Genomic DNA, 57671 nt, shown 5'->3' on the forward strand with positions numbered 1-57671 from the left:
CGCCCCCCCTTTTCCAAAGGGGGGAGAAAGAAAAGCCACCCTTAGAAAAAGGGGGGTTGGGGGGATTTGATGAAAAAAAGGCGGGATTTGAACTCAACCCCGAGCAGCAAACCGCTGTCAGCGCGATTCACGCTGCGCTCGGGCGGTTTCAACCATTTTTACTTGACGGCGTGACCGGCAGCGGCAAGACCGAGGTCTATATCCATTTGATTGCACAGGTGATTGCCAGCGGTCAGCAGGCGCTGGTGATCGTGCCTGAAATCGGGTTGACGCCGCAGTTACAAGCGCGATTCAGCGCCCGGCTGCCGGGTGTGACGGTCGTGCTGCATTCGGCGCTCAAAGCCAGCGAGCGGGCGCGGAATTGGGAACAGGCTGCGCTCGGCACGGCGACGCTGGTGCTCGGCACCCGCTCGGCGATCTTCGTGCCGCTGCCGCGTTTGGCGCTGATTGTGGTCGATGAAGAACACGATGCGGCGTTGAAACAGCAAGATGGCTTCCGTTATTCAGCGCGAGACATCGCGGTGCGACGGGCGCAGTTGGTCGGTTGTCCGATCATTCTCGGCAGCGCCACACCCGCGCTGGAAACGCTCCACAACGCCCAGCGTGAGCGTTATCACTGGCTGCAATTGCCGCGTCGTGCTGGCGCTGCGCAGCCGCCGAAATTCAGCCTGCTGGATATTCGTCGCCAACCGCTGCGGGCGGGTTTATCGACCGTGCTGCGCGAGCGGATGCAGCAGGAATTGAGCGCCGGCAATCAGATCATGCTGTTTCTCAATCGACGCGGTTATGCGCCGGTGTTGATTTGTCACTCGTGCGGCTGGACGGGCAAATGCAGTTGCGGCGATGTGCGGTTGACGCTGCATCTGACGCCGCCGCGTTTGTGGTGCCATCACTGCGGGCGGGCGCAGCCGGTGCCGCAACATTGCCCGAGCTGTAAAAGTGCGGATTTGCGGATGCTGGGGCGCGGGACGGAGCGGCTGGAGGAGGAGCTGCAACCGTTGTTTCCAGAAGCGACCATCGCTCGCATCGACAGCGATAGCACGCAGCGACGCGGTGAATTGAAACGGTTGTTAAATGCGGTGCGGCGCGGCGAGGTGCAGATTGTGTTGGGGACGCAGATGTTGGCGAAGGGTCATGATTTTCCGGGGATCACGCTGGTCGGGATTCTTGATTTAGATCGGATGTTTTACGCCAACGATTTCCGCGCTCCCGAACGCACGGCGCAGTTGATTGTGCAGGTTGGCGGTCGCGCTGGGCGGGCAGAACGCGCCGGGCAGGTGATTTTGCAAACGCGCCAGCCGGAACATCCGCTGCTGCGAGCGTTATTGCACGACGGTTATCGCGGTTTTGCTGCTGCCGAACTGCGCGAACGGAATGAGGCGGAATTGCCACCGTTTGCGCATCTGGCGCTGTTGCGAGCGGATGCGACGGAGGAACTGGCGGCGCTGGAGTTTTTGCGCGAAGCGAAACGGCTGGCGGCTGACATCGTTGAATCCGATCAGATTTTTGCGCTGGGGCCAGCGCCGTCTCCGCTGGCACGGCGGGTGGGACGTCATCATGCGCAGTTATTGGTGCAATGCGGCGAGCGTCCGCAATTGCAACGCTTTCTCCAACACTGGCGTCAGGTATTACAGAAGTTAAAACGCACCAAAGAATTGCATTGGTCAATTGATGTTGATCCGCAAGATATGTTTTAGCGTTCCTAGCTCGCAAACCAAAGTATTGAGATTGCGTCTTCGGGCAATTGCAGACAACGCTTGGCAAATCAGCGTTCCATCGCCCGGGTCTTCGGCGATGCAGGCATCTAAATACAGCCTAATATCTTCTTCGGTGTCAAAATAATCTGCGCTATCCCAGCGGGTGTAATGTTCGGTCATTGCTTACCCGCGAAGTGAGTCAAGGATAAGGAGCGCCTGCGCTTTTCGATAATCGTGCGCTGTTTTTTCAGATATTCGCATAAGCATAGCCATCACCTCGTTGAATAATCTGAGCCAGTTTTGCAGAAAACCACGTCTTTTTTTTATTAACAGAAATAGAAATACATTGATTGCCGTTGTTAATTGCTGTTACTCGCGCACAATACACCCCAGAGTATTTACCTTTCGGCTGATCTACTTTCACAATATCACCAGTTCTAATTCCATTGACTGTTTTGCCAGCTTTCGCTTTTGCGTTTGGAAATCCATATTTGTCCGTGCGCACCATTTGTCGCTGACCGCGCCCGGTTGCTGTAATCAGCAGCGGTTTCATTCCTGTTGGAATCAACACGTTCTCTCCGCTTTTACCCACACAAACCGCATCAATCCAATGATCTTTTGCGTAATTTTGCGCAACGCGATTCTTTTTAGTGCGACCACCAGACCAAAAAGAAATCGGCAAGCCAAAACCCTTTAACGCTTCACCAATGGCATAGCGTGTCGCATTCACTGCTGCCGCATCTTTTAATGGCGCTTTGGCTTGCGCTTGAATCCGCGCTAGTCGTTTTGGATCACGCGCCAGAAAAGTATCAACCGATTGACAGCCTTTTTTTTGATTGCACGGCACACAAGCCAAAGTGAGATTAGAAACGCGATTGCTGCCGCCTTGTGAGCGCGGCACGATATGCTCAATTTCTAACGGTACCTTTTGCGCTCCGCAATAAGCACAAGTGCGTTGCCATTTTTCGAGCAGGTATTCACGCAATTCATAACCCGCTAAGGTGCCGTGCTGATAATCAATGCCGCTGATTTCTGGGTTTTGCAGTGCTTGCGTGTCAAAGCGCACGGTTTCAATGGCAATTGCAGTCAGCGGTGCGAAATGCTGCAACTTATTTAACCATTGCTTGACGTTATCAACCCGACTTTGTACTGAAGGCGGCAACCATTTTTCACGCCGACCGCGATTATTAAAACGCGGTTGCCGATAACGGGTTTTCCGTCCGCGTCGTCCGCGTCGAATTGATAAACGATCCGTTAATCGTTTATGGATGCTGTCACCACGATGATTTAAGTTCGCAGCAAATAACACCACACGACCTTGTTGCGGGAATTCACCCACCAATGCAATCCCAGTTGTTTTTGAACCCGGATCAAATTTGGCTTCAATTGGTTGTGTCTCACCATCAGCGCGATCTATTAAAATGATCGTGAACGGATGAAGCCGATACACAGCAGCTTTTTTATCGCGCAATAGTCTCCGCGCCCGTGCTGGACGCGTTGGCATTAAAGGTTTTTTCGTACTGCTTAAAACGAATACTTGACACATTGGTTCACACCACTTTTAAAAGTAAAAGTCACCTCGCCGAGATATGCGCCAGTATTTCCAAACCGCACTGCCCATTGCCGCGCACTGTGCTGTTTAACGATTTGGTTACAGGGCTTGGAGCTGGTGAAGCACCCCAAGGTGTGTTCTTGAACTCTACGCATATCGTTTACTCATCAATCCCCTTGAAAAAGGAATTTCAAGTCGGCTGGTTGAGCAATTCAGGTTTTTATACCTGAAAAATGATGCAACAATTGCGGCAAGGATGCCAAAGGTGTTGTATCAAAACGCGTGCTCAACACTAATTCTAGTAAATATCACCTCGCCGAGATATGCGCCAGTATTTCCAAACCGCACTGCCCATTGCCGCGCACTGTGCTGTTTAACGATTTGGTTACAGGGCTTGGAGCTGGTGAAGCACCCCAAGGTGTGTTCTTGAACTCTACGCATATCGTTTACTCATCAATCCCCTTGAAAAAGGAATTTCAAGTCGGCTGGTTGAGCAATTCAGGGTTTTATACCTGAAAAATGATGCAACGACTGCGGCAAGGATGCCAAAGGTGTTGTATCAAAGCGCGTGCTCAACGACAGAATCCTAATACAAAAACCCCCTTTTTTACAAAAGAGGGTTCCGGTTTATTTCAAAAGCCCCCCTTTGAAAAAGGGGGGTTGGGGGGATTTAAGCCGCCAGATCAATCACGCCGGCGAGCCAAACGTCAACGAGTTGATGCGTAACGCCGTCGGTCATGGTGTAGCTGGATTCCAGTTTGATGATGTTGCCTTCGTTCATCACCGCCGTTTCATCTGCATCCAACGCCAAGCTGGCAATGTTCAATTCAGCAAGTGACATCAATTCACCCGCATCGCTCACGCCGTCTTGATTCGCGTCTTGCCACACTTGCAACTGCGCAAACGCCGCATCTTTCGCATCAATCACGCCATCAGTGTTGCTGTTGAGCGCAGCCAATGCGATGAAACCATCCGCAGCCGTGCTGCCGTCTGCCAAGCGCGTGCCGCTACCAAACAACTCGGTACCGTCATTGATCACGCCGTCGCCGTTGACATCCAACACCAGCAAGCCGTCGCTCGGTGCAACCCAGCCCACTTGCGTTGCCGAGCCGTCACCTTCCAGATCAAAGATCACGCCAGCAGTGTCAGCATCGGTGGTTTGGATGATGTCATCGCCATTCAGATCAAGCACTAACGGTGTGCTGAACTCAAGTGCATTGAGCTGTGCGGTGCTAAACAACAGCACCTGTGCCTCGCTGAAACTTTGATGCGTCACGCAGTTGATTGCTTCGATCTGCGCCGCCGTGATGCCCTGAATCGCCGCCATATCAATCGCGTCTACTTGCGCAGTCGATAATGCTGCAAAGGCCGTCGTGGTTAATGACGAGATTTGCGTGCTGTTAAACGACGCAATGGCCTCAGTAGACAGTTTGGCAATCTGCGCTGCCGTAATCGCTGCGATCTGTCCAGCAGAGCCAGCATCAAGCGCATCAATATCAGTGGCCTCCAGACCAGTAAGCGCCGCCGAATTCAGCGCAGCAAACTGATCGAAGGTCATCGCACCGAGCGCATCTGGAGTCATCGCGCTCACCTGCGTTGAGGTCAACGCTGCCACAGTGGCAACAGCTAACGCTGGAGCTTGCGCCGAACTCAATGCTGCCATAACGGCATCCGTCAACTTCGGTGCTTGGGCAGCAGTCAACGCAGCGATGCGGTCGTTTGCGCCGACTATCGACGCCAATGCAGTGATGTCTGAGGCTTCCAAGCCAGTAATTCCGGCAGTGCTGATCGCAGCAAATTGGTCAACCGACATGGCTGCCACGTCATACGGATCAAGCGCGGCAATCTGCGCCGAACTCATTGCTGCCACGGCGGTAAGACTCAATCCAGTGACTTGCGCCGGACTCATCGCGGTGATGACCTCTACCGACAATCCCGGCATCTGTGCGGCGGAGACGAGCGAAAGCCGACTTGGTGATAACCCCGCATCAGGCACTGTTGGTGCATCGTAAGCGTTGCCTTGCAGGTCGGTAATAACGCCGCTGCCCATCGTGATTGAGTACGCATCGCCGGCAATCAAATCCCGCGCCGGATTGAGGGTGACGATCGACGTATTCGCTGTATCGAATATCACTTGAGTGGTATCAGTGACTGGAATGGTATGCGTATCACCCTTGCCATTGCTGACGATGATGTCACCGGAGCCAGCTTTGACCGCTTCGCTGAATTGCAGTTTGAGATCGCTGCCTGCTGCTGCAATCGAGGTGAATTCACCTTGAGTGACTGATGTGCCAGCGCCCACCACAATTGAGGACAAGTTCGGTGCAGGATTTCCCGCTGCGTCAAGGATGACTGTGTCATCGATGATGACGGAATACTCAGAAGTAGCGGCTAACGCTCCTACTGGCGTGACGATGGTTACTATTTTGTTAGAGCCAGTGATCGTCACCAGAGCTGTATCAGTAATGTCGTACCGGAGCACTGGATCAGTCGTACTGGGAGCAGTAGGGGCGATGATGATGTCGCCGCTGCCCCGCGTGACCTCCTCACTGAAGGTCAACACGATGTCATCGTCAGGCCCCACCGACTTGACAGCGATTCCTGCCGCCTTGTCGTTAATGAATGTCAATTCCGGCGCGAGGGTATCGGTGGTTTTAAAGTCGATACCAGAGCCAGTGGTAATGGCAGCAAAATCAAGTATGGTGTTGGCAGGAGTAGCACCACCAGTAGTAGGATCGACGTCCTTAAACGCCGACGCTTCAGCAATCAATTCATACGTGGCGTTGGCAAGCAGAGGATTCGACGGGTTGATGGTGACGACATTTCCGTCGATAGATACCTCACTACTGTTGTTAAGGATCTCAAGAGGAGTACCAGCAGTGCCGTCAATTTTTGGCGTTAATGTAATCTTTTTTCCCGCCGTGCCAATTTGCACCGGTTCGTTGAACGTCAACACGATATTGCTATCCAACGCGACCGGCACACCGCTGTTATCCGCCGGAAAACTGCTGGCAAAAACAACATACGGCACGACGTCTACCGTGGTGAAGTTCATCGTGGTGGTATCTACAAATCCGGCGTAAGCATGATTGTAGTTGTCGATCAAGGCTCCGTTGTCAACCTGCACGGAATACAGCGTATTCTTAAACAAATCAGCCGTTGGGTTGACCGTCACTGTCTTGGCACTGGTATCAAACGTCACCTGACTGCTAGTCACATCAATCGTGCGAATGTCACTACCGTCATCGCTTCTGAACACAATGTTGCCCGCACCCACGAGCACAACGTCATCAAAAGTCAAAACGAGATTGTCTGATTCAGTCACCCCCAAATCATTATCGACCTTCGTGTTCATTTTTATCGATGAAAGTGTTGGAGCAGCACTGTCAGCAGTGGCTGTAGTAATGGCAGATGATGCAGCAGTGGTAGTCGCCGAATTCTCGTTGGAATAAGCATCAACAAATGCTCCTGCGTCTACCTTGACGTAATACATTTTGCCGTTAGCGAAATCACTCGCTGGGTTGATGGTGACGATCTTGCCCGCGATTGAAATCTCAGGGTCAGTCGCGTCAAAACTGTTGCCGAATTGAACATCCGTCGCCTCATCCGACCAAATTTGGATTGTCTTGCCCGCAACTGCCGTAACAGGCTCGTTCATCGTCAACACGACATTGGCATTGGGAGCAATTACGTTTGCTGTGACGCCCAAATACATGGTGCTGATGGACGGTCCATTAGTATCAGGCGCAGTCACGAAATCCAGTGTGGTGGTGTCGCTGACGCCAGCATAAGGTGTCGGGGTTGTTGCAGCATCGGTAAGCACACCGCTCGCCATCTGCACGGCATAGGTAGTGCCCGGCAGCAGATCGGCGGTCGGGTTGATGGTCACAGCGGTAGTGGCAATCGTCACTTGGGTAGTATCGCTCACCGGAATGGTACGGACATCAGAACCATCGGCGCTGCTGACGATGATGTTGCCGGTACCTCTCGCCATATTTTCTGAGAAGGTCAGCACGATATTGTTCGCAATAGGAAAAGCAGTGTTAGTACCAGCCCCTAAGAAGTTGCCTGGCGTTCCAGCACTGGCTGCCGCAGTAGTCAACACTGGCATCAATTCAAAATTGAGCGTGGTGGAATCGGTAAGCAAGATGCCGCCATAGGCGTTGCCAGCCTTGTCATAAATCGCCGTTGCATCAATTGCGAGATCGTAGGTCTGACCAAGTATGAGATCCGCAGCGGGGTTGATGGTGACAGTGTTGCCGTTAACCGTGACCGAACCCGAAGCAGATCCGCCGACAACAGGAATAACGATGTCTGTGGTGGCGTCTAGGGTGATGTTACCCGTACCTAACTCAACATCCTCGCTGAACGTCAGCACGATGTTGCCGTTTGGCGCAAAGGTCGTAGAGCCGTCTCTTGGATTGCTGCCGACCAATAGTGGCGGATTGCTATCTGGCAGTGATGAAGTAAAACCTGTATCGGCATAAGCGATCACGTCTTCAGCGGTCAAACCTGCCAACGCTTTCGACGGCAAGGCGGCGAATTGATCCGCAGTGAGTGCTGCCACTCCGTCCGCACCAAGCGCATCAAGTTGCTCGGCACTCATCGCAGCGATCGCTGCTGTAGATAGCGCCGCAATTTGTCCTGACACTATGCCGTCATTCAGTGCGGCCATGGCGGCTGTGGATAGCCCAGCGATTTGTGCCGAGGTCAGCACCGCAATGTGGGCAGCATCGATGCCGCTGATTTGAGCGATAGCAATCGCTTTAATCTGCGCCGAAGTCAGCGCCGCCAGCGCCGTCGGATCAAGCGCATTGATCTGGGCAGCACTCAACAGCGCGATGTCAGCGGTTGCCAAGCCCGGCGTTTGTTTGGAAGTCAAGGCACCAAGTAACGCATTACTGATGGCATCTGCCAAGCTCGTGATGTCTGCGGCATCAAGTCCCGGCAATGCACTAGATGCCAATGCCGCAAACTGATCCGCCGTAAAGCCTTTAACAACACCGTCTGCCAGCGCACTCAATTGCGCCGAACTCAAGACCCCAACTGCTGCTGCTGACAACGCATCAATCTGCGAGACCAACAGTTTTCCCATCGCATTCAGGGTGAGTCCTGATGCCTGCGCCGAGGTCAGTGCCCCCAGATGTGCGTCATCCAGCGCCGACACCTGCGTTGAGTTAATTGCTGCGACCTGATTTTTGGTCAGCGCGGCAAACGCTCCCGTGTTCAGCGCGTTTAACTGTTCTGCGGTGAGGCGTGCAACGTCATCCACCGCCAAACCGGCGATCTGTTTGGAAGTGAGTGCTGCTAACTGCGCGGTGGTTACACCCAGCCAACCGGCGGTCGCATCCTTGGTGGTAATGTCGGCGTTATCCAAGCCCGGTAATGCGGTTGAGGACAGCGCCGCAAACTGCGTGGGCGTCAACCCAGCGACGGTACCGGTGACATCTGCGCCAATACTCTTATTGACTGGATCGACGAATGCGCCGATCTGACTTGACGACAACGCAGCCACGGATGCGGTGGACAACTGACTGAGTTGGGAAGCGGTCAGCTTGGCGATTTCGCCGGTGGTCAAGCCGGTAATCTGCACGGAAGTCAAGGCTTTGATGTGGTTGCTGTCTATCCCGGAGATTTGCCCGGTTGAAATATAGGCGACCTGCGTTTTGGTCAGCGCGGCAAAGGTTGCGGTCGTCAACTGATTCAACTGCGTCGAACTCAACGCCGCCACCGCCAGATTGCTCAAGCCGATGATCTGTTTTGAGGTCAACGCTTCAAATTGACCGTCGCCAGAAATCACATCCATCGCATCAATCATCGCCGGGGTGAGCGCAGCGACATCACTGGATTGGAGTTTGGCGATCTGACTGGTGGTCAGATTGGCAACTTGTGTGGGTGTCATTTTGGAAATGATAGAGGCCATTTTAATTCTCTAGGAGTTACGCAGTTGGATGCTAAGTGCCTGATTTTATTGAAACTTGGTTTGTGCAGTGTATGATCGCGTTTTCATAAAAATCAATGACTTAACTTTCAACTGCGTAACTCCTATTCTCCAGAGATCGAGCAGTTAAAAATCCCGTGTTGACGACAGAGGTCTGACGGGGATCATCGTGTACAGTATAGACCATGTTAAAACGATTTATAGCAGTTAAAACCCAACTTTTTTGTGACGGCGGTTGTAGTTTAGAATAATTATTTGTTGTCGAGTTTACCCCTCGCAAAAATTGCGCCAACTGTCGGCAAAAGCACAACGGTCACACAAACGTTTGATATTTCTCAATCCGCTGCTGGCGCGGGGATCAATCAACAACGATTCGGGTTAAAATTCCGGTTTCAAGTACATATTGACTGGTGTGCTTGTCATAATTGTGCAGTGCGACAATTCGACATAACAATCTCACAATTTACGCTGCTGCCGCATACCGCAATTGACCTTGTTGCGCCAATTTTTGCTGCAAACTACCTGCACTCAGCGCAAATCCATTCCGCCAACACAACGCACCCAGTTCTAAAAAGCACTGGCTAAAAAAAGCTGGATCAGATAACGGTCGCACCATCTCGGTATCACGCGCAATCAATTCACGACAATCAAAATCACCTTGGCTCCCATCTGAAAATTCAAGACGAATACAATAGTCATTCAATATGGTCGCACACCGAATTTTAATCATTGTCTGCTCCAGAAATTTGTTCAAGTGGCAGTAGCGCAATCGCTCTTTCCCAATTTGTACTGAGTTCAGTTTGGTGTTCTAGCGTCCACTCACGAATCAATCGTATCGCTTTACGCGGCAATCGTCCGTTGATGATTTCTCCGGTTTCAATCGCCACAAGTGCTTCTTGACCTTGGTATTCAACATGAAAATGTGGCGGATTGTGCTCGTCAAAATACATACGCACATATATTCCAAAAAAGTAGGAAACGACTGGCATTTTCGATCCTTTAGTTTTGTTAGTTGAGTTGACCCCGCCAACTCAACCAACGCAGTCTCAACCAATTACCGTCTCTGTAGTGCTTGCGCCAACTCCCGCCAGCCACACATCCGCCAACAAATAGGTATTGCCCGCCAACGTTTCGTATTCCGCCACCAATCCAATCACATTGCCGTGATCGATGGTTTCAATTGCGCTTGCTGCTAAATCAAAATGCGCAATTGTCATTGCCGCAATTGTCAATTCATCCGCAGTGCTGATGCCGTCTTGATTCATATCCTGCCAGAGCTGCAATTGTCCAAACGCAGCATCCCGCGCATCCACCACACCATCGCCGTTAGTGTCTATTTCGGCCAGCGCGACAAAACCATTAGCCGCCCGTGAACCAGTCGCCAACGCAACGCCGCTGCCGAATAATTCGCGCCCATCATCGATCACGCCATTACCGTTGCGATCCCACACCAACAGCGCATCACTCGGCGCAATCCAGCCCACCTGCGACTTCACGCCAATGCCATATAAATCAAACAGCACGCCGGAATCTGCCGCCGTCGTTTGCAACCCATCGCCAGTCAAATCCAGCGCCAGCGGCGTGCTGAAATCCAACGCCAACACTTGCTCATCGGACAGCGCATCCAGTTGCACCTGAGTGAAACTTTGCAGCGCCGCGCACGTCATCACCGACAGTTGCGCTGTGGTCAAACCCGGCAACGCATCCACCGCAATCGCCGGAATCTGCGTCGCCGTCATTGCCGCAAAGGCCTCGCTGGTCAAGCTGCCCATCTGCGTCGCCGTCAAAATCGCCACATCTTCCGTCGCCAATCCCACGATCTGCTTCGCGCTTAACACCGCCAACTGTTCCGCCGTCAACACCGCCATATCGTCAAAATCCAAGCCCGGCAGCGCCTTCACCGACAACACGGAAATCTGCTCAGGATCAAGCGCCGCCACGTCCGCCGCTTCAAATGCGCTCAACTGCGCCGCACTCAGCGCCGGTAACGCCTCCGTCGTGAACGACGACACCTGTTCTGGCGTCATCGCCGTTAAAACGGCAGTTGAAAAACCGGGAAGCTGTTTTGCAGTCACGAGCATCAATTGCTCAATGGTCAATGTCGTAACGTCATCGACTTGCAGTCCGGGCAGAGCTTTCGAGGTCAAGCTAGAAAATTGCGTGGGAGATAACGCGGCAATGTCAGCCGGCTCCAGCGCAGTCAATTGCAGCGAACTCAGCGCCGCCAGCGCGGCTGTTGACAGCGAACCGACCTGCTCCACGCTCAAAGTGTTGATCGCCGCAGTTGACAACCCCGGCACCTGTTTTGCCGTCAACGTCCCGATTTGGATTTGATTCAGCACCGCGATGTTATCGAGCGTCAGCCCCGGCAATGCTTTGGACGATAGCGCCGGAAACTGCAATGAACTCAATGAGGTAATATCGTTAGCTTCGAGTGCCGCGACCTGTTTTGAACTTAACGCCGCAATCGCCGCCGTCGCCAACGCCCCGACCTGTTCGGGTAACAACGCCACAATCGCCGCCGTCGTAAACGCCGGCATCTGTTTTGCCGTCAGCTTCGCCACCTGCTCCAGCGTCAACGCCGTGATCAAATCGACCGGCAGCGCCGCGATTTGCAGCGTCGTCAAACCCGCAATGGTGTCGGGCAACAGCTCAATGATCTGCGTCGCCGTCAACGCTGCCACATCATCCTTCGCCAATCCCACGATTTGCTTGGCGGTAACCGCTCGCAACTGCTCGGCAGTCAGCGCCGCGATGTCATCCAACTCCAACCCCGGCAACGCTTTGGATGACAAACCAGCAATCTGCGCGGTGGTCAGCCCCGCAATATCGGTTGCCTCCAGCGCCGCCAATTGCGTTGACGTCAGCCCGCCCACCGTTGCCGGAGCCAGCGCCACAAGCTGCTCCAAACTCAACACCCCAAGCTGATCGGCGCTCAACCCGACAATCTGTTTCGCCGTCAGCGCCAGCATCTGCGCCGATGTCAGCGCCGGCAGTGCTTCCAGCGAAATGGCGGCGAGCTGCTTACTCGACAGCGCCGCAACCGCCGCTGTGGTCAGCGATGGCACTTGCGCGGCACTCAATACGGTGAGGTCTACCGCCTCCAACCCCGGCACCTGTTTTGCCGACAACACCGCCAACTGCTCGGCGGTCAAGACGGCGATGTCTCCCGTCTCCAAACCGACCAGCGCCTTGGAAGACAACATCGCAAACTTCGCCGGCGTCATCGCCGCCACGTTGGTCAATTCCAACGCCGTGACCTGCGCGGCACTCATCGCCGTGACAGCGGCATCCGTAAACGCGCCGCCTTGCTCAACGGATAAAGCAGCGATGGCAGCCGTTGCCAAACCTGCCACCTGTTTGGACGTGATCGCGGCGATTTGCTCCACTGTCAACGCTTGCAAATCTTCAATCGCCAATCCGATCAAGGCTTTAGAAGGTAAAGCGGCGATCTGCGCGAGGGTCAATACCGCAAAATCAGCCGCCTCCAGCGCCGTGATTTGCACCGAGTTAAACGCCGATAACGCTGCCGGAGACAGCGCCGTCACCTGTTCGGGTGATAACGCCTCAAGTGCTGCTGCGATCAAACCAGGACCTTGTTTTGCGGTCAGCGCCGCCAACTGCGTCGTTGCCAACGTCGGAACCACATCCAGCGCCAGCGCGTGCAATTGATCGGTCGTCAACGCCGCAAAAGTCGCCGTTGGCAACGCTGCCACCTGCGCGGCTTCCAATTCCGCAATCGCGCCGGTTGACAAGCCGAGCACCTGTTTGGAGGTGATCGCCACAATCTGTTCAGCAGTGAGTGACGGAACATCTTCCGTGCTCAAGCCCGGCAAGGCTTTTGAGGACAGCGCGGCAATTTGCGCGGGCGTCAAGATCGCCACATCGGCGCTATCAAATGCCGTCAACTGCGCTGCCGTCAGCCCCGGCAAAGCGGCTGTAGATAAAGCTGCGACCTGTTCTGGCGTGAAGGCTTCAATCGTGGCTGCCGCCACGCCGGGCAATTGTTTGGACGTCAGCGCCGCGATCTGCTCCACAGTGAGCGATGCCACATCATCGGCTTGCAATCCCAGCAGCGCCTTGGACGACAGCGCCCCAATCTGCACCGATGTCATCGCGGCGAAATCCGCTGGTTCCAGCGCCAGCATCTGCACGGCACTCAACCCGCTCAAAGCAGCCGAAGACAACGCGCCCACCTGTTCTGGCGTCAGCGCCGTCATCATTTCCGAACTGAGACCGGGAATCTGTTTCGCGCCCAACTGCACCAATTGCAGCGCGGTTAACGCGGCGATGTCATCCGGCGTCAAACCAGCTAAGGCTTTGGAACTCAGCGCCGCAACCTGCGCGGGCAACAGCGCGGCAAAATCTGCGACATCCAGCGCCGTCACCTGCTCTGCGCTCAAACCGCTGATCGCGGCTGTGGTCAGGCTGACGACTTGTTCTGGGGTCAGGGCGTCGATGCTGACGGAGGTTAAACCGCTGATTTGTTTCGAGGTGAGAGCGACCAACTGTGTCGCGCCCAACGCAGCGACTTGTTCAGCGGTCAAACCTAATAACGCTGCGGAAGACAGTGCTGCGACCTGCGTAGGCAACAGCGCGGTGATGTCTTCAGCAGCAAATGCGCCCAACTGCGTCGAAGTGAGTACGGCAACGTTTTTTGGCGTCAATGCCGCAAGCTGTTCGGGACTCATTGCCACGATTTGCTCGGCACTCAACGCCGCAACATCTGCCGTTTGCAAGCCAGCAATTTGACTGGTTTTGAGCGCAGCGATTCTGGTGGGACTCATGGTGGAAATGATTGAGGCCATAGCAGCATCCTGATGATAACGCGGGAAAATTAGAGGACGATTTGAGGAATGGAGGGCATCGTCGTTGCCATCTTTAACGGCGATGCTGGGGAAAGCTAAAGCAAGAATCGCGTCACTTAGCGGACTGACACGCAAGGCTTGACAGCCGTTAATTTGCCCCTACTATTGGCACTCGTTAAAGGTGAGTGCTAACAGCACCCTCGCCCGACTGAACGAACGAACCTTGTTTATTTCACTTTCAGGAGCTTGTTTTTATGACGATTCGTCCTTTGCACGACCGCGTGGTTGTCCGTCGTATGGAAGAAGAGCGCACCACCGCTGGTGGAATTGTGATCCCCGATTCTGCGACCGAGAAGCCGATTCAGGGTGAAGTCATCGCTGCGGGCAACGGCAAAATTCTGGAAAACGGCACCGTGCGTCCGTTAGACGTGAAAGTTGGTGATCGCGTGTTGTTTGGCAAGTATTCCGGCACCGAGGTCAAGATCGACGGCAAGGACTTTTTGGTGATGCGCGAAGACGACATCATGGGCGTCGTTGAGGCTTAAGTCTCCGTATTTGATGCAGTTTTTCGTCAATCTCATTAAACAATTTTAGGGAATCAAACATGAGTGCAAAAGATGTGAAGTTTGGGAGTGATGCGCGGGTACGCATGATGGAAGGCGTCAACATTTTGGCGAACGCCGTCAAAGTGACGCTCGGCCCTAAAGGTCGCAACGTGGTGTTGGAAAAATCCTACGGTGCGCCGACCGTCACCAAAGACGGCGTTTCGGTTGCTAAGGAAATCGAGCTGAAAGACAAGTTCGAGAACATGGGTGCGCAGATGGTGAAGGAAGTCGCGTCCAAGACTTCTGACATCGCCGGCGATGGCACCACCACTGCGACCGTGCTGGCGCAGGCGATGGTGCGCGAGGGCTTGAAAGCCGTCGCTGCTGGCATGAATCCGATGGATTTGAAGCGCGGCATTGATAAGGCGGTTGAGGCAGCGGTGGCTGAACTCAAGCAGATTTCCAAGCCTTGCACCAATAACAAGGAGATCGCGCAGGTCGGCACCATTTCCGCCAATTCCGACGATTCCATCGGCAACATCATCGCGGAAGCGATGGAGAAGGTTGGCAAGGAAGGCGTGATCACAGTTGAAGATGGCACCTCGCTGGCCAATGAGTTGGATGTGGTTGAGGGAATGCAGTTTGATCGCGGCTATTTGTCGCCGTATTTCATCAACAATCAGCAGAGCCAGAGCGCCGAGCTGGATAACCCGTACATCCTGCTGCACGACAAGAAAATTTCTAACATCCGCGAGCTGTTGCCGGTGCTGGAAGCGGTTGCAAAGGCTGGGCGTCCGCTGCTGATCGTTGCCGAAGATGTCGAAGGTGAGGCGCTGGCAACGCTGGTGGTCAACACGCTGCGCGGCATCGTCAAGGTGTGCGCGGTCAAAGCACCCGGCTTCGGTGATCGCCGCAAAGCGATGTTGCAAGACATCGCGGTGCTGACTGGCGCGACCGTGATTGCTGAAGAAGTCGGCTTGACGCTGGAGAAGGCGACCCTCAACGATCTGGGCACCGCCAAGCGCATTCAGGTTGCCAAGGATGAAACCACCATCATTGATGGCGCGGGTTCGGAAATCGACATCAAGGCGCGGTGCGAACAGATTCGCTCGCAGGTCGAAGAGACCAGCTCTGATTATGACCGCGAGAAGTTGCAGGAGCGGTTGGCGAAGCTGGCTGGCGGCGTGGCGGTCATCAAGGTTGGCGCTGCGACTGAAATGGAGATGAAGGAAAAGAAGGCGCGGGTTGAAGATGCGCTGCACGCAACTCGCGCTGCGGTTGAAGAAGGCATCGTGCCCGGCGGTGGTGTCGCGCTGGTGCGGGCGCAGGCTGCTGTCAAAGGCTTGACTGGCATCAATCACGATCAAGATGTCGGCATCAAGATCGCGTGTCGGGCGATGGAAGAGCCGCTGCGCCAGATCGTTGCGAACGCTGGCTGCGAGCCGTCGGTGATTCTGCACAAAGTGGTCGAAGGTTCCGGCAACTTTGGTTACAACGCAGCCAATGGCGAATATGGCGACATGGTGGCGATGGGCATTTTGGATCCGACCAAGGTGACGCGCTCGGCGCTGCAAAATGCGGCATCGGTGGCGGGTTTGATGATTACCACCGAGGCGATGATCGCTGAGGAGCCCAAGGATGATGCGCCAATGCCGGGTGGCGGCGGTATGGGTGGCATGGGCGATATGGGCATGATGTAATTGTTGCCCAGCGCACCCGCGCTGCGTTGAATAAAAACCCCGCCCTGTGCGGGGTTTTTTGTGAGTCAGTTTTGTGATTTTTAGGCGCTTTGGTGAAAATATCAGCTAACACTAATAAGGCAATTTTATGAAAGCCAACGGAAATACTATTTTGACCGTATGCCGGCAAGTCAGTAGGCTGCAATCCTGATATTACCGGCTTTTTCTGCTCTCGAAGTGTTGCTGCCCACCGCGTTTAACGCGGTTTTTTGTGTGGCCACAGTCGGAAGCGCCCCGCCGCCCAGACTTCATCTGCAAGCGGCATTCACCGCAGTGAACTGTGAGGAGATCGTGAATCATGCCAACGTTTGTGCGTACTGATAAGTGTGACGGCTGCAAGGGTCAGGACAAGACCGCTTGCATGTATATCTGCCCCCACGACCTGATGAAACTGGACCAAGATGGTTCAGACACCGGTCACGCGATGAAGGCTTATAACCAAGAGCCGGAGCAGTGCTGGGAATGTTATTCCTGCGTCAAGATTTGCCCGCAACAGGCAATCGAATGCCGTCATTACGCTGACGTGGTGCCAATGGGCGCTTCCGTGCAACCGCTGCGCGGCACCGATTCCATCATGTGGACGATCAAATTCCGCAACGGCAACATGAAGCGCTTCAAATTCCCCATCCGCACCACCTCCGAAGGCTCGATTGATCCTTACGGCAACAAGCCAGCGGCTGACATCGCCAAAATCGGCGAGGCCGGTTTCTTCACCCTCGGCGGCGTTCAGAAAGCTGGCAATCCCAGCGAGCTGATCCGCAAATAATCGACATTCCTAACAATTACAGATTCGGGGTAGAAGACATGGCAGGAGAATTCGGTAAGCCGGAGATCGTCGAAGAAGAAGTAGACATCCTTCTGATTGGCGGTGGCATGGGCGCATGTGGCGCAGCATACGAAATCGGCCCTTGGTTGGATGAAGCCAAGAAGCAAGGCATTGATCTGAAAGTCAAACTGGTAGACAAGGCGGCAATGGATCGCTCCGGCGCAGTGGCGCAGGGTCTGTCGGCGATCAACACCTATTTGGGCGAGCAAGACCCCGCTGATTATGCGCGGATGGTTTCTAACGACCTGATGGGCATCACCCGCGACGATTTGGCTTATGACCTCGGTCGCCATGTCGATGATTCGGTGCATCTGTTTGAAGAATGGGGTTTGCCGATTTGGAAGCAGCCCGGCGATGAAGGCAAGGCGTTGGTTGACGGCGGCAAGCCAGTTCGTTCCGGCAAGTGGCAGATTATGATCAACGGCGAGTCCTATAAATGGATCGTCGCTGAGGCCGCAAAAAAGGCGCTGGGCACCGACCGCATTCAAGAGCGCGTGTTCATCGTCAAGCTGGTGAATGATAAGAACGATAGCAACCGCATCGCGGGCGCAATTGGTTTCTCGGTGCGCGAGCACAAAGTGTTTGTTTACAAGTTCAAAGCCTGTCTGCTGGTCGCCGGCGGCTGCGTCAACATTTTCCGTCCGCGTTCCGTCGGTGAAGGCACCGGCCGCGCTTGGTATCCGGTCTGGAATGCTGGCTCGACCTACGCGATGGCGGCTGAAGCTGGCGCGGAATTGACGATGATGGAAAACCGTTTCGTGCCCGCCCGTTTCAAAGACGGTTATGGCCCGGTCGGCGCATGGTTCCTGTTGTTCAAAGCCAAGGCCGTCAACGCCTTTGGTGAGGTCTACATGGACACCAACAAGGAGCTGCTCAACGATTATCCGCCCTACGGTCAAGCGGCAGTGCCAGCCTCGTGCTTGCGCAACCATTTGATGATGAAAGAAATGCGCGAAGGTCGCGGCCCGATTTACATGGACACCGTGTCCGCGCTGGGCAAGTTGGCCGAGACGATGACGCCCAAGGAAATCAAGCACCTCGAAGCTGAGGCGTGGGAAGATTTTCTGGATATGTGTATCGGTCAAGCTGGCGTGTGGGCGGGTGAAAACATCGAACCGGAAAAGAAGAATTCCGAGCTGATGCCGACCGAACCCTACCTGCTCGGCTCACATTCCGGCTGCTGCGGCATCTGGGTCTCTGGCCCGACCGATGTGGGCGCACCGACTGCTGAAGAGCACGCCGACGCCGGCAAGATTCCCAGCCACCTGCCTTCCGGTTGGAACTGGGGTTATCGCTCGATGACCACCGTCAAAGGGTTGTTCACTGCCGCTGATGGCGTGGGCGCATCCGGTCACAAATTCTCCTCCGGTTCCCATGCCGAAGGGCGTTTGGCTGCCAAGGCGATGGTGCAATTCTGCATGGATAACAAGGATCACCAGCCAGAACTGGCTGATTCGGTTGCGGATTTGGTCGATGAGATTTATCGCCCCGTGCGCAATTTCCTTGAAAGCAAGGATTACACCACTGCAATCGACGTGAATCCGAATTACATCACGCCGAAGATGCTGCAATTCCGGCTGCAAAAGGTCATGGATGAATACGTCGCTGGCGTTTCAACCATGTACCAGACCAACGCCAAGATGATGGAAGTGGCGGAGATGAAGCTGGAGATGCTCAAGGAAGATGCGCTGAAAATGCGGGCAAAAGACCTGCATGAATTGCTCCGCGCTTGGGAGAATTATCATCGGATTCTCACCGCTGAGGCGCACATGAAGCACATTCAATTCCGTGAAGAGAGCCGTTACCCCGGTTTCTATTATCGGATGGATTACAACTTCGTGGATGAGACCAATTGGAAGTGCTTCGTCAATTCGATTTATGACAAGACTACCAAGACGTGGAACTGCTTTAAGCGGGCACATGTTGACATCGTGGATAAGTCCAAGCTGTTTAAGTAAACCCGACGCAGTGAAGCGTCCGCTGCTGTTTGTTTTCATTTAGCAACGGACGCTTGAAGTTATTAAAAAAGCTCAATTACGTTTTTAGTAATTGAGCTTTTTTATCGGCAGCAGCACTGAAATAGTCCCGCGTTAAACGGAATACGACTGGACTTAATAACAATAATGCGACCAAATTGGGGAGCGCCATCAGCGCATTCAGCGTATCGGCAACCAGCCAAATAAAATCGAGCTGCGCCATTGCCCCCACCGGAATCATCAGCACCCACACAATGCGAAAAGGCAGAATGATTTTCTCACCAAACAGATATTCTGCGCAGCGTTCACCATAAACGCTCCAGCCGAGAATAGTGGTGTAAGCAAATAGAATTAAACCAATGGCGACGACGTAGCCACCGAGACCGGGCAAAGCGTGTTCAAAAGCAGCCGTAGATAATGCCGCGCCGGTTAAACCCGATGTCCAAGTTCCAGATACGATAATCACTAATCCGGTAATGGTACAAATCACCAGCGTATCAATGAAGGTGCCAATCATGGCGACCGTGCCCTGCGCCACCGGATCATTTGATTGTGCAGCAGCGTGAGCAATTGGCGCACTGCCCAAACCAGCTTCATTAGAAAAGACACCGCGAGCGACACCGAATTGAATTGCGGCGGCAATACTTGCACCTGCAAAACCACCAGCAGCGGCAGTGGGCGAAAAGGCTTGTTGAATAATCAATTGCAATGCTGGCACAATTTGCTCGTATTGCAATGCTAAAATAATTAAGCCGCTGCACACATAAAACAATGCCATAAACGGCACTAAAGCGGCGGATACGGCACCAATGCGGCGAATACCGCCGAGCAATACCAAGCCAGCGAATACGGCCATGACGACGCCACTGATCCATAATGGAATGTTGAATGAACTCAACGCAGCATGAGCAACCGAATTGGCTTGCACAGTATTGCCAATACCAAATCCGGCTAAAACTCCAAAAATGGCAAAGGCGCTGGCCATCCACAACCATTTTTTGCCCAGCCCTAATTTAATATAATACATGGGGCCGCCGAGATGATTGCCATTGGCGTCAACTTCACGATAGTGCATTGCTAATACTGCTTCGGCGTATTTCGTTGCCATGCCCACTAATGCAGTACACCACATCCAAAAAATCGCGCCCGGGCCGCCAAGAAATACCGCAGTAGCAACGCCAGCGATATTGCCCGTGCCGACGGTTGCGGATAATACGGTCATTAAAGCGTGATACGGCGTGATGTCGCCTGCGCCTTGTTGTTGGCGTCCTTGCCACAACATCCGAAATCCTAATCCGAGTTTGAACAGCGGCATGAACCGCAAACCGAGCATTAAAAAAAAGCCGGTGCCGAGAATGAGCACCAACATTGGTGGCCCCCACACCCAGCCATTGACTAGCGTGACCCCCGCGGTGATGTGTTCCACAATTGATCTCCATACGTTGTTAATGATGAACTTGCGCAATCACTATACAAAAATGCTCGCATATTCGCTATTATTCTAGCGACACGACACGCGGGACGTTTATTCACTCTCAGGAACCACTCATGCAGTTATTGATTGATTTTTTGCCAGTCTTGTTATTTTTTGTGGTCTACAAATTTGCCGGCATCTATGTGGCAACTGGAGTCGCCATTGCTGTTTCAGCGTTGCAAGTCGGCTGGAATTGGTGGCGACACCATCGCGTTGAGCCGCTGCAATTGGCGACGCTCGGTTTAATTGCCGTATTCGGTGGCTTGACGTTGGCGCTGCATGATCCGATTTTTGTGATGTGGAAACCAACTTTGGTGAATTGGTTATTTGCTGCTGTATTCTTGGGTAGTCATTGGGTTGGCGAGCGCAATTTAATTGAGCGGATGATGGGGCATAATGTCATGTTGCCGCCGCTCATTTGGGCGCGTTTGAATTTCAGTTGGGCAGCATTTTTCGTTTTTCTGGGATTAGCTAATCTGTTTGTGGTATACGTTTGGAGCGGGTTTTTTACTGCGCAACAAGCGTTAATTGCGGAAAGCGGTCAAACCGCACTTGATCTCACCGCTTGCGCAACCACGTTTAGCGGTCATTTGTTGACGTTGTGTGAAGAAGCGCAGGCGCGAGAGGCGATCTGGGTCAATTTCAAGCTGTTCGGTATGATGGGGCTGACGTTGTTATTTGTGATCGTGCAGGCGTTTTATCTGGTGCGTCACGCGCAAGAGCCAGCATCTAAAGAGGCTGATTAAACAATGCTTTATGCGATAATGGCGGTGGATTATCCCGACAGTTTGTCGTTGCGCCAGCAGGCACGACCTGCGCATCTGGCGCGGTTGCAAGCGTTACAAACTGACGGGCGTTTGGTGCTTGCCGGACCGCATCCGGCGCTTGACAGCGCGGAGCCGGGAGCGGCGGGTTTTTCTGGGTCGCTGGTGGTGGCAGAATTCCCCGAGCTTGCCGCAGCGCAAGCGTGGGCAGATGCCGATCCATATCAAGCGGCAGGTGTTTATCAACAGGTCACGGTTAAACCATTCAAACAGGTTTTTCCACAATGAATAAAGATGTCCTTTATTCGTTTTTATCATTCACTGTGTTAATGGAATTGCTATGAAATTGTCACGTTTACCGCTGGTATTGTGTATTGCTTTGGCGGTTGGTAACGCTTGGGCGGAAGAGAAAAAAGAGAGCGATTCACCCGATACGCTGATTGCTACCGTGAATGGCACGCCGTATCAATTGGATGTGTTTCGCGTCTTTTATTTGTCGCGGGTACAACAGAATCAAGGCGAGAATACTCCCGCCATGCAGCAACAAGCCTTTGATGAATTCATGGGTTTAATTGTTGCCTCACAAGAAGGCGAACGGCGCAAGCTCGAAGCGGATCGCAATGTGATTGCGGCTCTGAAATTAGAGCGCATGAAGGTGTTGTCGAATGCAGCACTCGGCGCAATGGCACAGGAGATGAAAGTCACTGATGATGAACTCAAGGCTGCTTATGACAAGATCAAGGCGCAGGGCGGACGCACCGAATTTAAGGCGCGTCACATCTTGGTGAAGGATGAAGATGAGGCGAAAAAGCTGATTAAACAGCTTGATAAAGGCGCTGATTTCGCCGAGTTGGCGAAGAAACATTCCACCGGCCCCACCGGCAAGGATGGCGGCGATCTCGGCTGGTTTGATCCCAAACAGATGGTTCCAGCTTTCGCCACTGCAATTGCTGATATGAAGCCGGGTAGCTATTCCAAGACGCCGGTGCAGACGCAATTTGGTTGGCATGTCATCAACTTACAGGAGACGCGCAAGGCTGAACCCCCGCCATTTGATGATGCCAAACCGCAGTTGACGGCTTTGGTGCAACGTCAGAAGTTGTCAGAAAAGATCGTGGAGATGCGCAATAACGCCAAGATTGATCTGAATGAGGCGATTGTGAAAATCACCCCGAATAAAGACGCGCCTGCGGTGAAAAAAGACTGATTAGCGTCTTGTACTTTTCACTGCATTCCCCGCAATGCTTTTGCATAAAGCAGCGCGGGGATTTGCAGTGCGTTTGACCAGTAACTTATACAATTAAATGCTTTTGATTTGATCACGCAGAGCGGCTGGTATTCGGGTTAATACCCATTGCGCTGCGGTATGAAAATGCGGAATAAGTCCAGACTCCTGCCACCAGCGCGTATTGGGAACTGGTGTTAATGCCACCAAAAAAACCACCATTCCGATCATCACTAAGCCGCGCCCCATTCCGAATAATAGCCCCAAACCACGATCAATCCGCGTTAAGCCGGTTTTTTGAATCCACGCCGTGATCATCGCGCTGCCGAGCGTGCCGATGATTAAACCAATAAAAAAAAGTCCCGCAAAAGCAATGGCGATGCGCACCGCAGGCTGCGCTACTTGCGTGGTTAAAAAGTCGGCAATGTCACGATGCAGCCACCACGCCAACGCTAACGCCATGATCCAAGTGCTAAAAGACAGCACTTCGCGTGCGGCACCTCGTATCCACCCGATCAGGGCGGAAATCACCACAATGACAATCACAGCAGCATCAATCCACATCATTTTTTATTCACAACCTTTAACTTTTTAATTCTCAATTAACGCCGATGAATCAAAGTATCTAACTTTTGTTGTTGGCGTAATCGCGCCGCTAAACGTTCTGCCGCTGCCCGATTCTTTTGCGGACCAACCCGCACGCGATAATAGTATTTTCCGCGCACTTCCGCCTTTTCTACAAAAGCAGTAAAGCCAGCTTTTTTCAGCTTATTTTGCAAATTCGCTGCCGTTTCTGCATTACCCAAACTGGCTACTTGAATCACCCACGAAGACTTTTTCTCCGTCTCTTTTTCTTTGGGTTCTTTAGGCGCTTGCGTTGGTTTAGATTTAGGCGTTGGCGGTTTAACATTAGCAACAATTGGCTTCGGTTTTGGCTTCGCAGTCGAGCGCGTTGGCGCGGAATACGGCGCTGAAGATGCCGACATCGGTGCCACCGTTTCAGCGCGGGACGTGGTTTCGCGCCGTCCGGGTGGCGGCGCAATATCCATATCTGGAATTGTTGCGCCCACATCAAGATTCAAATCAGGATCATCCGCTACTGATGACGCCATTCGCGTGGGCGTTTCCGGCTCTGGCAGCGCCTCCGTATTTAATTCAGGTGTCGCTGTTTCCGTTGCCTCCGGTGTTGGTAAATCCGCAGCGGGTAAATCCGCAGTTAAACGGTCGTTTAATTCCGCATCTTCTAATAAACCATTCGCCAACGGCGGCACCGGCGGTGGTGCGCGTTCTTCAAATAACATCGGCACAAATACGGCGGCCAGCGCCACGAGTGCGACCAATCCAACTAAGCGTTTTTTTGCACTGTCATTCATCGTTATTGACTCCGCTTGTGAGAGCAGTTGCGAATCATTGCTCGGACGCTTAAACAGTTAAAAAACGGCGAGTAATCGTCGCCGTTTGCATTGTTTTTTAACCTGCATATTGTCAATTAACTACGCATGAGAATTGACGCCAACCACATGCCAATTGCGGTCATAGCAAGTGAGCCAGTTACATGCGCCGCAATTGCGCCCATGCCCCATAAATAATCGCCTCGCGCCAGCAGCGTGACCACTTCCGCTGAAAACGTGGAAAACGTGGTTAAACCGCCGAGAAAACCGGTGATGATGAATAAGCGGATTTCAGGCGCAAACCCGGCGTGGCGGCTAAACCACGCAAGCGCAAATCCAATCAATAATCCGCCGATGACATTCGCACTGAGGGTGCCGAGCGGCAGCGTTGGGAATAGCGGATTAAGACGACTGCCGAGCCACCAGCGCAATAGCGCCCCTAAACCTGCGCCGATAAAAATAGAGAGTGCTGATAACGCCGTCATTGCTTTTTTTAGTCGCTGCGGCTGGCTTTTTCTTCTAAACCAGATAAACCAAAACGCCGTTCTAATTCTGCCAGCACCTGCGCAGGTTGCAATTCCTGCTGCGCCAGTAAAACTAAAGTGTGAAACCACAAATCAGCAACTTCATAAATGATTTTATCGGCGTTGCCATCTTTTGCTGCCATTACCGTTTCCGTCGCTTCTTCGCCGATTTTTTTTAAGATCGCGTCTAAACCTTTGGCATACAGTTTGGCAACGTAAGAAGACGCCGGATCAGCGGTTTTGCGCAATTCCAATTGCGCTGCAAGTCGATCAAGAATGTCATTCATAACAACATGTCGGGTTAATTAGTGGGAATGAGATTGTGATAAATAGTGGCGGGGTTTTTGAGTACCGGCGCGGTTTCCACCCACGCGCCGTTCGCGTCGAGCTGGCGGAAAAAACAATGATGGCGACCGGTGTGGCAAGCAATCCCGCCAATTTGTTCCACCTCCAGCAAGATGACATCGGCGTCACAATCCAGCCGGATCGCCGCCACCAGTTGCTGATGACCGGACTCCTCGCCCTTGTGCCACAGGCGCTGGCGCGAGCGCGACCAGTACACCGCATGACCGCTCACCTGCGTCAATTGCAGCGCCTCCCGATTCATCCACGCCATCATCAACACCGTGCCGCTGCCGCGTTCCTGCGCAATCACCGGCACCAGCCCGTCAGCGTTCCACTGCACCGCGTCCAGCCAGTCATCCGTCATGGCGCGACCTGCGGCGGATGAAGTTGATCGGCGAGCCGCTGTCCTTCCGCAAAATCCAGCGTGCCTTCATAAATCGCCCGCCCGGTAATCGCTGCCGTGATGCCGCTGTCAGCGACCTCCGCCAACGCCCGTACATCATCAAGCGTCGTGATGCCACCGGAAGCGATGATCGGCACATTCACCGCTGCCGCCAGCGCCCGCGTCGCCTCCACATTCGGGCCATTCATCATCCCGTCGCGCCCGATGTCGGTGTACACAATTGCCGTCACGCCATCATCTTCAAACCGTTTCGCCAGCTCAATGACGTGATACGGCGTGATTTCCGCCCAGCCCTTGATCGCCACCTGACCCTCTTTCGCATCTAAACCAACCATGACGTGACCGGGAAAACTGCGGCAAGCGCGAGCAACAAACTCCGGCTCCTTCACCGCTTGCGTGCCGATGATGCAGTAGCGCACGCCCGCTTTGAGATACGCCTCAATCGTTTTTTCATACCGGATGCCGCCGCCGACCTGAATCGGCAAATGCGGATATGCCAGCGCGATGGCGTTAATTGCTGCGCCATTCATCGGTTCACCAGCAAAAGCGCCATTCAAATCAACCAGATGTAACCGTCGCGCCCCCTCGCTGACCCAGCGTCCGGCCATTTCGACGGGCTGGTCAGAAAAAATGGTCTCGTCATCCATGCGCCCTTGCCGCAGCCGCACACAACGCCCGTCTTTCAAATCAATCGCTGGGATCAGCAGCATGTCACTCGCCTCGCAGAGTGGTTAAAAAAACACCGCAAGTTGCGGCATCGTCACAGATGACCTTTGGTAGTCGGCAAGATGCCGCTCATGCGCGGATCGGGTGCGATGGCCATCCGCAGCGCCCGCCCGAAAGCCTTGAACATGGTTTCCGCCTGATGATGCGCATTGCTGCCGCGCAGATTGTCCACATGCAGCGTCATGCCCGCGTGATTGACCAAGCCTTGGAAAAACTCGCGGAACAATTCAACGTCAAAATTTCCGATCTTTTCGCGCTTAAAATCAACCTGATAGACCAAGCCGGGACGCCCGGATAAATCAATCACCACCCGCGACAGCGCCTCATCCAGCGGCACATAAGCGTGACCGTAGCGACAGATACCGCGCTTGTCACCGAGCGCAGCCGCCAGCCCCTGTCCCAGCGCGATGCCGATGTCTTCCACCGTGTGATGGGCGTCGATGTGGAGATCGCCGACGGCGCTGACGTTGAGATCAAGCAAGCCGTGGCGGACGACCTGATCGAGCATGTGATCGAGAAAAGGCACACCAGTTTGAAAGTGCGCCGCCCCAGTGCCGTCGAGCTTGAGGGCGATGCTGATTTGAGTTTCGAGGGTGCGGCGCGTGATGTGCGCACGGCGAGGAGCAGTTTCGATAGTCATTAGTGCAGTAGTCAACGAGATAAAATTGGTATTAAACCACAGCCGCTGTGACACCATGAATTGTTGGCGATGCAGTGAAAAACAGTATTCTGTTGGCTGGAGTTGTCAGTTGTCAGTCGAATACCAGCGCATTGAATGGCTGGCATCAAAACCTATTCAGCAGTGATAACGCTAAATGCAATAAGCGGCAAGCATATCAAGCCATGATGGTTATTATTGTGTAGTGACAAAACGCGCCGCTCCTAATAACGGCGTATGCGGTTGTAAAATAACGCGCACCGGCATTTTGTGCATCAATGAAGTCATGCGCCCTTTATCAAAAAATCCTTCTAAAAACGGCCCGCTGCGCAATGCCGCTAAATTCTTTAATGCAATGCCGCCGCCGAGATACACTCCGCCCAGCGCCATTTGTTTCAGCGCCACATTGCCAACCTCGCGCCCGTATAGCCGCAAAAACAAGCGCATCGTTTCCACGCACACCAGACAGCGTTCCTCAGCGGCAGCCTGCGCTACGGCGGCGGCGGTATCGCCACCAGCAGTGATCGTTTGTTGTAACCAAGGCGGCGTGGCAACGCCCTGATATAACAGCATAAATTCATAAAGATTGGCGATGCCCATTCCCGACACCACCCGCTCCCAGCTCACGCGCCCAAACCGCTGTTGCAGATAGGACAGCAAGGCAAATTCCACATCGTCGCTGGGTGCAAAGTCAGCATGACCGCCTTCGGTGGCAAAGGCGTGATGGCGCAGTCCGTCCCAAAATAGCCCCGCTTGTCCCAAACCAGTGCCGGCAGCGACGACGCAGGCATTGCCCACTGCTGGCAATTCGCCGGGATGAATGACTGCCAGATCGTGCGGCCAAAGTGCGCCCACTCCCCACGCCACCGCCTCCAAATCATTCAATAAATACACCCCGGAAAACCCAAAACTGGCTTCCATCGCATCGGCATCAATTAGCCATGGCAGATTGGTGATCACGCACTGGCGCTCTTGAATGGGACCTGCGACCGCGAACGCGGCAAAATGACAATTGACGCCAGTATCGCTTTGATAACGCTGCACAATTTGATCTAACGAAGCGAACGCCGTGCTCGGATAACTGCGTGGTTGCGTGAGCGTTACCGTTTCCCCGTCGGTTTGTGCGACGCCGAGCGCCGTTTTAGTCCCGCCAATATCACCAACTAACAAGCGCATAACACAATCTCCATTGATTTGACGGCAGCGCGTGAACTGGGGCGCTGACCCACGATAGTCAAAGCGCAATGGTCGAAGATGATAACAAGTTGCGCCCAGCGCGGTGCGAGCGCCGCCGTTAGTTTGACTCTTAACCGAGCCTCGGTAGACTCTATATGTTCTTTTCCCCCGTTCATTGCCCTTTTGAAGAGGTTCGCTGTGGTCGCCCCTGAATCAGAATTTCACCGCATCAAGCGGTTGCCGCCCTACGTTTTCAACATCGTCAACGAATTGAAAGCAGCGGCGCGAGCGCGGGGCGAGGACATCATCGACTTCGGCATGGGCAATCCCGATCAAGCCACGCCGCCGCATATTGTGGAGAAGTTGATTGAGACCGCGCAGCGCAAAGACACCCATCGTTATTCGATGTCACGCGGCATTCCGCGTCTGCGCCGCGCCATCTGCAATTGGTATCGGGATCGCTTTGATGTGCATCTTGATCCCGACAGCGAAGCCATCGTCACCGTCGGTTCCAAAGAAGGGCTGGCGCATCTGGCGCTGGCGACGATGGGCGCAGGCGACACGGTGCTGGTGCCCAATCCGGCATATCCGATTCACCCCTACGGCTTCATCATCGCAGGCGCAGATGTGCGGCATGTGCGCTTGACGCCCGAGGTGGATTTCTTTGAAGAGCTGCAAAAAGCGATTCAAGAATCGTGGCCGAAGCCGAAGATGCTGGTGCTCAATTTCCCCGGCAATCCGACCACGCAGTGCGTGGAATTGGAGTTTTTCCAAAAAGTCGTCGACATCGCCCGCGAGCACGGCATCTGGGTGGTTCACGACATCGCCTATGCCGACATCGTGTTTGATGGCTACGTCGCGCCGTCGATTCTGCAAATTCCCGGCGCAAAAGAGATCGCCGTTGAATTCTTTTCGATGTCAAAGAGTTACAACATGCCCGGCTGGCGCGTCGGCTTCATGTGCGGCAACAAAACGCTGGTCAGTGCGCTGGCGCGGATCAAGTCCTATCTGGATTACGGCACCTTCACGCCGATTCAGGTCGCAGCGATTGCTGCGCTTGAAGGCCCGCAAGAGTGCGTGCGCGAGATTGCGACGATGTATCAAAGTCGCCGCGACGTGCTGTGCTCCGGTCTCAGCGCCGCTGGTTGGGTGATTGAACCGCCGAAGGCGACGATGTTTGTGTGGGCACCGATTCCAGAGCCGTATCGAGAAATGGGTTCGCTGGAGTTTTCCAAAAAGCTGCTGCGCGATGCCAAGGTTGCCGTCTCGCCGGGCATCGGCTTTGGCGAATACGGCGACAGTCACGTCCGGTTCGGCTTGATTGAAAACGAACATCGCACCCGCCAAGCCGTGCGCGGCATCAAAGACATGTTCCGGCGCGATGCGCGGATGGGCGTTTAACCTGCCGCTGCCGCCCCACGAATCGAGCAATCAGCAAGTGAGAACAACATGGATGCAGTGAAAATTGGCTTATTGGGTTTGGGCACGGTCGGCGGCGGCACGGTCACGGTGTTGACGCGCAACGCCACTGAAATCGCCCGCCGCGCTGGACGTGGCATTGCCATCGCTCATGCCGCTGCCCGCGATTACAACCCTTCTGCAATCAACGGTTTAGACCAAATTGCGCGGATCGGTGATGACGCCTTTGCGGTGGTCAACGATCCCGAAGTGCAGATCGTGGTCGAATTGATCGGCGGTTATTCGCCCGCCCGCGAGCTGGTGTTGCAGGCCATCGCCAACGGCAAACACGTCGTTACGGCGAATAAGGCGCTGATTGCGCGGCACGGCAACGAGATTTTCGCCGCCGCGCAAGCTGCCGGAGTGATGGTTGGTTTTGAGGCCGCAGTTGCCGGTGGCATCCCAATTATCAAGGCATTACGCGAAGGGCTGGCGGCCAATCGCATCGAATGGATCGCCGGCATCATCAACGGCACCGGCAATTTCATCCTCACCGAAATGCGCGACAAAGGGCGCGATTTTGCCGACGTGTTGGCGGAAGCGCAGGCGCTCGGGTATGCCGAAGCGGATCCGACCTTTGATGTGGAAGGCATTGATGCTGCGCATAAATTGACCATTTTGGCGGCGCTGGCGTTCGGGATTCCGCTGCAATTTGAACGGTGCTTTACCGAAGGCATTTCTAAAATTGATGCGCTGGATGTCACCTACGCTGCCGAATTAGGCTATCGGATCAAGCATTTAGGGATTGCCCGTCGCGCCGCCGCTGGCATTGAGCTGCGGGTGCATCCGACCTTGATTCCGCACCGGCGTTTGATCGCCAACGTGGACGGCGTGATGAACGCCGTCTTGGTCAAGGGCGATGCAGTCGGCCCGACGCTGTATTACGGCGCGGGTGCTGGCGCTCAACCGACAGCATCGGCGGTGATTGCTGATGTCGTCGATGTGGTGCGGGCGCTGACCACCGATCCGAATAATCGGGTGCCGCATCTGGCATTTCAGCCCGATGCGCTGGCGGATACGCCGGTGCTGGCAATGGAAGCGGTTGAAACGGCTTATTATTTGCGGCTGTCGGCGCTTGACCAGCCGGGCGTGATGGCGCGGATTGCCAGCATTTTGGGCGAGGAAGGCATCAGCATTGAGGCGATCAAACAGAAAGAACCCAACGAAGGCGAAACCCACGTCCCGCTGGTGATGTTGACGCATCGGGTGCGTGAAGGCTTGATGAATCAAGCGATTGCGCGGATTGAGGCGCTGGAAGCGGTGGCGGGCGCAGTGACGCGGATTCGCGTAGAAACGCTGGCGGGATAGCGGCACAACATGACCATCAAAGATTGGCCAGCAGATGAGCGGCCCCGCGAGAAGTTGCTGGAGCGTGGCGCTGGCGCTTTGTCGGACGCGGAATTGCTGGCGATCTTTTTGCGCACCGGTATTCCGGGCAAAAGTGCGGTCGATCTGGCGCGAGAGTTATTGGACGAATTCGGCGGCATTGCCGGCTTGTTGGCAGCCAATCAGCGCCGGTTTTGTGAAGGCAAGGGGCTGGGAGCGGCGAAGTTTGCGCAATTGCAGGCGACGGTGGAACTCAGTCGGCGTTATTTGCTCACGCGCATCAGCACGCAAGACGTGATGAGCAATCCCGCAGCGACCCGCGAGTATCTCAAGATGCGGCTGTATGGCTCCCCGCACGAGATTTTTGCCTGCCTGTTTCTGGATAATCGCCACCGCGTGCTGCGTTATGAAGAGCTGTTTCGCGGCACGATTGACGCGACCAGCGTTCATCCGCGTGAAGTGTTGCGGCGCGTGTTGGAAACCAACGCCGCTGCCGTGATTTTTGCCCACAATCACCCGTCCGGCGTGACCGAACCCAGCCAAGCGGATGTAGACCTCACCACTGCCTTGCAAAAACTCTTGCAATACATTGATGTGCGCGTCCTCGATCACATCATTATTGGCGATGATGACGGCGTTTCCTTTGCCGAACGCGGGCTATTATTTGCCGCGTGAGTCATCATTTTGACGCGCATTGTGGCGATGATGCGCGTACAGTGCGAAGTCATTTTATTTCATTCTTTTTGAGAGCTTGCAGCAATGGATGACACCTTAAAACGGTTATTGGACGCGGAAATGCGCGCCGAAAAGCTCGCGCAACAGGCTGAACAAGAACAAGAGCGGTGTATTCAACAGGCAATGACGGATGCGAAAGCAGCCAATGACCAATTCACCACCCGTATTCCTGATTTGCAGCGTTCATTTATTGCTAAAGCAGAAGAACGCGCCGAGCAAACGATTGCCGAATTACGCCGCCGCTATGATGAACGCCACAATCAACTCCGCAATCAAGCCGAACAGCGCGAAACCGAAGCACTCGAAGCCGCATTTCAATTATTGATTGCTGCCGAGAATTAAGCATTTACCCGCCCTGTTTTGTCATTCGCAGCGAAGTCACCTTATGAGTCACGCCGCCACCCAGGCCTACTTAAACACCCGCATTTCGGTGATGGCTACCCGTTTATTTGCGCCGCAATCGCTTGATCGTTTAGCGCGAATGCTATTGCCCGAATTAGCAGAACAATTCGGTCTCACCGCCCTGCTGGATGAACAACCTGCACTCGCCACGCGCAGCCGCGTTGTTGAGCAAAGTTTATTGCATATCTTATTAGCAGAATTGCAAATTTTACTGCGCCCGATGAATGCCGCTGAACGCGCCCTCGTTTTAGCGTGGGGACAGAAATATGCCCTCTTCAATCTCAAAACGTTAATTCGCGGTAAATTATACGCGCTCGATCAAAAAGAACTCCGCGATCATTTATATGATTTGCCGCCCATCATTCGCTTGCCCCACCAAGAACTGTTCCGCGCTGAGAACGTATTGGAATTGTTGCGGCAATTAGAAAGCGGGCAATATCACCAAATTGCCCGGCAAGCGCGAGAAGTCTATGAAAAGCACCGCGAACCGTTTGCGCTAGAAGCAGCAATTGACCAACGCTATTACAGCACAATTGTGCGGCATATTATGAGTTCTGGCGATCACCATCTCAATAATTTGCGACAATTGATGGGTGCAGAATTAGATCGCGTGGCGCTGCTGTGGTTATTGCGTTTTCGCTTTACTTATCACATTTCGCCATCAGAAACGTATTATCAATTAGTGCCATCAACCGGCGTGCTCAACCGCGAGCAATTACTGAAACTAGCCAATCTTGATAGCTTTGAGCGGGTATTAGAGGCGCTACCTGCGCCATTAAATGCGTTATTAAATGGCTGTCACTCCCTCACTGAAGTGCAACAACAGCTGCATCATGCGACCCGCCAGGCGCAGCGCCAAATGTTAATCCGCAGTCAATCGGCGGTGGCACGCGCATTAGCGTATCTCATGCTCCGTGAAGCGGATTTACACGTGCTATTTGCAATCATACAAGGGCGCTTGCTGCAATTCCCGCAGTCAACTATCACGGCAGCATTAGAATTAAATGAACCCAATACGAATTGGGCAGAATTACGCGCCGCATGATGTCGATTTCAACCACTAACCGGCGTTTATTGCCAACGCAGCGAGTGCTTTAGCCATGTTGATGAAACACGTTCGTTTATTGGTATTGACCGAAGATTTGCCCGCTGCTTCATTATCTTTGGCGGAAACGTTGAGTTTTCATCCTGATTTGCGCCCGCCAACGGAAACGCGCTTGGAGACATTGCCGGGGCGTGACTATCGTGAAGTATTTAGTCAAGCGCAGGCGCGTTTAACAAAAATTACCCGTTTAATTCCATTGACCACACCACCAAGATTTGCCGCAGTGCGGGTGATTGAAATAGCGGAATTGCGCACCCTTAATGCGTGGTTAGGCGACATCTGGGAACAAGCATCGCGGTATGAAGAAGAATTACGGCGTTTAGATGATGCCGAGCGTCTCATTAAAGAACAGCAAACGGCGCTCGAAAACTTTGCTGATTTGAATATCGATTTACGCTTATTGCGGAATAAAACGCGCTTTTTAGAATTCCATGTGGGTTTATTGCCGCGTGAACATTTGCGCCAATTAGAAGGTGCGGCAACATTAGCCGGTTATATTCTCTCAACCTATATGCAGCAGGGTGAAAATGCGCATGTAGTTATTGTCGGGCCGGCTGGTGATAAAGAATCGCCATTGGCACCGGTTTTAGCGGCTGCTGGATTTCAAACGCTCCCGATTCCGTTGGAACTGGATCGCAAACCGGCTGAATTACAACAAGATTTTGCCGAGCAGCGCGTCAACCTCGCAGCGCAGCGGCAAACATTGCATCAGCAGCTTCAGCAGTGGGGCGAGCCGTTTCATGCGCAATTGAGCGCGGCGCGTCACACGTTGTTATTAGCAGAACCGTTGGTGACGCTTGATGCGGCGCTGCGCAGTGCCGGTCATTTGGCGCATCTGGCGGGCTGGGTACCAGCGACGGCAGTGGCGACATTAGAGCAGCGATTGCAGCAATCGCTCACGCAACCCTTTGATTTAACAAGCCGCGATCCGCGTCCCGACGAGCGCAAATTGGTGCCGACGGTGCCGATCAAAAGTCGGGTGCTCGCGCCGTTTGCGTTATTGGTGAAACAATATGGAATTCCGGCGTATGGCGAAATTGATCCGACGCCATTATTCGCAGTGACGTTTTTATTGATGTTTGGGATGATGTTTGGCGATGTCGGGCACGGTGCAGTGATTGCATTAGCGGCGATTTGGGCGCGACATAAAATTCCAGATTTTTATTTATTCGGCGTCTTTGCGGGTATTTCTTCAATTGCATTCGGATTCATTTTTGGCAGCATCTTTGGCTATGAAGACGTGTTGCCGGCGTTATGGATGTCGCCATTACATAATCCAATTTTAATGCTGGAGGTAGCATTAGGTTGGGGCATTGCCTTTATTATTGTAGCCTGTTTGCTCGGCATTTATAACCGCTTGGCAATTGGCGATGTGATTGGTGCGGTGTTTGAACGACACGGCGTGGTAAATCTTTTATTCTATCTCGCTTTTTTAGGAGGTGGGTTTGGATTAGCAATCAATGGCGCATTTGGCATTACGGCAACGCTATCGGTGATCGTCACGTTGTTGGCGTTGGCGGTATTCCAATGGCAACATTTGCACGCGCCTACGGGTGAGAAAATTTTAGTGGTGGTTATTGAAACGCTGGATACCATCATCGTTTATCTTTCCAATACGCTATCGTTTTTGCGCGTCTCGGCATTTAGTTTGAATCACGTCGCGCTGGCATTGGCGATTTTCACTTTAGCCGACATGATGGGCAGCTTTGGGCATGTCGTGACGCTCATTCTGGGTAACATCTTTATTCTGGTATTGGAAGGCGGCATCGTGATGATTCAAGTGATGCGGTTGCAATACTATGAAGGCTTCTCGCGTTATTTCTCAGGTGACGGTCATGCGTTTGCGCCGCTGCGTTTACGGCGGGAATCAGTCATCAATTGAGTGATTGAAAAAGCAACTATTCAGCGCAATGAAAGATGCTGATCGTTATCTCAAAATTGTTGCATGGTCGGTTGAAGATGCCTGTTATGTTGGTAGTTGTCCGGGTTTGATGTTTGGTGGTTGTCACGGTGATAATGAGCGACTGGTTTTTGATGAACTGTGTCAAATTGTTGATGAAATCATCGCGCTTTATCATGCCGAACAGCGACCTTTACCACCACCCACTTCGAGTAAAGATGTCGCGTATTTTTTGCAGCAGGTGGCGTAGAAAATAGAGTAACCTTGTCGTTTTATGAATAAAACCCTTGCTATTTATTGACCACTCAACTGGAGCATTACCAATGTATTGGCTTGTTGCACTTATGTCCCTCGCTATTCTGGGTTTAATTATTAGCGGAATCGCGCTTGAATTCCGCCCCGCTATTGCCACCCGTATTCGCAGTTGGTATCGACCTGTAATGAGTACGCAATTGGTCGCTTTTGTGGGCGCACAATTGGGTTTGTTATTCATGGGCGTATCCGATGCAATGGCGCAGGCGGAAACCATTGCTGCCGTGCCAGAAATGTCGGTTGGCATGGGTTTAGCAATTCTCGGCGTCGGCATTCCGACCGGTTTATCGACGATTGGCGCGGGCATCGCGGTCGGCCCAATTGGCGCAGCCTCGCTCGCCGCCGTCATGGAACGCCCCGAGGCGCTCGGACGGACGCTGATCTTTCTCGGCTTGGCCGAAGGCATCGCCATTTACGGGCTGGTGATGAGTATTTTGCTGCTCAATCGCCTCGGTTAGGCGCAAAAACTGATGAACGCGCACGAATCCGGCAGCCCAACCCGTCTGCTTTTCTTCGGCGAGGAACGCCTCGCCGACGGTTTTCGCCTGATTGGTTTTGAAAGTTTCGCCAATCCCGATCCCCGCGAGATTGATCGGCTGCTGCGTGATTTACAGCGTCAGCAAGAACAAGCGTTTGTGGTCGTGGACGAGGCGGTGATGGGACAGGACATTCCACAGTTGCAGCGGGTGCTGCGCGAAGGCGGACGAATTGTCGTCATCGCCGTGCCTGCGCTCAACGCGCCACCCAAGCTCACCAGCGCCGTCGCTGCCCGCCTCGCCGCCTTGTTTGGCGCTGCCACCCTTCAATCCGGCGCAACCGGGGAGCGAGCATGAGTCAAGTTGATGAATTAGAACGGGCAATTTTGTCGCGGGCGGAACGGCTGGCGGGTGAATTCCGCGACCGCGCCGGGCGCAGTCGTGACAACATTTTGCGCGATGCAGCCGAGCGGTTGCGGGGGCGCGAAGCGCGTGAGGAAGCGACCGCTAAAGCCTTGTCTGACCGCATTTTTCGCCAGCAGGTGCAGGCCAGCGAGTTGAAATTGCAAACCCATTTGGATCGGGTGCGCTGGAATCTGGTGCTGGATGTGGAGCGGATGCTGGCTGATCGGATGCGCAATTTTATGGCAGAAGAAGCGGCGTATTTCGCGTGGTTAGAGCGGCTGATTATTGAAGCCGTCACGCTGATTGAAGCGGACGAGATCGTCGTGACCGCCAATGCCACCGATCAGCGCCAGCTCGCTCGCCACTGGTCGCAACTCACCGCGCAGTTGCCAGATGACAAAACCGTCACGCTGGCAGCAGTGGAGTCCGCCCGCGACACGCTCGGCGGCGTGCTGCTGCACAGCGCCGATCAGCGCATCCGCGTCGATCAAACTTTTGAGGGACGTTTGGAGCGGCTGCGCCCGCGCTTGCAGCAGACGATTTTGGAGCGCCTGTTGCCGGGCGGTTTCGAGACGAGTTCACTCTTCACCGGATGATGAAAATATGAGCGAAAACAAGAGAGTTGGCGTCATCCGCGACATTAACGGCCCGATTGTCACCATCGACTTGCCGGGCATTCGCAGCGGTGAGCAGGTCAAAATTGGCGAGCTGGGTTTATTCGGTGAGGTGATTTCGCTCGCCGGGCAGCAGGCGATTGTTCAAACCTACGAATCCACCGACGGGGTGCGCCCCGGTGAGCCAGCGGTGGGTTTGGGTTGGCCGCTGTCGGTGGAACTCGGCCCGGGCTTGATGGGCGGAATTTTCGACGGGGTGCAGCGCCCGCTGTCGAAAATCGCTTTAGAATCCGGCGATTACATTCGGCGCGGTCTCAGCGTTCCGGCGTTAGATCGCGCCAAAGAGTGGGCATTTACGCCCAATCCGGCACTGGAAGCTGGCGCTAAAGTCAGCGCCGGTACGGTGCTCGGTACGGTGCCGGAAACCCACACGGTGCAGCATCGGATTTTGGTGCCGCCGGGCACGGTGGGTGAATTGCTGGAAATCGCGCCAGCGGGCAATTACGACATTGAGGCGACCATCGCTCGCGTCCGCGATCACAAGGGCGTCACCCATCGCTTGAGCATGTATCACCGCTGGCCGGTGCGCAAACCGCGCCCGTATTTGCGCCGCGATGATGGCATTTCGCCGTTGATTACCGGGCAGCGGGTGATTGATACCTTTTTTCCGCAGGTGAAAGGCGGCAAGGGTGCCGTGCCCGGGCCGTTTGGCGCGGGCAAAACGGTGGTGCAACAGCAGATTGCGCGATGGTCAAACGCGGACATCGTGATTTATGTCGGCTGCGGCGAGCGCGGCAACGAGCTGGTGGACGTGCTCGAAACGTTCCCGCAGCTCGATGATCCCTATTCCGGGCATAAATTGATGGAGCGGACGCTGCTGGTTGCCAACACCTCGAATATGCCGGTGGTGGCGCGGGAAGCGTCGGTCTACGTCGGGATGACGATGGCGGAGTATTACCGCGACATGGGTTATGACGTGGTGATGCTGGCCGATTCGACCAGTCGCTGGGCGGAGGCGCTGCGCGAGGTGTCGGGGCGGCTCGGACAGATGCCGGTTGAAGAAGGTTATCCGGCGTATCTGGCCTCGCGGCTGGCGGCGATTTATGAACGCGCCGGGCGGGTGGAAACCTACAGCGCCGGCACTGGCTCGGTGACGTTGATTGGTGCGGTGTCACCGCCAGGCGGCGATTTTTCCGAGCCAGTGACCAGTCACACCAAGGACATCATCGAAACCTTTTGGGCGCTGTCGAAAGAATTGGCGGATGCGCGGCATTACCCGTCGATTGACTGGGTGACGAGCTTTTCCGGTCACGTTCACACTGCCGCGCAGTGGTGGCACAAGGAAGTTGATCCGAATTGGGAACGGCGGCGAGCAACGGCGCTGGCGCTGCTGGCGCGAGATGCGGAATTGTCGCGGATTGTGAATTTGGTGGGGCCGGAGGCGTTATCGAGTGCGCAGCGGTGGGAATTAGAAGGCGCGGCCTTAATTAAAGAAGGCGTGTTGCAACAAAGCGCCTTAGATGACATTGATACGTTTTGTTCTCCCGCCAAACAATACGCGCTGTTAGATTTAGCGATCAGTATTTATAAAAACGGCGAGGCGTTGATTAAACTTGGCGTGCCGGTAACTGAATTGCAAAATCTGCCGCTGTTGGCAAAAATGCGCCGCATTAAATCCATGTACACAAGCGAACAACTCGATCAGATTCAAGCCTTCCGCGCTGAAGTGAATCAAGTGATGGAGTCGATTCGGATTGAATATGCCAAACAGGGTGAGCCGTTGCGGGCATTACAACCGAGTTAAATGCGGTTAATCATCGTAGAATAAAAAACCGCCCCGTTTTGTATCGCAAAACGGGGCGGTTTTTTGAGTGCATTATTATTGATTCAGCGTTGGCAAACAGTCCGCGCCCGCTGTAAATTCAATTGGGCCTAAATCTGGCGGATTGCCGCGTTGTTTGCCACAAAAATCCAGCGCCGCTGGATCAAGCTGTTGCCCGCTGCGAATCACCGCGTCGATGTTTTTCAACCGCAAATCACCGGCGGCGGGATTGGCGAACCAGTCGGCAACCGTGCAGTCGCCCAATACACACACTTCTGAAATCAAGTTGTTAGTGAGTGTCGCTTGTCCACCGTCGCGCTCGCGCACTGCGCCATCCAAAATGTTATTGACTAGCCGCGCCGTGCTGGTCGGAAACCGCACATCAATACCGTAAGTTCCGACCAACAGATTGCCGTCAAGCAATGTATCGGCGGCGCGATTGAGATAAATTCCCACGTCATCTGGGCAATGCAAAATCACGTTATTACGCATGATGCCGCCGCTGTGTTCGGTGTCGCAAACGTCATCTCGACAAAATCCACTTCCCGAACCGCCGCCACCAAATGAAAGTGCAATCCGTAAACCACCAGTGCGCGGTTGCTTGAAATAACACAGCACCAAATTACGCTCAAATACTCCATTTGTAGATGAGCCTTTCATAAAGGCACCATAGCTAATACGATCACCGCCATCTTTGGCAAAATCAGCAATGATATTTGCCCGCACTACCCAACGATCAGCAGTCACCAAGTCAATCAAGGTCACGGGATTGCCAGTTTGGCGCGGCGTGGTATTAAAAATCGTATTGCGCTCAATTAAACCATCATCGGGCGTGAGGATTTTACCGTTATTGGGAAGCCCATTGATTTTGAATGGCGCATTGAAATCAACGATCACATTATTGCGGATAACAGTCTTTCGCGCATTGCCAACAATATGAAACGCATGTTCACATTCAGAATGCGCGGCACACACGCCACGAATGTGCAGATTTTCAATGACCCAATAAGGTTGATCAATTAAAAATCCTTCCAACATCTCCAATTCTAATTGCACTGTGCCGGGCTGGTCGGCGCGAAGTGTGATCGGTGCATCGGCGCGTCCGTCGTGACCGAGTTGCAGGTTGCGCCCCCGCAGTCGATACACGCCCGGCGATACGACGATTTGCTCACCGGCTTGGGCTTGCGCCAGTGCGGCGATCAATTCCGCAGCAGTGCTGACCAAACGTGGCGGGCGCAATTCCACCGGAATTCTGAACGTGCTCATGGCGCTCGGCTGCGGACGACCTTGGGCATCATACGTTTGCGGGCGCAGCGGCAGCTCCGACACGCCGTGCTGCGGCCATTGCTCCAGTTCTGGCAAGGTTTGCAACGGCGGAGCCGCCAATGCGCTTTGCAGCCACGGCCAATCAATATCCCCGCGCTCCAGCGCCAGCCGCAATAATTCACGGGGCGGCAATTTGTGCGTGAGCGAGGTGTGCGCGATCACGACCACGCCCAACGCGGGCACGATGAGCAGTCCTGCCAGCGCCAGCCGTGCCCAAGGTAAAAATGCGGTTGCGGCTGGTGCCGCCTGCAATGTCGCTGGACTGCTGGCAATCAACAGCAGGAAAAAGAACAACATAGCGATGCGCGGGTCGTCGATCAGCGTATCGAACGCGCCCAGCAATAAAAAGCCGCTCAACGCGATCAGCAACATCAGCGCCCAACGATCTCCGTACAACATGCGATCAAATAAGCGACTCAGGCTGACGAGTAACAGCATCACAAACGCTGCCAAGCCGATCAATCCCGTTTCAAACCAGACATGTAAAAAGATGTTTTTAGCGTGCCAGAGTAAGTGGTCGCCGGAGTTAAACAGCCAGTGATCCATGCCAGCCTCAAAATCGCTATTGGCAAATAGGCTGGTGCCGTCCTGCGTGACTAAACGCACATCGTCAATGTCCACCGTTCCCGCCAAGCCGCGATTGAGCAGCAACATGTCAACCGGACGCGAGAATCCCAGCAGGCTGCGCCCAAAATCGTTGAGATCAATGGGCTTGCCGTATTCCGCCCATTCACCAGCTTTTGCAGCATTAAGTGTGATGCCAATCCATTGGCATTCTCCTTTCGCTCGCAAAATGTTCATTTCACACAATTCAATCAACAGCTTATCGGGCGACGTGTGGTTGCTGCGCAGCCGCAGCGACAGCGTCGCCTCGCCCCGCGCTGTTGTTTTGAGGCGCTGGCGCAGAAACAATGAGCCGTTCGCATCGCTGGGTGAAAAGCGCACAAAACGATTATTCGCTTCGTGCTGCACGTCGATTTGTGGAATGTATTGATGGCGCTGATTGATTTCGGCATCACGAAATACTCGCGGAAAGCTGCCGACGCCCTTGCCGAACAGCAAATCAACGACTGAATCATTCAACGCATCAAATACCCGACTCCAATGCGTCAGGCGCGTGTCGAGGTCAGTACGCGATTGCACGAAGCCGCCGCCCACAATCGGCACCGCAATCGCTGCAATCAGCACCGCACCAATCAATGCCCATTTCAACGTTTGACGCGGACGCGCCGCCGTGCCGCGCCGAATCAGGTAATCGCCCACAATTGCCAGCGCGACCATGCCCGCAAATGCCAGATAATTCGCCCGGCTGAAAGTCACGAGAAAGGCGTACAGCGCCAGCATGAACAGCAATAACCCGCCGCTTTGCAGCACACGTCCCCGCGCTACCATAAACAGCGCCGCGATAAATGGCAGCGTGAGCGCCAGAAAACCATCGACTGATGCGCCGCCGAGGTGCATCGCGCTAAATAATCCGGTTGCCCGATACGACTGGCTGAAATCAAAAGGGCCGGTGAAAAACAAGCGTTCCCACACGATGCTCAAACACGCCAGCAGCAATCCCAACACCAAGCCAATGCTCAATAACAGAGCAACTGGGCGCTGGTGCTGGCGCTCGTGTTCAAATAATGCTAACAACAGCCACGCTGCCACCACGCCTTTAACGATCCGCAAACTATTGAATGGGCTGTAATAATGTCCATAATCCGCAGCCAACTCTGCTGCGCCAGCGTAAAAATTGAGGATCACGCCCACCACGTTGGCAGCCAGAAATACGCCCAACGCCAGATAAAACCCGCGCACTGGCGGTGCTGACGACTGCCGCCACATGCCGCGCAGCAACCCCAGCGCCAGCGTCGCTCCCACGATCAAATCGTATTCGCCGCCGTATAAACGTCCCGTCCACAGCGTGAGATCAAGCACCGGCAGCAGCGCCGGTAAAATTACCAGCCATGCGGCGGGATAGCGCCATAACAGCAGGAGATAAACGACTAATCCGGCACCCAGCTCCAGCGGCGCAACCGGCTGGTGCAGCGCCCCCCATCCCACCACTGCCAAGAGCAACGCTCCCGCTACTGCTTGCAGAAACCTGCTGAGGCGAGACATCCTATAATCATTCACACCTGTTTTAACCATTACTGAATCCACAGAATTGATTCACTCATTACATTTTGGAAAGAGGCTTTTGCTATGCGTTCATTAATTATCGCAGTCGTTTTAACGGCGCTCACCAGCACCGCAATTGCGGATGAAATTGGCAGCGTTTCTACCAAATTTAAACTGATGGGCGCAAATGACAAGATCGTCATTGAAGTGTTCCAAGATGAGGCGATTCCCGGCGTGGCCTGTTATCTCAGTCGCGCCAAAACCGGCGGCGTTTCAGGTGCCGTCGGCTTGGCGGAAGATACCTCGGATGCTTCATTGGAATGTCAGCAGGTCGGACCGATTACGCTGCCAGATGATGTGCGTTCAGGAAAACGCAATGCTGAGGATGTATTCAAAAAACGCACGTCGCTATTATTCAAAACTCTGCAAGTTGTGCGTTTTTATGATGCGCCGCGTCATACGCTAGTCTATTTGAGTTATAGCGACCGCGTGATTGAAGGATCACCAAAAAATAGCGTGACGGCAGTGGTGATCCAACCTTGGAACACCCCCACCGCGCCGACACCTGCTCCCGCTGCAACAGGTCAGTAAAGCAGTGACGCGCTGCGGCTTGAACAGTCAATCACGCCACAGCGCCGTGAACCTTCACGATGTCTCGCCAAGATGCGCCTCGAAATAATCCGCCCGCAGCGCGTCGCCAAATGTGGCTAACTGCAACAAAAATTCATCTAAAAATTCGTGTAATCCTTGCTTGAGAATCTGCTCGGCGCTGACTGCGGCGAGATGCGTCCGCAGTGCCTGTAACTGCGCTTGCGCGGTGTTATCCGGCATATAACCCACCCGTTCCAACGCTCGCGCCATACCGTCCACGCAATAGGTCAATGAGCGCGGATAGTTCGGATCAAGCACCACAAATTCGACGACCTCCAGCGGACGAATGCCGCCCTGATATTGCCGCCGATACGTCTCGAAACAGGACAGCGATTTCAGCAACGCGCCCCATTGGTAATAATCCAACGGCGAGCCAACGCGAGTTGAATTGGGCAGCAACAGGTGATAACGCACATCCAAAATTCGCGCCGTCATGTCCGCCCGCTCCAGCAAACTGCCCAGCGCCGTGAAGCCATACGCCTGCCCCCGCATCATCGTGCTCTGGCTCAACCCAAAAAAGGTCGCCACTTCACGATGGACAAAGGCATAAAACTCAGCCGCTCGCCACGGCGGCAGCGTGGTTGCCAGATGCTTATCCGTTTCCAGCCAAAACTGGTTGAGCGTTTCCCACATTGCGTTAGAAATCCGGTCGCGCACCACCCGCGCATTCTCACGGGCGAGCTTCAAACTGTTATACAAACAGCCCGGATTGGTGCGCTCTTGGGTGAGCAGATGAATCACCCGCTGCACCGTCACCCGCCCATCGGGATACAACTGCGCATAATCTGCTTCAGCATTCACAATCGCCAACAGCGGTTGCCACTGCATTTCCTCAGTAGCGTTCTCATCCGCCTCCAGCATGTGTACGACATTAATATCCAGCACCCGAGCGGTGTTATCGACCCGCTCTAAATGACGTGCCATCCAATACAGCGATTCAGCAATTCGACTTAACATCATTGGAATGAGTCAGGGATGACGCACGACCCGCCAGCGAGTCGCGGATTGAAAAGGAGCGCGAGCGCATCGCAATGACTCGCGCTGTTTGGTTCAGGTGTATTCATCGTGTTTTCAGCCTTTAATCAACGCACGCGCTCAACGGTCGGCTAACACCCAAGTATCTTTACTGCCCCCGCCCTGCGAGGAATTCACAACCAACGATCCTTTGGTCATAGCCACCCGCGTCAACCCGCCGGGCACAACCTCAATCTCGCGCCCATAAATCGCAAACGGCCGCAAATCCAGATGCCGCGATTCCAGCTCGCCGTCGAGATAGCACAGATGCCGCGAAATTTGCACCACCGGCTGGGCGATGTAATTGCGCGGATTATCCGTCACCTTGCGGGCAAATTCCGCCCGTTGCGCCACCGTTGACGACGGCCCCATCAACATGCCGTAGCCACCCGACTCCGCCACCGCCTTAATCACCATCGTCTGCATATTATCAAGCACATAAGCGCGATCTTGCGGATTGGTCATTTGATACGTTGGCACACTGGCTAAAACGGGTTCTTCTCCGAGATAATACCGAATTATATCAGGCACATAGCTATAAACCGCCTTATCATCCGCGATGCCCGCGCCCGGCGCGTTTGCAATCGCAACCTGACCGGCCCGCCACGCCGCGATGACGCCAGCGACGCCCAACATCGAATCCGCCCGAAACACCAACGGATCGAGAAAATCATCGTCTACGCGCCGATAAATCACATCGACTTGGCGCAGTCCCTGCGTGGTTTTGAGATAAACCTTATTATTTTTGCACACCAAATCTCGCCCTTCCGCCAATTCCACGCCCATTTCTTTGGCTAAAAAAGTGTGCTCGAAATACGCCGAATTAAAAATCCCCGGCGTCAATACCACAATCACTGCCGCTTCTGCGCCGCGTGGCGATAAATGACGCAACGCCTGCAATAACAATTCGGGATAATGTTCCACCCGCCGTACCCGATATTGCGCAAAAAACTCCGGCAAAATACGGCGCTCAATAATGCGGTTTTCAATCATGTATGACACGCCAGACGGCGTGCGCAAATTGTCTTCCAAAACTAAATACTCACCATCTTCGGCGCGAATCAAATCAATACCGCTGATGTGCGTATAAATATCATGGGGCGGCGTGATCCCTATGATTTCACGGCGAAAATCTTTGCCGTGATAAATTAAATCCGTCGGCACCACTCCATCTTTCAGAATTTGTTGCCCGTGATATAAATCTTTCAAAAAGAGATTCAGCGCCCGAATGCGTTGCTTAATTCCCGCCTCCAATTGCTGCCATTCCGCTGCCGCAATCAAGCGCGGTAAGATGTCAAACGGCCACACCCGTTCGATGCCTTCATTGGTTTCGGAATACACCGTGAAGGTGACGCCCTCGTTGTGCAGCGCCAAATGCGCTTCGCGGGCTTTGGCTCCCAGCATTTGCTGACCGGTCACTTGGATGTGTTCCCACATCGGCAAATAATGATCACGCGGACGGAAATCATCTTGATAAAATTCATGAAACGCAGTTGGCGGTGCCGTTGACGACTCCTGCGCTGGGTGCATTGCACTGGACTGAAACTGTTTGAGCATAAAATCCTCGGTAACCACGCTGGTCGCTGCGCCTCTCGTCTGCGTCAGAGGGTTACACAAAAACTGTGCCAATCACTATTTTTCTTGCCGGATGCGAATGATTGCGCAGTGAAATCGACGGGGCGATTGGGGCGCTTTGAACCAAAAAGTGGAGTGGCGAATGAAATTGCACTATTCGGGTGCGCAGCGCACATTGTGTTATGTCGCCGTGCCTCGCAGAATGTCATCTCTTACCGCACGACAATAACAGCACATTCGCGTCTCATTCTGTATTTTTAATGCGTTATTCTTAACGAACGAGGTAATGATGAATAGAATTTTTTATTCTCGATCACAAACTTTGCTTGCACTGGCTTTAACTGCGGTGATGAGCAGCGGCTGTGTTGAAGAATCCGCAGAACAGCAATTCGCTCATGCGCAAACGGCATTGGGAAAAGGCGAATTAAAAACTGCGATTATCGACTTAAAAAATGTCTTGAAAAAAGATGCGCGACATCAGCAAGCGCGGCTGTTATTGGGACAAGCCTATGTGCGCAGCGGTGACGTTGGGGCGGCTGAACAGGAATTGAAAAAGGCGGTGACGGTCGGCGCAACTGAGATCGACGTGCAGCCTTGGTTGACGTTGGTGCAATTGCAGCAGGGCAAGTTTGCTGAAGTCGCCGCCCAGCAGCCGCTGGCAACCGCGCCGCCGCTGTTGCAAGCGCAGTTACTCGCGCTGCAAGCCGACGCGCTGCAAGCTCTCAAGGATACGGGCGGAGCGGCGGCGAAATTGGCAGAAGCCGTTAAATTGGCTCCTGAATCGGTGCCGGTGTTGTTGGCGTCAGCGCGGTTGCAGGCGACAAATAATCAGATTGACGCGGCGCGGGCGGTGCTCCAGCAGGCGCTGGCGCTGGAACCGAAAAATGCGCAGGTGTTGAGTTTGCTCGGTGAAGTGGAGCGGATGGCGGGGCAATGGAGTGCTGCTGAAGCTGCATTCACAGCAGCCATGTCCGATCCGGCATTTGGGATGCAAGCGCAATTGAATCGGGCGTCCGTGCGTATTCAAGCCAATCAATTGGATACGGCGGCGCAGGATTTGGCGCAATTGCGCGGAAAGCTCAAAAATAATCCGCAGTTTTGTTATCTCGAAGGCTTGTTGCTATACAACCAAAAGAATTACGCCGAGGCGATCACGCAACTTGATGTGGCGCTCGGGTTGCGTCCTGATTTCTTTGCGGCGTTGACGTTGGCGGGCGCGACGCGGTTGGCGCTCAACGATTCGGCATCGGCGCAGGTTCATTTGCAGCGGGCGGTGGCGGCGCAGCCGGACGATCCGACGGCGCAACGGTTATTGGCGACGGCGCTGTTGCAACAAAATGATTTCAGGGAAGCTGAAAAAGTGGTGCGGGTGCTGTTGCAGCGCCAGCCGGATGATGTGGCAGCCAAGGATTTGTTGGCGAGTGCGTTGCTGGGGCAGGGCAAGAGTGATGAAAGCATCACTTATCTGCGGCAGGTGAAAGCGGAGATGCCTGATTCGGCAGCAGCGACTGCGCGTTTGGGCACCGCGCTGCTCAGTGATGGCGATACGCAGGAAGGCGTGCGCGTGTTGCAGGAGGCGTTGAAACAAGACCCCACTTTCCAAAGTGCGACTGAACAATTGGTGTTCGGTGCGCTGCGCTCGGACAAGTTGGATCAGGCGCTGCGCATGGCGCAGGAGTATCAGGCTCAGGAACCCAATTCGGCGCGGGCGCAGACGTTGCTGGGCATGGTGCAGTTGCAACGTCAAGATGCAGCGGCTGCCCGCAGTGCTTTTCAACAGGCGTTGACGTTGGATCCAAAAGACCTCACCGCCAGCAGCGCCTTGGCTGCCTTGGCGATGCAAGACAAAGATTTGAATGGCGCTAACGCGCATCTCAACGCCAGCTTGAAACATCATCCCAACAACGCCCGTTTGCACATCATGTTGGCCAAAATTGCGCTGGCGCAAAATGATCCGCTGCGAGCCAAAACCCATCTGGAGACGGCTTACGAGCGCAATCCCAAACTGCTCGAGCCGCAGTTATATCTTGCCGCGTATTACCTGCAACGCGGCGAACCAGCGCGGGCGCAGGAGATCGCCATCAAAGCTGAGACGGCATTTCCGAATCATCCGGCGGCGCTGGGCGTGGTGGCAGATACGCAGATCGCGTTGCGCCAGTTCGCGCCCGCGCAGATCACGCTCAAACGCTTGCAAGACTTAAAAATCAACGATCCCAAGCTGTATATCGCCCAAGCCATCGCCGCTGCCGGTTTAGGCGAGATCGCGCCCGCCAAGCAAGCCTTGGAACAGGCGTTGAAATTGGATGCGAAATCTGCGATTGCGCTCAATTTGTTGACGCGGCTGGCGCTGGCAGAAAAGGACAGCAATGGCGCTCAACGGCGTTTGCAGCAGTTGAAAACGCAGCTCGGCGCGACCCATCCTGATGTGTTGCTGTTGGAAGGACAGTTGGCGCAGCTCAATGGCAACACGTCAGCCGCCAATAACGCTTTCCAAGCCTTGATGAGCGCGGAAGGCTTCGATGCCAATCTCGACAGTAATACGACGCTTTGGAACGCTGCCGAACAGTTGGTGATTAGTCATTTGCGCAACCAGCAACCAGCGGCAGCATTAGCAGCCGCGCTGGATTTGACCGCCCGCCAACCGCAGTCGGCGCGGGCGCAGGCGCTGTTGGGAATGTTGTATTTGCAAGATAAAAAAACGGATGCGGCGACGACGGCGCTGCGGCGGGCGTTGGAATTGGAGCCGGGCAATGTGACTGCCAGCAATGGTTTGGCGGTGCTGGCGGTGCAAGCGAAAGACCTTGCAGCGGCAAAAGAGTATTACAGCGCCAGCTTGCAACGTCATCCTGATGACATCGGGCTGTTGGTCAATTTGGCGCGGGTGGCGCTGTCACAAAACGAGTTGGCAACGGCACGGCAGTATCTGGAAACAGCCGTGCAGCGGAATCCGCAGCAACTCCAGCCCCGGCTGTATTTGGCGGCATTTCATCTCAAACAGAATGACGCAGAACAGGCGTTGCGGGTGCTCAAGGCGGTGGAAAAGCAATATCCGACCGGAGTTGATCTGCTCGGATTGATTGCTGAGGCGGAGCTGACTTTGAAACGCTACCCAGAAGCGCGAGCTACCTTGGCGCGGTTGGCGACGCTCAATCCCCGTGAAGCGAAGATATGGCTGGCAATCGCGCAGGCTGAAATGGGTTTAGCGCATCCTGATTTGGCACAAAAGGCGTTGGAAGATGCGCTGGCGCTGGATGCGCGATCCATTCCGGCGTTGATTGGTTTGACGCGATTGGCTATGGCGCAAACTCCGCCCGCGCAGGCGCAGGCACGGTTAGCTGCGTTGACCAAGGTTGCTGGTGCCGATCATGCGGATGTGTTGCTGTTGAGCGGCAATGTGGCCGAGCAGGAACAGAATTGGGCAGCAGCGCGGGTGGCGTATCAAAAGCTGCTCCAAACGGCACCCTCGACTGTGGGTGTGCTGGCGCTGACGCGAGTATTGAATCAATTGAAAGAAACGACTGCCGCGCAGCGGGTGCTGACGGAATGGGTGGCAGAACATCCGCAAGATGGTTTGATCCATTTTCAACTCGCGCAGTTATTGATGCTGCAACAGCATATTCCTGAAGCAATTATGCATTTTCGGCATACGCTGGAGAGCAACGCTAAAAATGTGGTGGCATTAAATAATCTGGCGTGGTTATTGCGGGAACAGGAGCCAGAAGCGGCATTGGATTATGCGCAGCAAGCGTATGACCTTGCGCCGAAATCAATAGAAGTTGTTGATACGTTGGCGATGGTGTTGGCGCAAAACGACAAGCTGCGCGAGGCGCGAAACGTCATCAATCGGGCGCTGGAGATTGATCCTGAGAATGGCGCGTTGCTGTTCCATAAAGCCCAGATTTTATTGAAAGATCGGGATACGGCGCTGGCGCTACAGGCATTGGATGTGGCGTTGAGTCGCCAGAAATCTTTTGCAGAACGAGATGCTGCGGAAGCGTTACTCAAGCAATTGCGGCCGTAATACGCTGTTGGTGGTGGCATAAAAAAACCGGGGTAAAAACCCCGGTTTTTATTGAATCACACACTAATATGATCAGCTAACTAAGTGCATTTGATGTCCGTATTGTCTCAAGCTGCTTTGCAATAAACAGCGATAGACGTTCAATAATACGCGCTCACGAAAGGTTTTTGGATTGTCTAATGCTGCCAATTCTTGCTCGTAAAAATCAATGCGGTCTTGGATGCTGAGTTGTTGCAAATCAAAGGTAGTGGTGGTTTGAGTCATGTTGTCTGCTCCTTGTCGTGGGCGCTGAACATCAAAGGATGATGTGTAGATTAACGGTTTTTATACAGAAACTTTGAATCGGGTGCCGCGCATAACGCTTGGTCTGGCACCTAAGATGCTGAAAGCCTACAAAAAGGTTAGGTTAGGGATTGTGACGGCGTTCACAGTTTTTGCTTGCTGCGCCAGAGCGTGGTACACCGCACTTGCTCCCAAGCGGCAGGTAACTGCGCGGGTTTGGCTAGGCGTTAAACGGTTGGGTGATCTTTATGTATGAACGTTTTTATGGTCTCAATGCTGATCCATTTCGGCTGAGTCCCGACCACCGGTTTTGTTTTAATCACGATAATTTTGCTAAAGCAAAAGCGTACATTGATTACGCTTTGCATCGGGCAGAAGGGTTCGTGATGATTACTGGTCGACCGGGTACGGGTAAGACCACTTTAGTACACGATTTGCTCGAACGCTTAACGCAACAAGATGTCAAAGTTGCCACCTTGATGAGTACGCGATTGGGTGCTGAAGATTTATTGCGTATGACCGCGTATGCGTTCGGAGTAGATGCCAAAGCTCCAAATAAAGCAATGGTGTTGCAAGGGTTATTAAACTTTCTCGTCCAACAATATCAATACGGAAAACGCGCACTGTTAATTATTGATGAATCACAAGATTTGTCAATTGAAGCTCTCGAAGAATTGCGGTTATTGACCAATTTACAACAGGCGGGACAACCGCTGCTCCAGATCGTGCTCATTGGTCAAGAATCGCTGCGCGATTTGGTGCGCAGTAAAGAATTAGAACAGCTTCACCAGCGCCTACTCGCTGCTTGGCATTTAGAGCCGCTCAGTCCGCAAGAATTGATTGGTTACATTCAACATCGCTTAATTAAAGCCGGTTGGCAAGGTGATCCGCAATTCAAACCCGGCGTCATGCAAGCCATTTATCAATTCAGCGGCGGCGTCCCGCGCATGATTAACCTTGTGACCAGTCGCTTGTTATTGCACGGGTTTATTGAAGAATTACACACGTTGACGCCGGCTGATATTCAATTCGTGCTCGGCGAATTGCAGCAGGAAGATTTAATACCGCACGCGCCGATGAGCGAGCGCCCGGATGAGACGCCGCCATCTGCGGCGGCGTTGGCGAGCGCGGCGGCAACTGCCAAAGCGGATTGGGCGCGAATCGACTGCGGTTTGGTGGCCGCGCCGCCGTTGGCTCCCGTCACTCCGCCAGCCGCTCCGCCCGTGCCGCCGTCACCACAAACGGCAGCGCCGTCCAAAACGTCACCGCCGCCATCGCTCAGTCAGATTTTGCAGCACGAAGATGCCGCGAATTTAGAATCCGAGATGACCGCCGCGCTCGCTTGGCAAACGCCCGTCCCGCCGCCAGTGTCACCAGCGCCAGCGCGGAACTGGCGACTGCCGGTCGTGATGGCGCTGATTTTGGTGCTGCTGGGTGGCGGCGCGTTTTATGCGCGGGAATTCATCGCGTGGCGACCGCTGGTGGAGCAGGTGCTGGCGTGGTTACCCAGCATGATGCCGGCTGCGCCGCCGCAACCAGAGTCGCCACCGCCACCGGCGCGGATCGTGTCACCGCCGATTCCCGCGCCGCCGCCAGTCGTGCCGCAATTTACGAATCAGCCGGGGCTGTTGACCACCGCGCCGGTGACCACCCCGACGGCGGTGGTGCCGACAGTTGGTGCGGAATTGCCAGCGCGGGTGGCGGCATCGCAGGCGGCATTTGACAGCATGACGACATCGCTCACGCCGCCACCACCTCGCCCCGTTGCGCCAGCGCGGCTGGCAGTGTCGTTTGCACGCAACAGTGTGGTGGTAGATACGCAATTTGATTCCGCTCTCAAGGCGTTTAGTGCTCAATTGCAGGAAGTGCCGACGGCGCGAGCAGAAGTGATTGGGTATTCAGACCGTTACGGCAATCCGGCTTATAACCTGACGTTATCGCAACGTCGCGCCGAGGCGGTGGCGGCATATCTGGTCACGCTGGGAGTGGCGCGAGATCGGTTGCGCGTGGAAGGTCGTGGACCGCGTGAAGCGACTGACATGGATGCCGCGCCAGTGGAAGGGCGGGTGGTGGAACTGACCGTGATTGCCGACCGTTGAGAGGTGACGCACTCCAATGAACGTGGGGTTATTCAGTTACAGCGCCGCCTTGGTGGCATATCTGCTGCTGACAGCGTTATTAGTGACGGCGTGGCGCGGGCGTTTGATGGGACTGGTGGCGGTGGTGGCGGTGACTGCGACCGCAGTGTGGGCGACGCTCAATTTAATCATTGCGGTCGAAATGTTTTTACCGCTGTTGTTATTGGCAACGGTGGAGCTGATTCGCACCGGGGCATGGCTGTTTTTTTTAGTACATATTCTGGTTGCTGATGCCGACCGCGAAGTGAAGCGGCGCTGGTTGAGCGGAGTGTGGATATTAATTGCTGGCGCCGCATTCTTGACGGTGGTGCTACCTGAAGTAGTGGGCTGGCTGGCGCTGGGAGCGAATACATTATTTTTAGTGTGGACGTTGCTGGCAATTACCGGATTATTATTAGTAGAGCAGGTATTTCGGAATCGGCGGGCAGACCAGCGGGCAGAAATTAAACACCTGTGTTTAGGATTAGGAGCAGTATTTATTTATGACTTATTTTTTTATGCTGACGCCTTACTCATGCAACGCACCGATCCCCAGCTCTGGGAAGCGCGAGGGCTGGTAAATGCGTTAATTGTCCCGTTAATTGCGGTGTCAGCGGCACGCAATCCTAGTTGGTCACTAGAAGTGTGCGTATCGCGTCATGTCGTTTTTCATTCAGCAACATTATCAGGTGCTGGAATTTATTTAACCGCGATGGCCGCAGCGGGATATTACATCCGCTATTTCGGTGGCACCTGGGGCGCGTTGCTACAAATTGCGTTTTTATTTATAGCAATCATTGCTTTAATTTTGTTATTATTTTCTGCGCAACTCCGCGCCCGTCTGCGCGTTTTATTAAATCGTCATTTTTTCAGTTTGAAATACGACTATCGAGAAGAATGGCTACGGTTTACCGCAGAATTATCGCGCCCCGGCGTTAATGTGCCAGAAGCAGTGGTAACGGCGCTTGGTGCCATTGTGGGCAGTACTGGCGGAATGCTATGGATCAATAATGAACAGGGCGCATTTACGTTAATTGAGCGCGTCAAGGTGCCAGCTCCCAATACTTTATTACAACGCAGCGATCAACCATTGGTTCAGTTTTTAGTTGAACGCGGTTGGATTATTGATTTAGTTGAATATCGAGCGGTGCCAGAGCTGTATAACGGATTTGTGCCGCCATCTTGGCTCGAAAAGACGCCAACTGCGTGGTTAATTATTCCCTTATTTTTTCGCAATGAACTTGGAGCCTTTGCGGTATTGACGAATACCGATCCGGTGCGGCGACTGAATTGGGAAGATCGCTCGCTATTAAAAACAGCGGGGCATCAAGCAGCAAGCTATGTCGCGCAATATCGGCTCGATCAAGCGTTAATGCGGGCGCGACAATTTGAAGCGTTCAGCCAATTGTCGGCTTATGTTGCGCACGATCTTAAAAATCTATTGGCACAACAATCATTATTAATCGCAAATGCGGAAAAACATAAACATAATCCAGCCTTTGTTGATGACATGATCCACACCGTTAAGAATTCCGTGACACGCATGGAACGATTGATGCAACAATTGCGTACTGGTGCCAGAAGCGCACCCGCAACCAGTGTGCAACTTGATGAATTGCTTGATGAACTGGCGCTTGCTTATAGCGATCGCCAACCGACGCCGCAGGTGTTGCAACGTGTCCCCGGACTTCACGTTGATGCAGATCGTGAACGGTTGCGCACTGTGTTGGGACATTTGTTGCAAAATGCGCAAGATGCCACTCCGCCAACGGGACAAGTGTGGTTACGATTACAGCAGCAGGGCAATGATGCGGTGATTGAAATTGAGGACACTGGCACTGGCATGTCACCTGAATTTATTTGTGAGCGATTATTTCGACCGTTTGACTCAACGAAGGGATTAACAGGAATGGGAATTGGGGCATTTGAAAGCCGAGAATTTATTCGTTCGCTCGGCGGTACCTTAAATGTTCACAGCCAACTTGGACAAGGAACTGTGATGCAAATTGTATTGCCACATTTAAAATAAAGGAATAATAATGAAAAAACTGAACCCTTTATTAGTAGTTGAAGACGACGTTGGATTGCAAAGTCAATTGCGCTGGTGTTTTGATGACTTTGAAGTTGTGATTGCTGGAAATCGCAATGACGCAATGACAGCATTGCGGCGTTATCGTCCCAGCGTGGTCACATTAGATTTAGGTTTGCCACCCGATCCCGGTGGCGTGAGTGAAGGATTTGCTACCTTAGAAGAAATACTTACCTTTGCACCAGAAACGAAGGTGATTGTGGCGACCGGTAATGATGATCGCCGTAATGCAGTTAAAGCGATTGGACTGGGCGCGTATGATTTTTATCTCAAACCAATTGATGCTGATGTATTAAACTTGGTAGTGGGAAGAGCACAGCAACTATTTGAGTTAGAATTAGAAAATCGACGTTTAAATCAACCCGCTGGCAACACGCTATTGCATGGAATCGTTGGTAATAGCCCACAAATGTTGAAAGTGTGTCAAACTATTGAAAAAGTTGCGGTAACCAATGCCAGTGTATTATTATTAGGTGAGAGTGGTACTGGCAAAGAATTGTTTGCGCGTGCCTTACATGATATGGGGAGTCGTGCTGCTGGTTCCTTGGTTGCAATCAACTGCGCCGCAATTCCAGAACATCTGTTAGAAAGCGAACTGTTTGGCTACGAAAAAGGCGCATTCACTGGAGCAGTAAAGCAAACACGAGGTAAAGTTGAATATGCAGATGGTGGTACTTTATTTTTAGACGAAATTGGTGATTTACCGTTGCCACTACAAGCCAAGCTCTTACGGTTTCTGCAAGAGCGGGTTATTGAGCGTGTTGGTGGTCGTGAAACAATTGCTGTTGATTTAAGACTGGTCTGTGCCACACATCAAAATTTACAAAAACGTATTGCTGACGGGTTATTTAGAGAAGATTTATTTTTTCGTGTTAGTGAAATTATCGTCAATTTGCCGCCGTTACGCGACCGCGATGGAGATGTCATCTTAATTGCTAAAGCATTTCTCAATCGGTTTAACCTTGAATTTAGAAAATCACTCCGCGGATTTACACGAGAAGCACTGGTCGCAATCGACAATTATCACTGGCCTGGTAATGTGCGAGAAATGGAAAGCCGCATTAAACGCGCCACCATTATGGCAGAAGGACAACAAATCGGCCTAGATGATTTGGATTTAGATTGCGTGAGCGATGTTCCTCATACACTAATGACTATACAAGAAGCGCGGTTACAAGCAGAATCACAGGTCATTCGGCGTGCTTTGATTCAATTTGATGGTAACATCTCGCTTGCCGCTAAAGAATTAGGCGTTACCCGCCCAACTTTGTATGGCTTACTTGAAAAATATAACCTAAAAGTTGCTTCCAAAGAATAAGCAAGTGTGGGAGCCAGGGAGCACATATTGTGAAAATCTATCTTAGTTTAGAAAAAAAGATTGTTTTAGTAAGTATCCTGTCATTACTGTTGATGACCAGTTGTTCTTTATTCAAACGGCGGCAAAAGCTGCCACCGGTTCCAACAGAACAACGTGAAGCTACCGTGCAAGATGGCTATTTTTATCAAATTGCTCCTGGTGATACCGTCAATATCTTTGTCTGGGGTTTGAATGAATTGTCTGGTAGCGTTCCCGTGCGTCCTGATGGCATGTTGACAACACCATTGATTGAAGATATGCAAGCAAGCGGCAAAACACCCTCGCAATTGGCGCGTGATCTTGAGAAACAGTTTGCGACTTACGTTCGCTCGCCAATTGTCACGGTGATTGTGAATGGGTTTATAGGATTACCAACACAACAGGTGCGCATTGTTGGTGAAGCCTTAAAACCAGCGGCGGTGCCCTTTCGTAAACATATGACGCTGTTAGATTTAATGATTCAAGTTGGTGGATTAACAGAGTTTGCTGCCGGCAATCAATCCGTTTTGGTACGCTATCAAGGTGGTAAGCAACAACAGTACTCGGTGCGTCTGAATGATTTAATTCGCAACGGTGACATTTCACAAAATGTCAGTTTGTTGCCGGGCGATATTTTAATTATTCCTGAATCTTGGTTTTAGACGCATTCAGCATATTTTAATGTGCCGCCAAGTCTATTCACAACTTTAATTTAAAGAACCACTATGCACGAGATTCTAGGACAAGTCTTAACTTATGTGCGGGGAATGTGGCGTCACCGGTGGTTAGCACTCATTGTTGCGTGGGTTATTGCAATTGGTGGCTGGATTTTTGTTAGTCGCATCCCTGATGAGTTTTCTGCTTCGGCACGGGTTTTTGTCGATACAAATAGCGTCTTACGTCCACTGTTGCAGGGTTTGACGGTGCAACCAGATTTAGTACAGCGTGTTGCGTTAATGAGCAAGATGTTATTAAGTCGCCCAAATTTAGAAAAAATTCTGAGTATGAGCGACCTTGATTTGATGCAAAATAACGAGCGGGAAAAAGAACTATTAATTGCGGAATTAAGCAAAAAAATTAAAATTATGGGTGATCGCTCCAACCCATCGCTTTATTCGATTTCATTTGAGCATCGTAATGCTGAAAGCGCAAAAAAGGTGGTGCAGTCACTTGTTTCAATTTTTATTGAAGAAGCCTTAACGAATGACCAACGTTCTTCCACAACAGCACAGGATTTTTTAGATCAAGAAATTGACGAATATGAATCACGGCTAAAACAATCGGAACAGCAACTTGCAGATTTTCAGCGTAAATATGCTGGTTTGTTATCTGCAGACCAGGGTGGTTACTATAAATCGTTAGAAGCTGCCAGAGCAGGATTGAAAGATTCGGAACTCGCATTGCGAGAGGCAAATTGGCGACGTGATGAGTTAAGTTTTCAAATTGAAACGCAAGATCAAGCGTTTATTTCGAGTGTTAACGATACGCCCTCGCAAGAAATTGAAGACCCGCGTATTTTTGCGTTGCAAACACGACTTGATGATTTGCTTTTGCGTTACACAGAAAAGCATCCAGATATTATAGAACTGCGCCGACAAATCACAGAAAGCCAGTTACGCAACAAGCAAAAAGCACTTGCAAGTCGCACTGAACAAGCAACTGGGACTGTACAGGCAGATACGGTTTACGGTAGCTTGAAAGTTGCATTGAGTGAAGCAGATACACAAATTGCTGCCATGAAAGCGCGAGTTGAAGATTATGGCAAGCGAGTGACTGAACTTGAAAGTCAGATTGATAGTATTCCGCGCATTGAAGCAGAACTAAAACAATTGACACGTAACTACACCACTGTCGCTGAACAGCATAAAGCAATGCTAGGGCGACGGGAGACAGCCCGATTATCAAAATCGGTAGAAAAAACTTCAGAAGGTGTTAAGTTTCGTATTATCGACCCACCTTTTACACCCTTAAAACCTTCGGCACCAAATCGCTTGTTACTTTCTAGCGTTGTTTTTCTGTCTTCAATAGCTGCTGGTCTTGTTTTGGCATTGATTATGGATTTATTAAAACCCGTTTTTGATGATCGTAGTCAGCTTTACCGTGTAACAGGTTTTCCTGTACTTGGAACTGTTACTTTTGTTGATAACCCAAAAAACAAGCAGCGCAAAATGTTAATGTTAATTCCATTTATTTTAACAACTGGCGGACTAATTATTGTATTTTTATTTGTACTTTTTGGTCTACCGATTTTACGCGGACTAGTGCAAACGAAATTTTCTTATCTTCTTAATTGGATGTGAGGTTGGAGTTATGAGTACCATTCAAAAAGCACTTGCGAAACGCGAATTAACTGCCTCGTCTGTTTCCACTGATCACACAAGTACAGTTCTTCAGATAAATACTGAAACTATTCAGCAACAAAATACTATTTCAGATCAAATAGAAATTTCTACAGAAAACCAAAAAAATGTTAAACAAGAATGGAACGTCCAACAAGATCAAGCAAATACTATCAGCCAAAGTAGATTTCATCGGTTGCCGTTTGATCAGCTGCGTCAAATTGGAATTTTAACCCCTGATGCTAGACGTTCTCAACTTGCTGAAGAATACCGTTTAATTAAACGTCCGTTATTACTGAATGTCGATAAAAAAGGCGCTGATATAGCGGATAATCCCAATTTGATCATGGTAACAAGTGCTCTATCTGGTGAAGGCAAAACCTTTACCTCAATTAACCTTGCAATGAGTATTGCCATGGAGCAGGATCGTACCGTTTTGCTGGTGGATGGTGACGTTGCAAAACCCGCTGCTTCAAAACGTTTAGGCATT

At 53.0% G+C, this 57671-nt stretch carries 46 protein-coding genes (1 of these 46 running past the window's edge); 27 read left to right on the plus strand and 19 right to left on the minus strand.

Translation table 11 applies throughout. From position 1 onward, the window contains the following. Positions 1–1697, plus strand: a 1697-nt coding sequence (locus CKO12_RS00005) for a primosomal protein N' (RefSeq protein ID WP_200152682.1), incomplete at its 5' end; no start/stop codon positions are given. On the opposite strand, the gene CKO12_RS00010 is transcribed toward CKO12_RS00005, so the two are convergent. The 6 genes from CKO12_RS00010 to CKO12_RS00035 all read right to left on the minus strand — a co-directional run bounded on the left by CKO12_RS00010 (position 1665) and on the right by CKO12_RS00035 (position 13998). Then, complete coding sequence (locus CKO12_RS00010) at positions 1665–1877, minus strand: helix-turn-helix domain-containing protein (protein ID WP_200152683.1); 213 nt, start codon at positions 1875–1877, stop codon at positions 1665–1667. The two genes, CKO12_RS00005 and CKO12_RS00010, sit on opposite strands and share 33 nt — an antisense overlap. Positions 1878–1944: 67 nt before the next feature. Then, positions 1945–3243 carry an RNA-guided endonuclease IscB gene (gene iscB / locus CKO12_RS00015; protein ID WP_200152684.1) on the minus strand — a complete coding sequence of 433 codons (1299 nt, stop codon included), beginning with the start codon at positions 3241–3243 and terminating at the stop codon, positions 1945–1947. Positions 3244–3919: 676 nt separating this feature from the next. After that, on the minus strand, positions 3920–9151 hold the full coding sequence (locus CKO12_RS00020) for a beta strand repeat-containing protein (protein WP_200152685.1): 5232 nt from the start codon (positions 9149–9151) through the stop codon (positions 3920–3922). Between the two features lie 502 nt (positions 9152–9653). Continuing rightward, entirely contained in the window at positions 9654–9920 is a 267-nt protein-coding gene (locus CKO12_RS00025; RefSeq protein ID WP_200152686.1) for a DUF2442 domain-containing protein, read from the minus strand. Beyond that, entirely contained in the window at positions 9913–10179 is a 267-nt protein-coding gene (locus CKO12_RS00030; RefSeq protein WP_200152687.1) for a DUF4160 domain-containing protein, read from the minus strand. Before CKO12_RS00030 ends, CKO12_RS00025 begins: the two co-directional genes overlap by 8 nt. A 57-nt stretch (positions 10180–10236) precedes the next feature. Further along, the gene (locus tag CKO12_RS00035; protein ID WP_200152688.1) at positions 10237–13998 is read right to left on the minus strand and encodes a hypothetical protein; all 3762 of its coding nucleotides are present in this window, start codon (positions 13996–13998) and stop codon (positions 10237–10239) included. 254 nt (positions 13999–14252) lie between these two features. Here CKO12_RS00035 and groES point away from each other — a divergent pair, with 254 nt between their 5' ends. From groES to aprA, 4 genes are all read left to right on the plus strand, one after another. Continuing rightward, positions 14253–14543, plus strand: a complete 291-nt coding sequence (gene groES, locus CKO12_RS00040; protein WP_200152689.1) for a co-chaperone GroES — start codon at positions 14253–14255, stop codon at positions 14541–14543. Positions 14544–14602: 59 nt separating this feature from the next. Next, on the plus strand, positions 14603–16243 hold the full coding sequence (gene groL / locus CKO12_RS00045) for a chaperonin GroEL (protein ID WP_200152690.1): 1641 nt from the start codon (positions 14603–14605) through the stop codon (positions 16241–16243). Between the two features lie 337 nt (positions 16244–16580). Further along, positions 16581–17048 (plus strand): adenylyl-sulfate reductase subunit beta, encoded by a 468-nt coding sequence (aprB, locus tag CKO12_RS00050; RefSeq protein WP_200152691.1) that lies wholly within the window; start codon positions 16581–16583, stop codon positions 17046–17048. 38 nt (positions 17049–17086) lie between these two features. Beyond that, complete coding sequence (gene aprA, locus CKO12_RS00055; RefSeq protein ID WP_200152692.1) at positions 17087–19066, plus strand: adenylyl-sulfate reductase subunit alpha; 1980 nt, start codon at positions 17087–17089, stop codon at positions 19064–19066. A gap of 76 nt (positions 19067–19142) precedes the next feature. Here the strand turns inward: aprA and CKO12_RS00060 are convergent, their stop codons facing one another. Beyond that, positions 19143–20510, minus strand: coding sequence for an amino acid carrier protein (locus tag CKO12_RS00060; RefSeq protein WP_200152693.1), 1368 nt, complete (start codon positions 20508–20510; stop codon positions 19143–19145). A 122-nt stretch (positions 20511–20632) separates the two neighbouring features. Between CKO12_RS00060 and CKO12_RS00065 the strand changes: the two genes are divergently transcribed. The 3 genes from CKO12_RS00065 to CKO12_RS00075 are packed head-to-tail and all read left to right on the plus strand — an operon-like array spanning position 20633 to position 22529. Next, positions 20633–21304, plus strand: a complete 672-nt coding sequence (locus CKO12_RS00065) for an inner membrane-spanning protein YciB (protein ID WP_200152694.1) — start codon at positions 20633–20635, stop codon at positions 21302–21304. 3 nt (positions 21305–21307) lie between these two features. Beyond that, positions 21308–21610, plus strand: coding sequence for a YciI family protein (locus CKO12_RS00070; protein ID WP_200152695.1), 303 nt, complete (start codon positions 21308–21310; stop codon positions 21608–21610). Positions 21611–21662: 52 nt separating this feature from the next. After that, entirely contained in the window at positions 21663–22529 is an 867-nt protein-coding gene (locus CKO12_RS00075; RefSeq protein WP_200152696.1) for a peptidylprolyl isomerase, read from the plus strand. A gap of 93 nt (positions 22530–22622) precedes the next feature. Here the strand turns inward: CKO12_RS00075 and CKO12_RS00080 are convergent, their stop codons facing one another. The 8 genes from CKO12_RS00080 to glk all read right to left on the minus strand — a co-directional run bounded on the left by CKO12_RS00080 (position 22623) and on the right by glk (position 27770). After that, positions 22623–23114, minus strand: a complete 492-nt coding sequence (locus CKO12_RS00080) for a CvpA family protein (protein WP_200152697.1) — start codon at positions 23112–23114, stop codon at positions 22623–22625. Between the two features lie 35 nt (positions 23115–23149). Continuing rightward, positions 23150–23920, minus strand: a complete 771-nt coding sequence (locus CKO12_RS00085) for an SPOR domain-containing protein (RefSeq protein ID WP_200152698.1) — start codon at positions 23918–23920, stop codon at positions 23150–23152. A gap of 116 nt (positions 23921–24036) precedes the next feature. Further along, positions 24037–24423, minus strand: coding sequence for a fluoride efflux transporter CrcB (crcB, locus tag CKO12_RS00090; protein WP_200152699.1), 387 nt, complete (start codon positions 24421–24423; stop codon positions 24037–24039). A gap of 8 nt (positions 24424–24431) precedes the next feature. Continuing rightward, entirely contained in the window at positions 24432–24749 is a 318-nt protein-coding gene (locus CKO12_RS00095) for a phosphoribosyl-ATP diphosphatase (protein ID WP_200152700.1), read from the minus strand. Positions 24750–24763: 14 nt separating this feature from the next. Further along, the gene (hisI, locus tag CKO12_RS00100; RefSeq protein ID WP_200152701.1) at positions 24764–25171 is read right to left on the minus strand and encodes a phosphoribosyl-AMP cyclohydrolase; all 408 of its coding nucleotides are present in this window, start codon (positions 25169–25171) and stop codon (positions 24764–24766) included. Next, the gene (hisA, locus tag CKO12_RS00105) at positions 25168–25920 is read right to left on the minus strand and encodes a 1-(5-phosphoribosyl)-5-[(5-phosphoribosylamino)methylideneamino]imidazole-4-carboxamide isomerase (RefSeq protein ID WP_200152702.1); all 753 of its coding nucleotides are present in this window, start codon (positions 25918–25920) and stop codon (positions 25168–25170) included. Before hisA ends, hisI begins: the two co-directional genes overlap by 4 nt. A gap of 50 nt (positions 25921–25970) precedes the next feature. Then, positions 25971–26576, minus strand: a complete 606-nt coding sequence (gene hisB, locus CKO12_RS00110) for an imidazoleglycerol-phosphate dehydratase HisB (protein WP_200152703.1) — start codon at positions 26574–26576, stop codon at positions 25971–25973. Positions 26577–26789: 213 nt separating this feature from the next. After that, complete coding sequence (glk, locus tag CKO12_RS00115; RefSeq protein ID WP_200152704.1) at positions 26790–27770, minus strand: glucokinase; 981 nt, start codon at positions 27768–27770, stop codon at positions 26790–26792. 198 nt (positions 27771–27968) lie between these two features. On the opposite strand from glk, the gene alaC reads away from it, so the two are divergent. The 11 genes from alaC (at position 27969) to CKO12_RS00170 (ending at position 38307) form a co-directional block, all read left to right on the plus strand. Then, a complete protein-coding gene (alaC, locus tag CKO12_RS00120) occupies positions 27969–29171 on the plus strand; it encodes an alanine transaminase (protein ID WP_200152705.1) in 1203 nt (400 codons plus the stop codon). A 48-nt stretch (positions 29172–29219) separates the two neighbouring features. Then, complete coding sequence (locus CKO12_RS00125) at positions 29220–30536, plus strand: homoserine dehydrogenase (protein ID WP_200152706.1); 1317 nt, start codon at positions 29220–29222, stop codon at positions 30534–30536. 9 nt (positions 30537–30545) lie between these two features. Continuing rightward, positions 30546–31229, plus strand: coding sequence for a RadC family protein (gene radC, locus CKO12_RS00130; protein WP_200152707.1), 684 nt, complete (start codon positions 30546–30548; stop codon positions 31227–31229). An 84-nt stretch (positions 31230–31313) separates the two neighbouring features. Beyond that, positions 31314–31631, plus strand: coding sequence for an ATPase (locus tag CKO12_RS00135; RefSeq protein WP_200152708.1), 318 nt, complete (start codon positions 31314–31316; stop codon positions 31629–31631). Between the two features lie 43 nt (positions 31632–31674). After that, a complete protein-coding gene (locus CKO12_RS00140) occupies positions 31675–32736 on the plus strand; it encodes a V0D/AC39 family V-type ATPase subunit (protein WP_200152709.1) in 1062 nt (353 codons plus the stop codon). 61 nt (positions 32737–32797) lie between these two features. Further along, the gene (locus CKO12_RS00145; RefSeq protein ID WP_420826819.1) at positions 32798–34678 is read left to right on the plus strand and encodes a V-type ATP synthase subunit I; all 1881 of its coding nucleotides are present in this window, start codon (positions 32798–32800) and stop codon (positions 34676–34678) included. Positions 34679–34706: 28 nt separating this feature from the next. After that, the gene (locus CKO12_RS00150) at positions 34707–34946 is read left to right on the plus strand and encodes a hypothetical protein (RefSeq protein WP_200152711.1); all 240 of its coding nucleotides are present in this window, start codon (positions 34707–34709) and stop codon (positions 34944–34946) included. A 73-nt stretch (positions 34947–35019) separates the two neighbouring features. Continuing rightward, on the plus strand, positions 35020–35466 hold the full coding sequence (locus tag CKO12_RS00155; protein WP_200152712.1) for an ATP synthase subunit C: 447 nt from the start codon (positions 35020–35022) through the stop codon (positions 35464–35466). A 12-nt stretch (positions 35467–35478) separates the two neighbouring features. After that, a complete protein-coding gene (locus CKO12_RS00160) occupies positions 35479–35841 on the plus strand; it encodes a V-type ATP synthase subunit F (RefSeq protein WP_200152713.1) in 363 nt (120 codons plus the stop codon). Beyond that, on the plus strand, positions 35838–36485 hold the full coding sequence (locus tag CKO12_RS00165; protein ID WP_200152714.1) for a V-type ATP synthase subunit E: 648 nt from the start codon (positions 35838–35840) through the stop codon (positions 36483–36485). The genes CKO12_RS00160 and CKO12_RS00165 overlap by 4 nt, the downstream gene beginning before the upstream one ends. A gap of 7 nt (positions 36486–36492) precedes the next feature. Then, positions 36493–38307, plus strand: coding sequence for a V-type ATP synthase subunit A (locus CKO12_RS00170; RefSeq protein WP_200152715.1), 1815 nt, complete (start codon positions 36493–36495; stop codon positions 38305–38307). A gap of 75 nt (positions 38308–38382) precedes the next feature. Here CKO12_RS00170 and CKO12_RS00175 read toward each other — a convergent pair whose 3' ends face one another. Continuing rightward, positions 38383–41757 carry a hypothetical protein gene (locus CKO12_RS00175; protein ID WP_200152716.1) on the minus strand — a complete coding sequence of 1125 codons (3375 nt, stop codon included), beginning with the start codon at positions 41755–41757 and terminating at the stop codon, positions 38383–38385. 84 nt (positions 41758–41841) lie between these two features. Between CKO12_RS00175 and CKO12_RS00180 the strand changes: the two genes are divergently transcribed. After that, the gene (locus tag CKO12_RS00180; protein WP_200152717.1) at positions 41842–42348 is read left to right on the plus strand and encodes a CreA family protein; all 507 of its coding nucleotides are present in this window, start codon (positions 41842–41844) and stop codon (positions 42346–42348) included. A 54-nt stretch (positions 42349–42402) separates the two neighbouring features. Here CKO12_RS00180 and CKO12_RS00185 read toward each other — a convergent pair whose 3' ends face one another. Both CKO12_RS00185 and CKO12_RS00190 read right to left on the minus strand, forming a co-directional pair. Then, complete coding sequence (locus CKO12_RS00185; protein WP_338032671.1) at positions 42403–43368, minus strand: alpha-E domain-containing protein; 966 nt, start codon at positions 43366–43368, stop codon at positions 42403–42405. Between the two features lie 135 nt (positions 43369–43503). Then, positions 43504–44979, minus strand: a complete 1476-nt coding sequence (locus CKO12_RS00190) for a circularly permuted type 2 ATP-grasp protein (protein WP_200152718.1) — start codon at positions 44977–44979, stop codon at positions 43504–43506. A gap of 340 nt (positions 44980–45319) precedes the next feature. On the opposite strand from CKO12_RS00190, the gene prsT reads away from it, so the two are divergent. Continuing rightward, positions 45320–49018: an XrtA/PEP-CTERM system TPR-repeat protein PrsT gene (gene prsT, locus CKO12_RS00195; protein ID WP_207146190.1), complete on the plus strand. Its 3699-nt coding sequence runs from the start codon at positions 45320–45322 to the stop codon at positions 49016–49018. 72 nt (positions 49019–49090) lie between these two features. Here the strand turns inward: prsT and CKO12_RS00200 are convergent, their stop codons facing one another. Further along, positions 49091–49282, minus strand: coding sequence for a hypothetical protein (locus CKO12_RS00200; protein ID WP_200152720.1), 192 nt, complete (start codon positions 49280–49282; stop codon positions 49091–49093). Between the two features lie 266 nt (positions 49283–49548). Here CKO12_RS00200 and CKO12_RS00205 point away from each other — a divergent pair, with 266 nt between their 5' ends. From CKO12_RS00205 to CKO12_RS00230, 6 genes are all read left to right on the plus strand, one after another. After that, the gene (locus CKO12_RS00205) at positions 49549–51399 is read left to right on the plus strand and encodes an AAA family ATPase (protein WP_200152721.1); all 1851 of its coding nucleotides are present in this window, start codon (positions 49549–49551) and stop codon (positions 51397–51399) included. 16 nt (positions 51400–51415) lie between these two features. Continuing rightward, positions 51416–53446, plus strand: a complete 2031-nt coding sequence (gene prsK, locus CKO12_RS00210; RefSeq protein ID WP_200152722.1) for an XrtA/PEP-CTERM system histidine kinase PrsK — start codon at positions 51416–51418, stop codon at positions 53444–53446. A gap of 10 nt (positions 53447–53456) precedes the next feature. Then, positions 53457–54824 carry a PEP-CTERM-box response regulator transcription factor gene (gene prsR / locus CKO12_RS00215; RefSeq protein ID WP_200152723.1) on the plus strand — a complete coding sequence of 456 codons (1368 nt, stop codon included), beginning with the start codon at positions 53457–53459 and terminating at the stop codon, positions 54822–54824. Positions 54825–54916: 92 nt separating this feature from the next. Next, positions 54917–55504, plus strand: coding sequence for an XrtA/PEP-CTERM system exopolysaccharide export protein (locus CKO12_RS00220; RefSeq protein WP_200152821.1), 588 nt, complete (start codon positions 54917–54919; stop codon positions 55502–55504). Positions 55505–55567: 63 nt separating this feature from the next. Further along, positions 55568–57142: an XrtA system polysaccharide chain length determinant gene (locus CKO12_RS00225; protein ID WP_200152724.1), complete on the plus strand. Its 1575-nt coding sequence runs from the start codon at positions 55568–55570 to the stop codon at positions 57140–57142. A gap of 10 nt (positions 57143–57152) precedes the next feature. Beyond that, a protein-coding gene (locus tag CKO12_RS00230; protein ID WP_200152725.1) for an XrtA-associated tyrosine autokinase crosses the window boundary here: on the plus strand, positions 57153–57671 show its 5' portion. The gene runs 474 nt beyond the window's last position; only the first 519 of its 993 coding nucleotides appear in the window; its start codon is at positions 57153–57155; the stop codon falls past the right edge of the window.

The organism is Chromatium okenii, from assembly GCF_016583745.1.
GTDB classification, from domain to species: domain Bacteria; phylum Pseudomonadota; class Gammaproteobacteria; order Chromatiales; family Chromatiaceae; genus Chromatium; species Chromatium okenii.

Bases quoted from the DNA above. Each gene is read 5' to 3' on its own strand.
- CKO12_RS00085 (WP_200152698.1), bottom strand. From the start codon at position 23,920: ATGAATGACAGTGCAAAAAAACGCTTAGTTGGATTGGTCGCACTCGTG.
- prsK (WP_200152722.1), top strand. From the start codon at position 51,416: ATGAACGTGGGGTTATTCAGTTACAGCGCCGCCTTGGTGGCATATCTG.
- aprA (WP_200152692.1), top strand. From the start codon at position 17,087: ATGGCAGGAGAATTCGGTAAGCCGGAGATCGTCGAAGAAGAAGTAGAC.
- radC (WP_200152707.1), top strand. From the start codon at position 30,546: ATGACCATCAAAGATTGGCCAGCAGATGAGCGGCCCCGCGAGAAGTTG.
- CKO12_RS00020 (WP_200152685.1), bottom strand. From the start codon at position 9,151: ATGACACCCACACAAGTTGCCAATCTGACCACCAGTCAGATCGCCAAA.
- CKO12_RS00165 (WP_200152714.1), top strand. From the start codon at position 35,838: ATGAGTCAAGTTGATGAATTAGAACGGGCAATTTTGTCGCGGGCGGAA.
- CKO12_RS00080 (WP_200152697.1), bottom strand. From the start codon at position 23,114: ATGATGTGGATTGATGCTGCTGTGATTGTCATTGTGGTGATTTCCGCC.
- CKO12_RS00225 (WP_200152724.1), top strand. From the start codon at position 55,568: ATGCACGAGATTCTAGGACAAGTCTTAACTTATGTGCGGGGAATGTGG.
- hisA (WP_200152702.1), bottom strand. From the start codon at position 25,920: ATGCTGCTGATCCCAGCGATTGATTTGAAAGACGGGCGTTGTGTGCGG.
- CKO12_RS00010 (WP_200152683.1), bottom strand. From the start codon at position 1,877: ATGACCGAACATTACACCCGCTGGGATAGCGCAGATTATTTTGACACC.
- CKO12_RS00175 (WP_200152716.1), bottom strand. From the start codon at position 41,757: ATGTCTCGCCTCAGCAGGTTTCTGCAAGCAGTAGCGGGAGCGTTGCTC.
- hisB (WP_200152703.1), bottom strand. From the start codon at position 26,576: ATGACTATCGAAACTGCTCCTCGCCGTGCGCACATCACGCGCCGCACC.
- CKO12_RS00160 (WP_200152713.1), top strand. From the start codon at position 35,479: ATGAACGCGCACGAATCCGGCAGCCCAACCCGTCTGCTTTTCTTCGGC.
- prsR (WP_200152723.1), top strand. From the start codon at position 53,457: ATGAAAAAACTGAACCCTTTATTAGTAGTTGAAGACGACGTTGGATTG.
- groES (WP_200152689.1), top strand. From the start codon at position 14,253: ATGACGATTCGTCCTTTGCACGACCGCGTGGTTGTCCGTCGTATGGAA.
- CKO12_RS00205 (WP_200152721.1), top strand. From the start codon at position 49,549: ATGTATGAACGTTTTTATGGTCTCAATGCTGATCCATTTCGGCTGAGT.
- CKO12_RS00220 (WP_200152821.1), top strand. From the start codon at position 54,917: ATGACCAGTTGTTCTTTATTCAAACGGCGGCAAAAGCTGCCACCGGTT.
- groL (WP_200152690.1), top strand. From the start codon at position 14,603: ATGAGTGCAAAAGATGTGAAGTTTGGGAGTGATGCGCGGGTACGCATG.
- CKO12_RS00095 (WP_200152700.1), bottom strand. From the start codon at position 24,749: ATGAATGACATTCTTGATCGACTTGCAGCGCAATTGGAATTGCGCAAA.
- CKO12_RS00150 (WP_200152711.1), top strand. From the start codon at position 34,707: ATGAAAGATGCTGATCGTTATCTCAAAATTGTTGCATGGTCGGTTGAA.
- crcB (WP_200152699.1), bottom strand. From the start codon at position 24,423: ATGACGGCGTTATCAGCACTCTCTATTTTTATCGGCGCAGGTTTAGGG.
- aprB (WP_200152691.1), top strand. From the start codon at position 16,581: ATGCCAACGTTTGTGCGTACTGATAAGTGTGACGGCTGCAAGGGTCAG.
- CKO12_RS00155 (WP_200152712.1), top strand. From the start codon at position 35,020: ATGTATTGGCTTGTTGCACTTATGTCCCTCGCTATTCTGGGTTTAATT.
- iscB (WP_200152684.1), bottom strand. From the start codon at position 3,243: ATGTGTCAAGTATTCGTTTTAAGCAGTACGAAAAAACCTTTAATGCCA.
- CKO12_RS00070 (WP_200152695.1), top strand. From the start codon at position 21,308: ATGCTTTATGCGATAATGGCGGTGGATTATCCCGACAGTTTGTCGTTG.
- CKO12_RS00140 (WP_200152709.1), top strand. From the start codon at position 31,675: ATGAGTCACGCCGCCACCCAGGCCTACTTAAACACCCGCATTTCGGTG.
- CKO12_RS00125 (WP_200152706.1), top strand. From the start codon at position 29,220: ATGGATGCAGTGAAAATTGGCTTATTGGGTTTGGGCACGGTCGGCGGC.
- CKO12_RS00030 (WP_200152687.1), bottom strand. From the start codon at position 10,179: ATGCCAGTCGTTTCCTACTTTTTTGGAATATATGTGCGTATGTATTTT.
- hisI (WP_200152701.1), bottom strand. From the start codon at position 25,171: ATGACGGATGACTGGCTGGACGCGGTGCAGTGGAACGCTGACGGGCTG.
- CKO12_RS00065 (WP_200152694.1), top strand. From the start codon at position 20,633: ATGCAGTTATTGATTGATTTTTTGCCAGTCTTGTTATTTTTTGTGGTC.
- CKO12_RS00185 (WP_338032671.1), bottom strand. From the start codon at position 43,368: ATGATGTTAAGTCGAATTGCTGAATCGCTGTATTGGATGGCACGTCAT.
- CKO12_RS00035 (WP_200152688.1), bottom strand. From the start codon at position 13,998: ATGGCCTCAATCATTTCCACCATGAGTCCCACCAGAATCGCTGCGCTC.
- glk (WP_200152704.1), bottom strand. From the start codon at position 27,770: ATGCGCTTGTTAGTTGGTGATATTGGCGGGACTAAAACGGCGCTCGGC.
- CKO12_RS00180 (WP_200152717.1), top strand. From the start codon at position 41,842: ATGCGTTCATTAATTATCGCAGTCGTTTTAACGGCGCTCACCAGCACC.
- CKO12_RS00170 (WP_200152715.1), top strand. From the start codon at position 36,493: ATGAGCGAAAACAAGAGAGTTGGCGTCATCCGCGACATTAACGGCCCG.
- CKO12_RS00190 (WP_200152718.1), bottom strand. From the start codon at position 44,979: ATGCTCAAACAGTTTCAGTCCAGTGCAATGCACCCAGCGCAGGAGTCG.
- CKO12_RS00075 (WP_200152696.1), top strand. From the start codon at position 21,663: ATGAAATTGTCACGTTTACCGCTGGTATTGTGTATTGCTTTGGCGGTT.
- CKO12_RS00025 (WP_200152686.1), bottom strand. From the start codon at position 9,920: ATGATTAAAATTCGGTGTGCGACCATATTGAATGACTATTGTATTCGT.
- CKO12_RS00145 (WP_420826819.1), top strand. From the start codon at position 32,798: ATGAAACACGTTCGTTTATTGGTATTGACCGAAGATTTGCCCGCTGCT.
- CKO12_RS00135 (WP_200152708.1), top strand. From the start codon at position 31,314: ATGGATGACACCTTAAAACGGTTATTGGACGCGGAAATGCGCGCCGAA.
- CKO12_RS00200 (WP_200152720.1), bottom strand. From the start codon at position 49,282: ATGACTCAAACCACCACTACCTTTGATTTGCAACAACTCAGCATCCAA.